The organism is Paenibacillus solani (assembly GCF_050475945.1).
Classification (GTDB): domain Bacteria; phylum Bacillota; class Bacilli; order Paenibacillales; family Paenibacillaceae; genus Paenibacillus_AQ; species Paenibacillus_AQ solani_A.
Genome location: NZ_JBCMXJ010000016.1, coordinates 1 through 57671, shown reverse-complemented (window position 1 = coordinate 57671; position 57671 = coordinate 1). Strand labels below are relative to the sequence as shown.

The window sequence follows — 57671 nt, the reverse complement described above, 5'->3', positions numbered from 1 at the left end:
CTTGGAGTACACACCAACAGCAGGGATTAGTGTAACCCCTCGCTCCATCTCCGTCGAAATGTGCTCGGCCATATCAGGGGCCTTGTCACTGATAATGGTGAAAGCTTTAGCGGCGTAAGCCCCTTCCTGTATGAAATCGATGACCTTGGATGCGATGAATACAGCGACAAAGGTATACAATATCCGCTCGAGCGGAATATAGAACAGGGAAAGCCCGATAATCAAGATATCGAGGGACAAAATAATTTGCCCCATACTGAAGCCGAACTTTCGATTGATGATTCTTGCGATGATATCAGATCCACCAGTTGTTCCCCCGAATCGGAATACGATGCCAAGCCCTGCACCTAACGTAACCCCTGCATAGAGTGATGCCAGAATATAATCATGCTCTGTGCGAAAGGGGACTACAAAGCCCCGGTTGATCAATAGCTCGAATAGCCACAGGAAGAGGGTTAACGACGCGATACCTATCCCTGTGTAGATCGACTGACGTTTACCGAGGATTTTCATGCCGATCAAAAAAAGCGGTATATTTAAAACCATGGTTGAGATGGACGGTGATAGGTTAAAGGCATAGTTAAGCAGGACGGTAATGCCGGTGACACCTCCCTCCATCAGTTCATTCGGAATTATGAAGTAGAGCAGGCCAAACGAGTAAATGGCGGAACCGGCGATAATCGCAATGATCGCTTTAAGCTGATCGAACATCTTGGCTGTTTTCATAATAACCCTCGTTTCCCCGATAGTCGAGATTCTCTGGATGCCGGGTTGCTGTTATGCTTGCTTAGTATGCGCCGATAACGTTTTAGCCATAAAAATTTATTTGTTTTCAAATCCGCTTTACGATAACATAGGTTTAAAACCAAAACGCACATCATGTGAGATCGCTGGTTCACTTGTCGGTGAACGCTGTGACAGACGGCGATCGAGAAGGGAGTCTAAAATCATGGGGAAATCAATGGCTGACATGCAGCAGGAAGTCGATCGCTACATATCCCAGTTCAAGGAAGGTTATTTCAGTCCTTTATCCATGATGGCCCGAATGTCGGAAGAGGTTGGCGAACTTGCCAGAGAAGTAAATCATCAATTCGGCGAGAAGCCGAAAAAAGCGGATGAAGCCGATAATTCCATCGAGATGGAACTTGGTGATATTTTGTTTATTACGATGTGTTTTGCGAATTCTCTTGGCATAGATCTGACAGAGGCGCATGATAAAGTCATGCATAAATTTTCAACACGTGATAAGGACCGGTGGACGAAAATCAACACCGATTAGGCAGCTGCTACATATGCTGTACCAAACCCGCTGTGGGGAGGGACAGCCAGTGAAACCGGAAAGCTATATACAAAAAGCATATCGATGCATCCTTCAAAATGATTTCGAAGAGGCGCTGCGTTGGTTTGAGCGAGCGATTATTGCAAATCCCGGCGATGCGGAAGTGCATTACCGGTGCTCCATTACCTACGGTCGAAGTAATAAACTGGAGATGGCGATTACACATGCGGAAGAAGCTGTCAGGCTGCAGCCCGATAAACCAGAGTATGCCCTTCATTTGCAGCATATCAAGGCAGCCGAGCTCGTACAACGCGCCAGAAAAATGGTGGAGAATCGCAAGGATGTGACCAAGTCTGAGCTCTATCAGGCCGTGTCTCATCTGAAATCAGCCGTAGCCATGGACCCTTTGTATGCTCAGGCTTATGTATGGCTTGCTCTTGTTTATAGTGAACTCGATGAGCATGCGCTCGCCATTTCCACGCTTAAAGAGGTAATTTCGTTGTACCCGCAGGAGAGTGGGCTTCAGCATATAAAGGAGGAACTCAAACAGCGCTTGAAATCATATATACAGGATACAGCATCGGATTGAAAGTGAGGACATGTACAATGGCAAACAAATGGACAGTTGCGGTCGTCGGTGCCGGCGGCCGTATGGGTAAAGAAGTAGTGAAGCTTGTTTTGGGCGATGAGGAACTGGAACTGGTTGCCGCTGTGGGCCGATCGGATGAAGGTGCTGATGCAGGGACGCTTGTGGGTCTTCCTGCCTGCGGCATTACGGTGACATCCGATCTGGAGATGGCGTTGGTCGAATCGAAACCAGATGTTATGGTTGACTTTACAGCACCGCAATTTGCCTATAGCAACACGGCTCTGGCCATTAAGCACGGCGTCCGTCCGATCATGGGCACTACCGGCTTCACGCCAGAGCAAATCGAAGAGTTGGACAAGCAGTGTATGGAGCAGAATATTGGCGGTTTGATCGCACCGAATTTCTCCATCGGAGCGATCCTGATGATGAAATTTGCTGCTCAGGCGGCCAAATATTTGCCGCATGTTGAGATCATTGAAACTCATGGCGATCAGAAGCTAGATGCCCCATCCGGTACCTCGATCAAGACTGCGGAGATGATTGCTGCCAACCGGGAAGAGATTCGCCAAGGCAATCCGAAAGAGGAAGAGGTTATTGAGGGTGCTAGAGGCGGATATTACAACGGTTTCCGTATCCATAGCGTTCGCCTGCCCGGCGTGTTTGCGCAGCAGGAAGTTATATTCGGTGGTTATGGCCAAAGCTTGAAGATCCGTCATGATTCCTATGAGCGTGCAGCGTATATGCCTGGGGTAAAAATGGCGATCGAGAAGGTCATGGGTTATACCGGCTTGGTCTATGGATTTGATCATTTTATCGACTAACTTAGGGGAGAAATTACTATGAATATTGCATTTATCGCTCATGACCGTAAAAAAGAAGAGATGGTCAACTTCGTTATCGCTTATGAACATGTCTTTGAAGACCATAAGCTGTATTCAACAGGAACAACGGGTACTCGCATTATGGAACAAACCAATCTTAGCATCCATCGTTTCGCTTCAGGTCCGCTTGGCGGCGACCAGCAGATTGGAGCGCTTGTTGCGGACAATGAGATGGATCTCATTGTATTTCTGCGCGATCCGTTGATGGCTCAGCCTCATGAGCCGGATATTAATGCCTTGCTTCGATTATGCGATGTGCAGGGAATTCCGCTTGCTACCAATGTGGCAACTGCTGAAATTCTCGTCAAAGCGCTGGACCGCGGCGATTTTGCATGGCGGGAGCTTGTTCATAAATACAAACCGGGTGTGGATAGCTAATGAACAGCAAACTCGATATATTAATCTTCGGAGCCCACGCAGATGACGCCGAGATCGGCATGGCGGGAACGATTGCCAAGCATACGGCAGCGGGGCTCTCGGTCGGGATTTGCGATCTGACGGAGGCTGAAATGTCATCAAACGGCTCCGTCGATATTCGCAAGCAGGAAGCAGAGCATGCTGCCGGTGTATTGGATCTCAAGGTTCGGAGTAATCTCGGCTTACCGGATCGCGGGTTATTCGTGACACCGGAACATATTGAACGGATTACAGCCGAAATTCGCAGGTTTGCTCCCTCTATTGTGTTTGCACCTTATTGGGAAGATCGGCATCCGGACCATGTGGCCTGCAGCCGTTTAGTTGAGGAAGCGGTATTTAATGCCAAGCTTCGTCGTTATATGCCTGAGCACGCTCCGGTTAAGGTGGACGAGCTCTATTTTTATTTCATTAATGACATCGGAAGAACGGATCTGATCGTTGACGTGACGGATGTATATAGCGTTAAAGAGCAGGCCTTGTCTTGTTACCGTTCCCAGTTCCAGAAGACTGAAGAAGATACAGTCTCTACCCCATTAACCGAGGGGTACATCGAGCGTGTGCGGGCCAGGGATTCATTGCTTGGAGCGCGCAGGCTTATTCCACGTGCGGAAGGATTTGCCAGTAAGAGTCCGTATCTCGTTCATCTATTCGGCTCCGATCAGACATAATATACTCAAGTGTACATAAAGGAGGCTGACATGAATCAAGAACCCTTAAAAATCGGAATTACCTGTTACCCGTCATTGGGCGGGTCCGGCGTGGTGGCGACAGAGCTGGGAAAACTTCTGGCTGAGCAAGGACACCAGGTTCATTTTATTGCACACAGCATTCCATTCCGTTTAGGATCTTTTCATAAAAATATTTTCTATCACGAAGTTGAAGTGAACGACTACTATGTATTTCGATATCCGCCATATGATTTGTCATTAGCATCTAAGATGGCTCAGGTGGCGAAGATGCAGCAGCTTGACGTACTCCATGTCCATTATGCAGTTCCGCATGCAGTATGTGCTCTGCTGGCGAAACAGATGGTTGGAGACCAGCTCAAAGTAGTGACTACGCTCCACGGAACGGATATTACGGTGCTGGCGCAGGATGAATCGCTCAAGGACTTGATCCGTCTCGGCATTAATCAGAGCGATGCGGTAACAGCAGTATCCCAGGACTTGATTCGAGAGACGCGGGAGCTGCTGGATATCAGCCGTGATATTGACTTGACATACAACTTCGTGGACCCGCGGGTATATTATCACCGGGATTCGAAATCGCTGCGACAAGATTATGCGAGTCCGAACGAAAAAATTATGATGCATATTTCCAATTTCCGTCCAGTTAAACGAGTCAATGACGTTGTGGATATATTCGCCCGGGTTCAGCAGCATATTCCATCCAAATTGCTGTTAGTCGGAGAAGGACCCGATTTGCCTAAGATCCAGTGCCGGATCAATGAGCTGGGTCTTGAGGACAAGGTGCGCTTTCTTGGCAAGCAGGATGAAATTGCCCATGTTATATCGATGGCAGATGTGCTCCTGCTTCCATCAGAGAAGGAAAGCTTTGGCCTTGTTGCACTAGAAGCGATGGCCTGCGGAGTGCCTACGGTCGGTTCTACTGCTGGAGGTATTCCGGAATTGGTTACTCATGGAGAAACCGGATTCCTGGCGCCTATCGGAGATACGGAAACAATGGCACAGCATGTGCTGGAGATATTGAAGGATGAAGCGCTGAGTGAGCGGCTGCGGAAGGCATGCCTGCAGCGTTCCATGACGATGTTCTGCAATGAACTGATACGTGGAAAGTACGAAGAAATATATTACCGAGTATTGGGACGGGATGCGACCAAGCTAAGGCCGGCCTGCGGCTAGCTTCACCCTCTCCGAGTTTTTCGGATAAAGGAACGGGAAACGAATGGCAGATATGTTTAATTCAATACAATGGTGCAATGCGGACGGCCCCATGGCCGAGCAGAGCGCAGAAGTGATCCGTACGCTGCTTCAGCATGGTCATGAAGCGTATTGGGTCGGAGGCTGTGTGCGGGATGAATACATGGGACGCAGAGTCAGTGACATGGATATTACCACCTCTGCCTTGCCGGAAGTCACCTGTTCCATCTTCCCTAAAGTGATCCCCACAGGTATCAAGCATGGGACCGTGACAGTCTTGATGGGAGAACAGGCCTTTGAAGTGACGACGTATCGCGTGGAGAGCGGTTATGAGGATCATCGGCACCCGACAGAGGTCTCTTTTGTCAGAGAGGTGAAGGAAGACCTGAGACGCCGCGATTTTACGATGAATGCGATGGCCCGAGGGATTGATGGCACATGGGTTGATCCATTTGATGGTCGAGCGGACATTGATAAGGGGCTGATCCGGTGTGTAGGCGATGCACGTCTTCGATTTCGCGAAGACGCGCTTCGTATGGTTCGTTGTATTCGGTTTGCCTCTGTGTTCGGCTTCTCCATTGCGCCGCATACTTGGAGGGGAATCCTCTCGGAAAGAGATACCATAGGCTGGATTGCGCTCGAACGCATCCGCAGTGAATTTGAAAAAATTATTGCGGGTCCCTCCCCATTAAGAGGATTAGAGATGTTTGTTCGCAGCGGATTGCATGCTCGCATGAAGGTACCTTTTCCGTATACAGGGCATGATAAGGATACGATAGCAGCCATCGATAAAATCGAACCGGAACAATCCTGGATCCGTTGGTCATTACTGTTTCTTGCCTGCGGTATTACAGCACAGGAAGCCGAAAGGCTGCTGCGATCATGGACATTCTCCAATCGACAGCGGGAAGCTATCGTAAAGCTTCTGAAGCTGCATGAATCTTATATGCATTTGCCTGGTGATCGAGAGGCACATAGCAAAATAGAGTGGATCAGGTTAGTGCTTGCTCTGGGAGCCGAGGCAGCCCAAAGTTGGCTGCATATGCAGAAGGTTTTGAAGGAAACAGGTGCGGGTTCGATTTCATGGGACAGAATTCAGCAGCTTGAGCACTGGCAGCGCGAGCTCCAGATCCGAAGCTTGAAGGATTTGGCCATTACCGGGAGCGAACTGCTTGAGGCGCTGGACAAGCCTCGTGGGCCATGGCTTGGGGAGCTTCTTGGGCAGCTGCTGGAGAAAACGGCGGCAGGAAATATAAACAACGACAAGGAATCGTTGATTGACGAAGCAAAGCGGGTGGTAATTCATAATGAAGGAATCTGATCAAGACAATACACTTCTCCATATGTTTCAGGAAAATCCGGGCCGGTTTTTGTCAGGCGAGGAGATCAGTCGCAAATTATCCATTAGCCGGACAGCTGTATGGAAGCAGATAAATAAGCTGCGCAATCTGGGGTATGAGTTCGAAGCCATTCCGCGTATGGGGTACCGCATGATGGATGAACCTGATGCACTGAGCATGGATACGCTGACAGCGGGAATGACCAGTGAATACTTCGGCAAACCGTTAATTCTGTTGGATAAGACCAATTCCACACAAGAAGATGCCCGGCAGTTGGCGGAGGAGGGGGCATCAGAGGGCACGCTCGTCATATCCGAAGAGCAAACGGGCGGGCGCGGCAGAATGGGCAAGAAATTCTATTCCCCGCGAGGTAAAGGCATATGGATGAGTCTGGTGCTTAGACCGAAACAGCCACTGCATCTCACGCAACAGCTTACCTTAATGACAGGCGTTGCTGTCTGTCGAGCGATTGCTAAATGCACTGGCGTGCAAACGGATATCAAATGGCCTAACGATATTTTGTTTCAAGGCAAAAAAGTTTGCGGTATTCTATTGGAATCTGCCACCGAGGATGAGCGGGTGCGGTACTGCATTGCTGGTATTGGAATTAGTGCCAATCTGAAGGAATCTGATTTTCCGGAGGATCTTCGTAACGTGGCGACTTCCATTCGTATGGCTGGTGGAGCTGCTGTCAATCGGACAGAATTGATCCATTCCATCATGGCAGAGATGGAAGGGCTGTATCAATTGTATAACGAGCAGGGTTTTAAGCCGATTGCCTCCCTTTGGGAAGCTTTGTCGGGATCCGTCGGTCGCGATGTTCATGTACAAACGGCCGGGGAACGTTTTAGCGGGATGGCTACAGGACTTAACAAGGATGGCGCGTTGTTGGTACGCAATCAGGCTGGTGAGCTGATTCCCGTCTATTCCGGAGATATCTTTTTTGATACCCGGTAAATGAATCTTGGTGATTTCGAGAAAATAATTTGTTATACTAAGACCAGAGGCGGTATCGCTGCGAGCGAACTGCACTCTGTAGAAAGCCGCTATCTTGAATAGCGTTTAAGTAATAGAACACCTTCATAACTGTTATGCCGGTTACGTTGGATTCTGCTCTGAGCCGAAAGGACCGAGACAGAAGGGACGATCGCGAGTGACTCTTTTTTGCCTTTCGGACTTTTTAGCGAGTATGTGCTAAAAGGTTTTTTTATTGTGTCTAACTCATCTACACAAAGGAGGCTGTGTCACTATGGCAGGCAAACAAACACTGAACATTGTGAAATTGAAGAACATGAAGAAGAAGGGTGTACCGATCACCATGCTGACCGCGTACGATTATCCCTCGGCCAAGCTGGCAGAGGAAGCGGATATTGATATGATATTGGTGGGCGATTCTCTCGGGAATGTTGTGCTTGGTTACAACTCTACGATTCCGGTAACGCTGGATGACATGGTGTATCATACCCGTGCCGTCGCTCGCGGTGCGGAGGATACGTTCATCGTAGCAGATATGCCGTTTATGACCTATCACGGGAATATTGATGAAAGCCTTCGCGGCGTGCGGAGATTGATGCAGGAAGGTCATGCGCATGCAGTGAAAATGGAAGGCGGAGCGGAAATTGCTGATACGGTGAAACGAATTGTGCAATCCGGCGTGCCGGTGCTGGGTCATATTGGACTGACGCCTCAATCGGTCAATCAGATCGGGGGCTATCGCATACAAGGCAAGGATGCACAAGATGCAGAGCGGCTCATGAATGATGCTAAGGCATTGGAGGCTGCGGGGGCATTTGCCATCGTCCTGGAGCTGGTTACGGAAGAAGCTGCGGCGGATATATCCAAAGCGCTGAGCATACCGACGATTGGCATTGGGGCCGGCCGTTATTGTGACGGTCAGGTGCTGGTATACCATGACTTATTGAAATACGCATCACCATACCGTGATAAACGCTTCGTGAAAACATACGCAGACGTAGGTTCCATCATTCGAGACGGGATTGCGCAGTATGTGAAGGAAGTGAAGGAGCGTTCGTTCCCGGCTGAGGAGCATGTATTCAAAGCCGAGAAAGCAGAGATCAGCGAAACGACTTTATACGGCGGCAAAAAGGAAAAGGTGGGCACGTCTTCATGAAAGTAATTCGCACCATTGCGGAATTAAAATCAGAACTCAAGGATCGCCGGAATTCCGGCAAGGGTCCCGTAGGTCTTGTGCCTACGATGGGATATTTGCATGAAGGACACGCCAGTCTTATGCACAGAGCGCGTGAGATTTCAGGCACAGTCGTTATCAGTATCTTCGTAAATCCGATTCAATTCGGACCAGGTGAGGACTATGAGACATATCCTCGAGATGAAGCACGCGATCTGGCGCTGGCCGATTCTGAAGGCGTGGATGTGGTGTTTATCCCCACCGTTCAAGAAATGTATCCGCAGCCGATCAAAACTAAAATTTCCGTATCGGAAATAACATCTTTATTGTGCGGGGCATCCCGTCCCGGGCACTTTGACGGCGTCACAACAGTCGTTAGTAAACTGTTCAATATCGTAAAACCGGATTATGCCTTCTTCGGCATGAAGGATGCCCAGCAAGTGGCCGTTATTGAACAAATGGTACAGGATTTGAATATGGGCGTAACCATCGTACCATGTCCGATTATCCGAGAGTCCGATGGACTGGCTCTGAGCTCGCGTAATGTGTATTTGAAGCCAGAAGAGCGGGCAGAGGCTCTTGTGCTGTCGGGTTCCTTGCGGACGGCTCAGGAGGCGATCCAGCAGGGACAAGCGGCAACAGCAGGCGAGATCCGGGCCCATCTTCGGGAATATATATCCCGGTCCCCGCTTGCTGATATTGATTATGCGGAAGTGCTCACTTTCCCGGAACTTGCTCCCGTGGAAGATTCTTATCGTATTGTAGATGAAGACCGAACCGTGATCATGGCGCTGGCCGTACGTTTTGGCCGCACCCGTCTCATCGACAATGCGTTAATTCAACCGAAGGTAGGGGAATCCCATGTTTAGAACGATGATGAAATCCAAAATACACCGTGCTACTGTGACGGAAGCGAATCTGAACTATGTGGGCAGCATTACCATTGATGAAGATTTGATGGAAGCGGCCGACCTTCTGGAAAATGAAAAAGTTCAGATTGTGAACAATAACAATGGTGCCCGTCTGGAAACCTATGTAATCAAAGGCGAGCGCGGCAGTGGTGTGATTTGCTTGAATGGGGCGGCTGCAAGGCTCGTTCAGCCAGGTGACAATGTCATTATTATTTCTTATGCCATGATGTCCAAAGAGGAATACGACAATCATACTCCAACTGTTGTCATCGTTGACGAATTGAATAAGCCGGTGACAACGGAGTATCGTGAGGTTCACGCCGCAATTCTCTAAGAGGTGGTTCAATAAGCTTCCTTCTCGGTGCTGAAAACCTGACTTTTTTAAACAGGAATTCAAGGAACCAAAATGTGTCGGGACTTCGTAGGGATGAAAAGACTGTCTTCTACAGAAAATGAGTTCAGGTCGACGCACTGATCTCATTTTTAAGCTAGGGGTGGGATGCAGCTATGTTTCAACATGTATTCGCTGAAATGAACAACATGTTAGATGAAATTGTGAAGCATTACCCTGCTGCTAAAGGTCCCCAAAAACAGGCGCTGGTACAAAACTGGAATATGCTCAAAAGCATGAGTGAGGGCATACTCGAGGAATGGCTTCATTTCGAAGAAAAAATGGCCATTTTTCGTGAGAGTGCTGTGTCGCCGCCGGTTTTTCCACCGACCGAAGCGCCTGAACTGCAGCTAGATGCGTTTGTTCGCGGTCAAGGTTATTACAAGTTGCTGATGTTTCAGCCAGCGATACAGCAGTTTGAGGCTGCTGCCTTGATTTTCCCTGACAGTCTTTTGATCAAGTTGTACATTGCTATGTCCTATATGTATTTGGGTCAAACCTCACAAGCCTCCGATGTCCTTGTATCCATATTGCCTTTAGCTGACGACAGGAAGCTGAGGGCGATTATCCACAACGCGCTGGGATGCATCGAGGTGCTGAATGGACAACAACGAAAGGCCGAGGAGCATTTTGTACTGGCGATGCAAAGCGACCCGACGCTTCCTGACCCCATGATCAACATGGAGGTCTGCAAGCAGAACTGTGGTGAACTCCAGTACGGAAGCCAATTGATTTCACTGCTATAGTTATCAAGCCAAACATGAAGCGATGCCAGAGCTCATTCTTGAGACTCGGGTATCGCTTTTTTGGCATGCGAACAGGAGATAACCTATCGGCGAATTTGTACCCGGAATGTTCAAATGCCGCAACTTCTGGTATGCTGGTAATTAGTCTGGAGGAAAGGGATTTTATCGAAATGAAATTTGCCGTATTGGATTTTGAAACCACGGGCAACCAGTCTGCAGATGAGATTATTCAGGTGGGACTGGCCATCATCGAAGAGGATCGAAGCATATCCCGCGTATACGGCTCCTATGTCAATCCCGGGATTCCGATCCCTCCTTTTATTACCGGTTTGACCGGCATTTCCGATCAAGATGTGGCGGATGCTCCGTCTCTTGAGGAGATGATGATGGAACTTGTGCCAATGCTCGACGATGTTGTATTAGTTGGGCATAATGTAGCTTTTGACTTCAACTTTCTGCAAAATGCACTCGATCGCTGCGGTTATTTACCGTTTAGCGGCCGCATTTTAGATACGATGCACTTTTTGAAAATATGCTTTCCGTCTTTGCCATCTTATCAGCTTGGGATGGTGTCTTCCCATTTTAGCCTGGAGCATGACCGTCCGCACCAAGCGGACAGCGATGCACTTGCTACGGCTTACGCCCTGCTGAAATGCCTGGAGGAGATTGATGAGCTTCCTCTGCTCACCATTCAGCGGTTAAGTGATCTTTTTGCTGATGAGGACAGCGATTTGGCCTGGTTCTTTGACGGGGTTCGTTCCGATCGGGAGCTGCAGGGCATTCAAGATGATAACGGCCATACTTACTACCGTCAGTTTGCGCTGGCTGTTGACGATTGGAATGATATTGCACCTGTGCGTGACGAATCAGAGCCTAATCCTTTGGCGGATGTAAGCTTCGAGCAATACATGGATGATGTGCGCGCGGGTCTGAAGGCGACTCTGCCTCATTATGAGAGCAGGGATGCACAGGATCTAATGTTCCGGGAAGTCATGCAGGCGCTGGATGACAATAAACATTTATTGATCGAAGCTGGCACAGGGACTGGTAAATCACTTGGATATTTGCTGCCCTCGATTTATCAAAGCGTGAAGCAGGAACAGAAGGTGATGGTAAGCACGCATACGATCAACCTTCAAGAACAGCTGCGTGACCGCGATATTCCGCTGCTCACCCAGGTTGTTCCTTTTCCTTTTAAAGCTGCAATCTTCAAGGGAAGAGGACATTATTTGTGTTTGAGAAAATTTGAACATAAAATAAATAGAAGAGATTTTCATTCTCCGAAGGAAGATGTGATCATCGCCGCTCAGATGCTGGTCTGGTTAACCCAGACGGAAATTGGTGATGATGAGGAGCTGAATCTTGGCGGCCGCGGAGGCGATTTCTGGGAGACCATTTCCAGCGATTCCGATTCGTGTCTGGGACGTGCCTGTCCGTGGTTCCGCAAATGCTACTATCACAGAGCCAAGCATGAAGCAGGCATCGCGGATGTCGTCATTACGAATCATTCGAAGCTGTTCACCGATGTCAAAGCGAATCATCAGCTGCTTCCGAGCTACGAACGGCTTGTCATTGACGAAGCGCATCATCTTGAAGATGTCGCCGGCAAGCATCTTGGCTTGCAAATGAAATATTTCACGGTCGTCCATACCTTGACTCGAATGTACAAGGACAGCCGCAGTGGTCAGCTCCCGGCTCTTCGCCAGCTGCTGCAAGCATCTGCGCACGAGAAGGCCGTTGAATGGTCCTCCGTGATCGATCGGATCTATCCGGATTTGATCACCGTAAAAGAGAATTGGGATCGTCTCAGCGACCAATTGTTTGGACTGCTGCCGGAGCGCGGTGATGCATCGCCGGGAGATGCCGGGCAATTCTCGCTTCGCTTGTCGCCAGCCAAAAAACCGAAGAGCTGGGACGAACTGGCCGAGCTCGAGCACCAGATTCACATCACGCTGGGCGATGTTGTTCGCAAGGGGGACAAGCTGATAGCCGAGATGAAGGAAGATCTGGATGATTACAGTGCGGACAGCCTGCTTACCGACCTCTCGGGTCTATTTAAGGATCTGGCCGCGCACCGTGAAGAGCTCCGGTCCTTTATGGCATTGAATGATGAAGGCACGGTATACTGGATGGAGGCTAATGGCAATTTCCGCAGTAAATCGCTGCAGCTTTATGCAGTACCCATCGATGTAAGCACCCACTTAAAGGAATTGTTTTTCGACAAAAAACAAAGTGTGATTTTAACATCGGCGACCTTGTCGGTGGACAAGTCATTTCAATTCATGATTGAGAACCTGGGCCTTCAGGAAGCGGCCGATACAGGCAATCTGAATACTGTCCAGCTGCCTTCCCCGTTTAATTACAGGGAGCAGGCGCTTCTTGTTGTGCCTCGCGACTTTCCGAGCGTGAAGGGCTCGGTTGGCGATGCCCTCTTCGTGAATACGCTTGTACAATCGCTTGCGGACACGGCGAACGCCACGCATGGGCGTATGCTTGTTCTGTTCACCTCGTACCGCATGCTGAGGCAGGTGCATGAACCTTTGAAGGAAGCCCTGGCCGCTAGTGACATCACCGTATTGGGACAAGGGATGGATGGTACCAGTCGGACCAAGCTGATTCGGAGGTTCCAGGAGAGCAGTGCATCCGTTCTGCTGGGGACAAGCTCCTTCTGGGAAGGGGTAGACATTCCGGGGGAAGCTCTGACTTGTCTGGCGATCGTCCGGCTGCCGTTTCAGCCGCCAAATCATCCCTTGGTTGAAGCGAAGAGCGAGCTGCTTCAGCAGCAGAAGAAGAATCCTTTCATGAAACTTTCGGTTCCGCAGGCCGTCATTCGATTCAAACAAGGATTTGGCCGTCTGGTACGGACAGCACATGACAAAGGAATCGTGATTGTGTATGACACCAGAGTGATTGAATCCTACTACGGGAAATATTTCTTGTATTCCTTGCCCGGTCCGAAGATGGAGCATATGCCGACCGAGGCGATTGTGCCGCGAGTAACGGAATGGCTGCAGGAAAGTGTAAATGAAGAAGAGTAAGTAAAACAATGGATATAAAACGAAAAAGGAAATGGTTATTAACCTATTATTAGGGGGAGCATGCATGAAATCGGAAAAAATTTCGGAGGCCGTGGTCCGCAGATTACCTGTATACTTGCGCTATTTGAATGAACTTCAGAAAAGAGAGGTCTCAACGGTTTCCTCCCAGGAACTGGGACAGAAGCTGGACCTCAATCCCGCGCAAATACGTAAGGACCTGGCGTATTTCGGTGATTTTGGACGAAAGGGGATCGGTTATGATGTATCGTATCTAATCGAGAAAATTCGCCAGATTCTTAAATTGGATCAGCAGATCAATGTTGCATTGATCGGGGCCGGTAATCTTGGTCATGCATTGTCGAACTACAATGCATTTCTGAAGGATAATATGAAGATTGTGGCCATTTTCGATTCGTATTCTCCCAAAGTTGGTATGAATATTAACAATTTAGTCGTTCAGCCGATGGAGGAACTTGAGAAGACCGTTCGTGAGCACAGTATTCGTATCGGCATTATTACCGTACCCGATTTTGAAGCACAAAATGTAGCAAATCAGCTGATTGCTGCTGGAATTGAGGCGATTCTAAACTTTGCGCCAACCATTCTGAAGGCTCCTTCCCATATCCGTATTCATACGGCTGATTTTACGACGGATCTGCAAAGTTTGGCCTATTATTTGGATAATGGTAAGGAGGATGCAGCCCATGACGACAACGAAGTGGATGGTTAAGAACGGAACATTTGCTGTACTGGAGGAAGGAAGACCCGTTCTACGAGGTTATATGGTCGTTGAGAACGATCGGATCACGTATCTGGGCGAAGACGAGCCTACTGTGGAAGAAGGAACCGAGATCATCGATGGTACACATCTGTTCTTCCTGCCTGGATTGGTGAACACACATGGACACGCAGCCATGTCACTTCTTCGCGGCTATGGCGACGATCTGGCTCTGCAAGTATGGCTGCAGGAGAAAATGTGGCCTATGGAAGCTAAATTTACATCTGACGATGTATATTGGGGCACCTCTCTTTCCGTTCTGGAGATGATTAAGGGTGGAACCACTACATTCGTTGATATGTACGATCATATGGATCAGGTTGCCAAGGTTGTGGAGGATTCAGGGATGCGCGGTGTTCTAACACGTGGCGTTATCGGACTATGCCCTCCAGAAGTGCAGCAGCAGAAACTGGATGAGGCCGTAGCTTTTGCTAAAGACTGGCACGGACAGGCTGACGGCAGAATCACGACGATGATCTCGCCGCATGCCCCGTATACATGCCCGCCTGATCTCATTGAGAAATTTGTTCAGGCATCGCATGATTTGAATCTGCCGATTCATACGCATATGTCCGAAACCAAAGCTGAAGTGGCTCAGAATGTGGATGACTATGGGCTTCGTCCCGTAGCCCATCTAGAGAAGCTGGGGATGTTCTCCCGGCCAACGCTGCTTGCCCATGCCGTTCATCTGACCGACGAGGAAATTGAGATTCTGGCTAAGCATGGTGTAGCGGTATCACATAATCCGGGCAGCAACTTAAAGCTAGCAAGCGGCATCGCTAGGGTGCCTGAGTTATTGAAAGCTGGCGTAACAGTGTCACTGGGTACGGATGGACCCGCTAGTAATAATAATCTGGATATGTTTGAAGAGATGCGCCTGGCTGCCCTGATCCATAAGGGAGTCAGTGGGGATCCGACAGCCATCCCGGCTTCGGAAGCTCTTCGGATGGGAACTGTGTATGGAGCTCAATCGGTATTCCTGAACGATATCGGTCATCTTGCCGTAGGGATGAAAGCAGATATCATTGCTCTGGACACCGACCAAGCACATTTCCTTCCGCGAACGGATTATATTTCACATGCTATTTATTCCGCCAGCGCGAAGGATGTGGAGCATGTCTGGATTGATGGGAAGCAGGTAGTAAAGCATGGTGCCAGCCTTACCCTTGACGAAGAGCGGATCCGCCGGGAAACACAGATGGCATTTGAGCGTCTTACAACCCTCTAGGGAATATTCAAGGGGAGCGAGGAAGACGGATTGAAGAAAAAGACGAAGTGGATATTATGGAGCATAACTGGATTACTGTTGCTGCTGCTTATCATACAGCTCTATTATTCTTATGTTATGAAAGATACATGGAATGAAGAATCAATGGCCATCCAAGCCGCCAAACAGTACGGGGAGCTGGTTTCGTCTGAGAAAACCTATAAATCGGTATGGGGCGAAAACAATAATTACTGGGTGGTCACGGGGAAGGACGCAGATCATCAAGATCGAATGGTATGGGTGAAATTCACCGACGATAACGTGCCTGTCGAAGCTGATGATGCGGTTCACTCCATACTGCTAAAGACAGGCTTGTCAGAAGCTCAGATGCTGGCTCAAATTCATCAGGAAATGCCGGATGCGGTCATTAAGCGATTGCTGCCCGGAATGTATGAAGGAGAGTATGCATGGCAGCTGCAGTATGAAAATCATGACCAGCGGGGCTATCGATTCTATCGTTTTCAAGATGGAAATGCCATCGGAGATGATATTATTCTGCCCAATTAATGCGCAAACAGATAGAAAAGAGGCGTCCCTGAAAGCATAGAGGGATGCCTTTTTTGATTCGATCATAATGTAAGCGCATTCAGAAAATATTGGAAAAAATGTTCTAAATATTTTCACAGTGATGCATGAAAAAGTATATAAGATATGATATACTCGTACATGTATCAAAAGAGTAGATAAATAGACAAGTGTTTTGATATATCATTGTTATAGGAAATTTGGTTGTGATTTTATTGTTTTATCGATAGATAAAAATTTAATATATTGAAGGAGGAACTTCATGAAAGTACGCATCGTTCCTATCGTGCTGACTGTCGTGATTTCAGCATCGGTTCTCTTTGGTGGTTGGTTTCTGTATCGGCAAATGGCCCTGCAGAATCCGCTTGCATCGGTTGTGTCCCAATATGATGGCGTGAAGAATTCTCAAATAGATATTAAACAGGATACCGTCACTTTGAAACTTGATTTGGAACCAAATACGAATTTACAAGGACTGATCCAGCATATCAAGCATGAAGGTAAATCCGTAATCGGAAGTCGAGAATTGAAAGTCCAGGTTGAAGATCATTCATCAGAAGCCTTGGATCAGTGGTGGGATCAAGCCATGCTGTCCGTAGCTGAAGCCATGGACAATAAGCAATATACTCAGATTCAAACTTCGCTGGAGCAGCTGGCTGGTAAGTCCTCGAATTTGAAAGCAAAAGCAACAATTGATGAAAACAATGTTTATGTCAGCTTGTCCGATGGCAAGTCAGGTAAGTTTATAATCTTACCGCGTCAACCTGGTAAAATGGAGGGGTGGATTCATGCCTAAGCTGGCTAAAGAAATATTAATAGGTTTTATTCCGGTGTTGTTGGTATTTCTAGTATTTATTGGTGTGAATATCGTACCTCTATTGATCGCGGGAGGACTGGTCGGTGCCCTGTTATTTATTGCAAAAATGAAAGGCGGAATCGCTGTAGGCGCTGGGAATGAGCGCAAACGGAAGAAGAGCGGACCGGCTAAGCTGACGTTCGAAGAAATAGGCGGACAGGATAATGCCAAGCAAGAGCTGCGTGAAGCTCTGGATTTTCTAATTCGTCATGAAGACATCAAGAAATTCGGCATTCGTCCATTAAAAGGGATTCTTCTCACCGGGCCTCCAGGGACAGGGAAGACCTTGATGGCAAAAGCGGCAGCTCACTATACAGATTCAGTTTTTGTGGCTGCTTCAGGTAGTGAATTTGTTGAAATGTATGTAGGTGTTGGTGCAGGGCGTATCCGTGACTTGTTTAAAGATGCACGGAACCGTGCAGTTAAGGAAAACAAGCAAAATGCGATTGTGTTTATCGATGAGATTGATGTCATTGGCGGCAAGCGCGAAGGCGGTCAGCAGCGGGAATATGACCAGACGCTGAATCAGCTGCTGACGGAGATGGATGGTATCTATTCGCAGGAAACACCGCGTATTCTCGTTATCGCTGCAACGAACCGCAAAGAAATGCTGGATAGTGCGTTGCTGCGTCCAGGTCGATTCGACCGGCATATTCAGGTGGATTTACCGGATAAGAAGGGCCGTGCGCATATCTTGAACCTTCATGCAGGCAATAAACCGCTGCACGAAGATGTGGATTTGGAGAAAATTGCCGAAGAGGCTTACGGCTTCTCTGGTGCTCAGCTTGAGAGTGTTATGAATGAGGCAGCCATCTACACGATGCGTGAGAATGAACAATTAATCCATCAGCGGCATTTATCAATGGCAATTGATAAAGTCATGATGGGCGAACGATCTGATCGCGAATCGAATCTGGAAGAGAAAAAGCGGGTTGCCATTCATGAATTGGGACATGCTATTATGGCAGAGCTTGTTCGTCCCGGCAGCGTGAAACAAGTGGCACTCAGTCCGCGTGGTAAAGCGCTGGGTTATGTCCGTCATAACCCGCAGCAGGAGCAATATTTGTATACCAAGACATTCCTGGAAGAGCAAATCATGATTGCACTTGGCGGTGCCGCTGCTGAAGAAATGTATTATGGTGGCCGAAGCACAGGTTCCAGCAATGACTTTGAGCAATCGCTCAATATCGTGGAGACGATGATGAAGTCTGGTTTAACGGCCCTCGGCATCGTGAATATGAATATGGTAACAACTGAAGAGTTAATGAAAGAGAATAATAAAATATTGGAAGAGTTAATGAACCGTACTAAGCATCTCTTGGAACAACAACGGCTAATATTCGACAATTCTCTGGATATCCTTTTAAAGGAAGAAATTCTATCGGGAGAACAATTTAGATGTCAATTTCGTGAAAACAAGCTTTTACCAGCATAAATTGTTATGCTGGTTATTTTTTTTTACTTTTTTGCCGTGCTAAGATATCATTAGAGGTTGTGCTCCAAAAATGTCTTTTCGACAATTTTTTTCGACAAATGGGGTACAATAGAGTATAGAGATAAGGAAAGGGTGGAGTAGAAACCATGTACTTCAAAAAAATCGGCGTTGTAGGCGGCGGGACCATGGGGCAGGGCATAGCGGAGATGCTAGCTGCCAAAGGTCTGGACGTGCTGCTCGTAGAGAAAACTCCAGAGAAATTGGACTATTCGTACCGTATGATTGAAGCCAGTCTGGATAAGCAACTAGAGAAGTGGGGAATTACTCAAGCAGAGAAGAAATTAATACTGTCCCGGATTCAAAAAGTTACTCATTTTGCCGAACTCAGCTCCTGCGATATGGTGATTGAGACCATTATAGAGGATTTGGAAGCAAAGAAAGAAGTATTTGCACAGTTAGATCAGGTATGTCCGAGTCATATCATATTAGCAAGCAACACATCCACGCTTAGTTTGACGGAGCTCGCCAGCTCTACCAAATATCCTGAGCGTGTTATTGGCATGCACTTTATTCACCCAGTTTCCAAAGTAGATTTGGTTGAAATTATTCGTGGATTGAAAACATCAGACCAAACTTTTACCGAAACCAAACGCTTTGTCGAAGAAGTAGCGGATAAAAAAGGCATCATGGTATATGAATCTCCAGGCTTTGTCACAACGCGCATGATTACGCTGATGATCAATGAAGCTATGCATTTGCTTCAAGAAGGCGTGGCATCAGCCGAGGATATCGATGATGCGATGAGAATTGGATACAAATTCCAACATGGACCACTTGAGATGGCGGATCGCTTCGGCTTAGATTCTATCCTGGCAGCCTTGGAGCGTATGTTCCGGGAATATGGCGAACTGAAATACCGTCCATCGATTGTATTGAAGAAAAGAGTTCGCGCTGGACAATTGGGCGTCAAAACGGGAGAAGGCTTTTTCAAGTACGACAAGGATGGTGACCGGGTATGAATATTCTCGTAATCAATGCAGGCAGTTCTTCATTGAAATATCAATTATATAATATGAAAGATGAATCCGTTCTGGCAAAAGGCTTAGTCGAGCGGATCGGCATGGATTCCTCAATTCTGACACACAAGCCGACAGGTAAGCAGGATGTAACCGAAGTCAGCGAGATACTGGAGCACACCACCGCGATTCGTAAGGTGCTGGGCATGCTGACAAATGAGGAGCATGGTGTCATTCCGTCCATCGACAGTATCCAAGCTGTTGGACACCGCGTAGTGCACGGCGGCGAGTCATTTAAAGAGTCTGCGCTCGTGGACAGTGACGCCAAGGCAGAAATTCGTCGCTTGTTTGACTTGGCTCCTCTTCACAATCCTGCTTCCATGATGGGGATTAATGCTGCTGAATCGAATATGCCAGGGGTTCCACAGGTGGTCGTATTCGATACGGCATTCCATCAGACCATGCCTGAGAAAGCATATCTGTACGCAATACCTAGAGTGCTTTATAGTAAGTATAAAGTACGTCGTTATGGCGCACACGGTACGTCCCATGATTATGTAAGTAAGGCGGCAGCCGACTTTTTGGATCGGCCAATAGAGGATTTGAAGATCATCACTTGCCATATCGGCAACGGTGCTTCCTTGACAGCAGTCAAAGGCGGAAAGTCCGTGGACACATCGATGGGAATGACTCCGCTGGAAGGCCTGATGATGGGAACGCGTAGTGGTGATTTGGACCCTGCTATCGTGCCGTTTGTCATGAACAAGGAAGAGTTGACCGTTAATGAAGTGAACTCCATGCTGAACAAGCACAGCGGCTTGCTGGCGATATCCGGAATCAGCAGTGATATGCGCGAGATTACGGAAGGGATGGAGAAAGGGGAGCCTAATTCCACATTGGCTTTTGACATGTATGAATATCGTCTCCGTAAATACATCGGTGCCTATGCTGCGGCTATGAATGGCGTGGATGTTATTGTCTTTACTGCGGGTGTTGGCGAGAATTCGATCGTTCTTCGTCAAAGAGTGCTTGAGCAGCTCACCTATCTGGGGGTAGAATTGGATGAGGAGCTGAACAGCATACGTTCCGGCGAACCGCGCCGTATTTCAGCGGCCAATTCGAAAGTAGAGGTGCTTGTCATCCCTACCAATGAAGAATTGGTTATTGCCCGGGATACACATCGCATCGTACTAGCTTCTAACCGTTAATACAGTAGTGATATAAGGGAGAGATTTTAGCATGGCCACCAAAAGTGTGATTCGCAACGTCAGCCAGCATGTCGGTGAGACTGTCACGATCGGCGCCTGGATTAATAACAAGCGTTCCAGCGGGAAGATTCAATTCTTGCAGCTGCGCGATGGGTCTGGTTATATTCAGGGTGTTGTTGTGAAGAGTGAAGTACCCGAGCAAGTATGGGATGACGCGAAAAGCTTGACGCAAGAAAGCTCAATATATGTTACGGGCGTTATACGAGAAGAGCCGCGGAGTCAATCAGGCTATGAGATGACGGTTACCGGCATTGAAATTATACACCTTACGGAGAATTATCCAATTACGCCTAAAGAGCATGGTGTCGATTATTTGATGGACCATCGTCATCTATGGCTGCGCACGCAGAAACAGCGTGCGATTATGGTGATTCGTGCAGAGATCATCCGAGCCGTACAGGAATACTTCGATACGAACGGGTTTACGCTTGTGGATCCACCGATCCTGACCCCTACTTCCGCAGAGGGTACAACGAATCTGTTCCATACGAAGTATTTCGACGAGGATGCCTATTTGACCCAAAGTGGACAGCTTTATATGGAAGCTGCTGCTATGGCACTTGGCAAAGTATACTCTTTCGGTCCAACATTCCGTGCGGAGAAATCCAAAACCCGTCGTCACCTCATCGAGTTCTGGATGATTGAGCCTGAGATGGCCTTCACGGACCATGAGGAGAGCCTGCAGGTACAAGAGCAGTTCATTAGTCATGTGGTGCAGACCGTGGTTAAAAACTGCCGTCAGGAGCTTGAGACGATCGGTCGCGACATATCGAAGCTTGAAGCGATTCAGGCACCATTCCCGCGGATTACTTATGATGAGGCCATTGATTTCCTGCATACCCAGGATTTCGATATTCCATGGGGGGAGGACTTCGGTGCACCGCATGAAACGGCTATTGCTGAGAAGTATGAAAAGCCGGTCTTTATTACTCATTATCCGGCAGGAATCAAGGCCTTCTACATGAAGCCTGATCCGAATCGTCCTGAAGTTGTCCTGTGTGCGGATATGATTGCTCCGGAAGGCTATGGCGAGATTATTGGCGGATCGCAGCGGATTGACGATCCGCAGCTGCTTGAAGAACGCTTCAAGGAGCATGATCTGTCGATGGAAACCTATCAATGGTACATGGATTTGCGTAAATACGGCACCGTGCCTCATTCCGGCTTCGGATTAGGTCTGGAGCGTACCGTTGCCTGGATCTGCGGTTTGGATCACGTCCGTGAAACCATTCCGTTCCCTCGTACGCTGTACCGGTTGTATCCGTAAGCCGTGAGAGGTGAGTCGATGAACCGCGGTCATGCCGGCAATGACGCACAAGGCTGGAGTGCCGGCGCCGCTGCCGGCATGAGCCAAGCCATGGCCGTCATTCCATATGCCTTGCTCCGGCATTACCGGTCGCTTGGTTTAAGCGATCGTGAAGCCATGCTGGTGATCCATCTCATAGGCTATCAACAGGTAGAGTTTAAAGCATTCCCTTCACTTGAAGAGCTAGCGGAAGTAACAGGTTCCCCCGCGGCGTTTGTTGCCACAAGCCTGCAACGCTTGATGAAGATCGGGCTGATCGGTATCGATGAGTATGTGGACGAGTCTCAAGGGGTTCACTATGAAAGGTACAACCTGAATGGTTTGTATGAGAAACTTGCTTTGCGGCTGGCTGAAGATGGCAAGGAGAACGGAACGACAGAAACGTCTTTTGCCTCCCCGCTATTGAACGCAAAGTTTGCATCCGCTAAGGGATCGGAAAAAGAAATGGATGTGTCCGATAAGGAAGAACGAAATTTATTTAGCATTTTCGAGAAAGAATTTGGGCGTCCGTTATCTCCCATGGAGCTGGAGACGATTTCCGGCTGGGTCGATGCGGATCGCTATCCGGACGAGTTGATCTTGTTGGCTTTGAAGGAAGCGGTATTTGCCGGTAAGCTGCATTTCCGCTACATTGATCGGATCCTGCTCGAGTGGAGCCGTAATCGCGTGCGTACAGCGCAGGATGCCAAAGCTTATACACAGAAATTCAGAAATATTGGAAGATAGAAGAGAAGAGGCTGTCCCAAACGTCATCAGCTGATGACTAAGGGAAGGCCTCTTTTTCATTTCGATCCATTGTGCATGCTGCGATCGATTATTTTTGACGAGGTATTTGATGGAAAGAAAATCATTAGATGGTGGTCTTCGATGAAAACTATTTATTGTTTTTCTTTTTTTCTAGAATCTCTCTATGCTTTTCTCCCCACTTTCCCATACTTGTGAGTATCGGAAGAAATTCACGTCCTTCTTTTGTTAAAGAGTATTCAACTTTAGGAGGTACTTCTTTATAGACTTCTCTATGAACTAATCCGTCTTCTTCCATTTCCCTTAATTGTCTAGTGAGAATTCCTTTTGAAACACCAGGTATAAGCTTTTGAAGTTCGTTAAATCGTCTTGTTTCTTTACTTAAGTGCCACATAATAACTAATTTCCATCTTCCTGCAATTAGTCGCTGTGTATACGAGACAGTGCATTTATTTTCGGGTAAGTTTGGATTTGTTATTTTATTTATACTCATGAAAAGTGCCTCCTCTATACAATAGTCCTCTTTTTGTGACTATGTTATAAAAATGTTACTACTTTTAAAAATGATCCCTCTAATATAATATATGGTTAGGCCTAAAGAAACCAGCTGGTATATCGAAATAGGGAGTTGAATTGTATGTCTTCATTAGTAATGAATGCCATTAGAGTACATCAATATGGAGATACTAATGTTCTGAAACATGAAAGTATTGAGCGCCCAGAACCAAAAGACAATGAGCTTCTTATTAAAGTCCGATATGCAACTGTAACTCCATTTGATTGGAAAATGCGTAAAGGGCTCCTGCATAGTGTATTTCCTAAAACTTTCCCATATATCCCTGGAGGTTCAATATCAGGTGTCGTTGAAAAAGTTGGAGGCGGCATAAAGAATTTCAAAGTTGGTCAAGCTGTATTCGGTACTACTTATAATGGTGGTTACACTGAATACACGATCTCCACTGAAGAAAATATATTGCACATGCCAAACGGATTGACGTTTGAAAGTGCTGCTACTATTTGTGCAGGTGCTGCTCCTGCATGGAAGGCGTTATTTAGTGAAGGAAATTTACAACCGAATCAAAAAGTGTTGATCCACGCTGCTGCTGGAGGAGTAGGACAATTTGCTGTGCAACTCGCTAAATGGCACGGCGCGAAAGTTGTTGGCACAGCTTCAACTAATAATATTGAATTTGTAAAATCTTTAGGTGCAGATGAAGTAATTGATTATAAAAAGACAGCCATTGAAGAAGTTGTAGATGAATTCGACTTAGTTATTGACGCTGTTGGTGGAAATACATTGGAGCAATCTTGGAAGGTTGTTAAAAAAGGTGGAACATTAGTTAGCCTTACACAACCTCTTTCTTCAGATAAAGCGGAAAAATTGGGTATACAAGTACATTTTAATACAGGTCAAGCAACAAAAGACAATTTAAAAACCATTGCTCAATTACTTGCTGACGGTAAAATTTCATCTGAAATTGAGAAGGTTTATCCATTACATGAAGTGAAACAAGCTCATGAACAAAGCGAAACTGGACATGCTAGAGGAAGAATATTGTTGGAAGTTAATTCGATTTAAACTTAGATAAATAAAAGGAGAAGATTAATATGAACTCAACAGAATTAAGAAATACAATTGCTGAAACATGCGAAATATTTGATAGTCAATATGCTAAACTGGTAAAACCAATTAATCAATTACTAATCGATGTAGGTGCTTCCATTAGTGAAGAAACAGCAAATAAAATCATCGAAAATTTAAAGTTATATCACAGCGGGGATAAATATATTACGGATTGTCACTTTGATGAAAGCGAAAATTTCTTGAAAGACGGAATTGAGCTTATTCAAAAAGGCGATCTAGCAAATGGAGCATTACAAATTTATGGTGCTGGTCTGAATTTTGCGAGCTATGCTATGAAAGTTTATGGTCAAAAAAATGTGAATCCGTATAAAAATTTCGAAGAAAATTTTGGATTAATCATGAACTCATTAAAAAAGTGAATTTGTTAGATTGTTTGGAAAGCCGCCCTTCTATGGGCGGCTTTTAATGTTATAATACATTTTGATCAATCCGTTTTCAAAATGAGAATAAATGCATAATTAAATCAAATTATTATCCAGTGCTATAGAAAACACTGCCGCTTGCGGATGACTATGAAGGAGCGTCGAGAGCCGGGATCAATTTTTGTTATTATAATCGCCAGGATACCCCACTAAGTGATCATCAGCGTCCTGCTTATATCATTAAGGATCTTTTGGAAGTAAAAGATTTCGTTTAGATTTAGAAATTTAGAATAGAGGGGTACGATTCAATGAAATACAACCATATTCTATTTGATTTGGATGGAACCTTGACGAATCCGCGTGAAGGCATCACAAAAGCCGTCCAATATGCACTCGATAAACATGGAATTAACGTAAGTGATCTCTCAGAGCTTGAATGCTTTATCGGTCCACCGCTCCAGGCGACCTTCGCTGAGAAATACCATTTCAATGAAAACAAAGCTTGGGAAGCCGTTCTGAGTTACCGTGAATATTTCAAGGAGACCGGCATGTATGAAAATGAAGAATATGAAGGCATTCGCAAGCTGTTGGAAACGTTGTTGATGCAAGGACGTCAATTGTATGTTGCAACCTCCAAACCTACCGTTTTTGCCGTAACGATCCTTGAGCATTTTGGGTTGTCTTCTTATTTTACCATGGTGTGTGGAAGCGAACTGGATGGCACCCGATCCGCCAAGAGTGATATCATTCAGCATGTGCTGGATACATGCCGTATTGACAAGTCCGATGCCGTGATGATCGGGGACCGGAAGCATGATCTGATAGGAGCTCAGAACTGTGGTGTGGACAGCATTGCTGCTGGATATGGTTTTGGCTCGGAGGAAGAACTGGCCGCATGCGAGCCAACCTATTATTTCAAGACGGTGGAGGAAATGCAGGGGGCGTTCACAGGCTTGACGGTATAAAATTCTTCGATACAGGAAAGCGCTTCGATTTTTTATGCAATATCGGGTATAATGGTCATAACCAGTCGGATTGTCATTATTTTGAAGGGAGGGGCATGATCATGATGGGAAGATTGACAATGAGCTCTATGCAAGGTCTATATGATGAACAACGGCGGTTGTTTGCATGGAGCGATAAGAAAGGTACCGCCTGATTACCTCGCATAGAGAGGCCGTTTATCTTGTGGACTTTGCATCCTTAAAACCTTAACTTACATTTTAAGGAGCAGAGCATACCATGAAATATATAAACGCGGATATCATACTTCCTGAGGAACTGCTCAAGGAAGTACAAAAATATGTACAGGGTGGAATGGTATACATACCTAAGCCTGAAGGCTTGCGCAAGAGATGGGGAGAAAACTCGGGCAGCCGGTTATATTTGAAGAACAGGAACCAGGAGATTCGGAGACTGTTCGGTAACGGTGCAACGATTGATCAGCTTTCCGCTCAATATTGTTTATCTTGCGATTCCATCAAGAAAATCGTGTATAGCAAGGACAAGTAAAGTAAAGTCACATTAGACTGGATTCTGATGTGGCTTTTTTCTTTGTGTATGTAAACATCATATTAAATCATTCGTTATATAGGATATCGAGCAACCTCACTACTATAATGGCTTTATGAACGATTATGGTTATAGCAGAGGTGGTTTGTATGAACGGTTATGGTCAGTTTGAGGATGGAGAAGGGCGGAATGCGCTGCTCGCAAGAGCAGAAACGATTGCGTTATCGGCATTGCAGGAATTTAATCTGAAGCAGGTCGCGCTTGAATTTATCGGTTATTCGGACACGATTACATATCAGGTAAAGACCGAGGATGGCCGCAAATATTTATTGCGGATTCATCCGGGGAGAATAAGTCGAACGGAATTAATGTCGGAGCTTCAATTTCTGGATGCTCTTCATGCTGCAGGTTTTGTGGTACCAACAGGTTTAACTGCTCCTGATGGATTAAGAGTGATCCCAATCGACTCTTTCGAGGGTTCCCCGGCACTTCATGTTACATTGATGAAATGGGTCAATGGGGAGCATACCAGTGAAAGCCTTACGGAAAGCCAAGCATTTCATGTTGGCGTTATGATAGCCAAGCTGCACGAGGCAGCTATAGCTTTCGAAAGACCAGCTGGTTTTACCAGACCAACATGGGGGCTGAACAGCTTTAGAGAGGCGATTGCCAAGTTGGGAACGTATGCCCATACGTTCTTGTCTGCGGCCTCATGGTTACAATATCAACGAGCAGCTGAACAAGTTCAATCTCAGCTTGAGCTTATGAACGCTCATGATGGTAACTTTGGACTTATACATTCCGACTTACATTTAGGGAATATCGTGTTTGAAGGAGACCATCCCCGGCCGATCGATTTTGGCAGATGCGGATTCGGATACTATCTGTATGATCTGGCAGCGGTTTTGTTATCTCTTGTTCCAAGACAGCGATATCAAGTCATTCAGGGATATGAAAGCATACGAGAACTGGACAAGGATTATATTCAGTCGATGGAGTGCTTCTTCATCATGATTATGATAGAGAATTATAGCCATCATGCTTCCAATCCGAGTGAGACGGATAGCCTCAAGCATGAGCAGATGTATGCTCTCGCCTACATCGATACATATTTAAATGGGGATTCGTTTCTGCTGAATGTGGTGAAACCACTGGAATTATCTTAACAACGTAATTTCCCGGTTGCCCCAACTATTAGAGAAAGGTATCATGGGATCATTACACGTACGAAGAATAGGAGAGAAAAGGTTGTTGGTAAGGAAGCGCGCAGGCGAGTTTGCAATACGCTTTATGTTAATGTCTGCAGCCATCGTCTGGGTTCAATGGACCTCACTTCCTATGCCCATGTTGTGGCTAATCGGACTTGCTCTGTTGGTTTATATGTTATACAGGTTGGGCAGCTTCAGCTTATCCAAAATATCAAATTCAATTAGAGAAACATCCATTTTGGCACTTCTTATGATTATCGGGTTTATCCTCTATTATTTGTGTGGTGAAATGATCAGAAATTCGTTAATCGACCACAAGGCATGGGGGATCATTCTGTCCAGACTGAGCCTGATTCTGTTTGTACTGCCGTTTGCAATCACAACGATGTTTATAAGAGAAAAGCCACTTTATCTCGCCAAAGGCACCTGGATGACAACGATTCATTTTCCGTGGATATTCAAGGGCCCGATTAAAGACCCGATCTGGCGGTTTATGCTGATCTTTCTGGTTATCATTTGTGCAATATTTTCATTTTTTATTGAATGGGGACAGCCCAAATTCCTAGTTCTTGTCGGTTATGCCTTATCCTTTGCGCTGATTAATTCCATACTTGAAGAACTGTTATGGCGCGGGTTCATACTTAGTTATTTTGTAAGCAGATTTGGCGACATACAGGGGCTTATTATTGCCGGCACAGCTTTTGGTCTATACCACTACCACCTCGGTTTTTCTTGGCTCGTTTGCCTCTTGTTTTCACTCTTTGGTATTATGATGGGCGGGGTAGCTATCCGTTCACTGGGCCTACTCCCCGTAACGATCATGCATTTTGTGATGAACATTCTATTTGTTCTTAGCGGCATGATCCTGTAAATCCGTTTTTTCTACGGATAAGACTCGTGATTCTGCTAGTCATCTTTGTAAATATGGATACCATTATCTGCAGTCTGTTAGTAAGAAGGGCGTCTATAGACGTTCTTTTTTCGTTTTTATCTATATAGGGAAATGATATGGGGAAAAAATATGCTGTTCATGTTTTTTTAATTCTTTTATTTTTTTTGTAAAAAAGTGCAGGGGCAGCTCTCAAAGCTGACGTCAATGGATATGGGAAGGGAGGGGAGAGTTATTGATGCAGAAACGTTAATCACGCGTATCCTGCAAGGTGAGCAAGATGCCTTTCGGGAGCTGGTGGATCAATACAGCCAGCATGTGTTCCATACGGCATATTCGGTCCTGAGAGATGCCAAGGAAGCGGAGGATGCGTCGCAGGAAGTGTTTATTCAAGTATATAAAGCTCTCCCCCAGTACCGATCTGAAGGCTTTAAGACCTGGATTACACGAATCACTGTGAATAAAGCAATTGATATGAAAAGGAAGCTTTCCCGCAAACCACCGGAGCAGCTCTCCGGCGACCATGATGAAGTAATGGATAAACTCCCTTCCCGGGACGAAGATGTAGCCTCTCTGCTGATACATAAGGAGAAGAGAGAGGAACTCCGAGAGAAAATCGAGCAATTGCCTGACAACCATCGTGATATCATTACAGCATTTTATTTGAACGAGAAAAATTACGAACAAATCGCCGACGAGATGAAGGTTACAGTAAAAACGGTTGAATCCAAATTGTACCGGGCCAGACAATGGATCCGCAAGTCTTGGAAGGAGGAGGAGTGGAAATGAACATGGGGGTTAACGACGAGTACAGACATCTGACGGAACGATATATTAGAGGAGAAGGTACAGATGAAGAACGGTCGAACTATGAGGAACTCATGTTGTCGGATGACAGCGTACTGACATTGTACATGCAAGTTCTGGCCGAGTTTGAATCGGAACTGCCGAACCTGCCGGATCCGGAAGCATTTGCGGATGAACTAGTTGCCCATGAGCAGATCAAACCATATGTCCACAGAACAACACTGCGGAATCAGGATCATCCGAAACGTTGGTATGAACGAGCCATCGTCCATTATACCATTGCAGCGTCCATTACCATGCTGTTCCTCTTCACCGGGGCATTCAACCAGCTGCTTCCGGGTGAAACCAGCAGGGATATCTCCTTGTCCAATACACCTTCCTACAGCGAGCATTGGATGGAAAAGACAACAGGCTGGCTTGACCAGCTTTTATCTAGAACAAATGAATGAAAGGAAGATGCCTTGTGCAACCACAACGAAATAAAGGGTTTGCCTTTATATTAAATATTCTTCCTGGCCTTGGCCATTATTATTGGGGAAGAAAAGGGCGTGCACTATTATACCCTTTCTTGTTTTTTGGAAGTTTGTTTGGCGGATTTTTGTTAGGGATCATGAGTGGTACTGGAAATATTTTTGCCTTGGGCCTTCTTGCTGCAATCATGATCTGGGGGATTAGCATGCTTGATCTGTTAATTGCTCTAATCCGCTACAATCCCGTAACGATGATTCGCGATGAATATGGGCGGCCTATGGAGATTCGTCAGGAAAAGAGCGATGAGTCCGAGCGCTTTTACACCATTTTGTTATCCTTCATCCCCGGGCTAGGTCATTTTCAAATGGGTTTGATGCAGCGGGGATTGTCATTTCTCATTGCATTTTTCGGGCTTGGTACCATTATGCTGTTTCTGACAGGCTTGACTCACCAAACGGTATTTCTGCTATTCCTGGGAATGCTCCCAATCATATGGCTCTATTGTATGTTCGACGTGGTACAGCTGGTCCACCGCAAACAAGCAGGGGAATTTATTGAAGACCGAACCCTCTTTGATGAGCTAGAGAGTGGCCGGGATAGCGGGCGCCGCAGTAAAGTGGTTGCTACCTTGTTATCGGCGTTTCCCGGAGCGGGACAAATGTATTTAGGGCTGCAAAAGCGTGGACTTCAGCTCATGGTTCTTTTTCTCGGCAGTATTTATGTATTGGATGTACTCAAGCTGTCGCTGTTCCTGTTTTTGATTCCGCTGATCTGGTTTTATGCTTTTTTTGATGGGTTACAGCAAGTAAGCCGATATGGCAGAGAACCGCTGCGAGATAATCCAATCATCTCAGGGGTAGGCAATCAACAGCGCTGGCTTGGGCTTGGACTGCTGATTCTCGGTATCTATTTTGTATTTACAAGCGTGATACTGCCATATTTGAATACACTGTTTCCGGATATCCATCATTATTCCTTCATCGGGGAGTACTTGAAGACGGGAATCATTGCTGTTCTTTTGATAGGCGGAGGAATCAAGCTCATGACAGGCTCCAAGAAGGATTCAATTTAATGAAAAGAGATCGTCTATCGTATATATGAACGAGATATGGAGGAGATAAAGTGGCTAAAAATCTATATTATCTGCTGTATATTGCACTGTTTGTTGTAACTTGTTTATTTATCGTTAATGCTTACTCATCCCCGGACTCGCCTCCGTCGCCTTCAATCACTTTATCAGAGCAGAATCAGAATCGGCTTTAGTCTATTCTATAGATACAGAAAAAAACCTGTACAACGAGTTGAATCGTTGTACAGGTTTTTTAGTTTTCGCGTTACCAGTATATAAACCGGTTGCCTTGCAAGACGTGCCATCCTGATCCACGAAGCAAGACGTGAATGACAATATGCGAAGATCTGCTGATAAGAACACCGATGACAGTGTTTTTTTTAGTTCAGACTCAATCTGGAAAGATATATTAATAGGTATCTTGCAATAATCAGTACTAAATGGTAATATTTCCTTCATAGGTATTGAACAATAAATAGTACTGAATATAGCGATGTTGTTAGGAGGAGTATAGTTGATTAAGATCCGATCCAAGAAGGCAGCTATGATCAAGGCGGTGAATGTATGCAAATCATACGATACGGGAACCGAGCAATTCCATGCAGCAAAAAGCGTGAATTTGGATTTGTATGAAGGGGATTTTACAGTCATTATGGGCAGCTCGGGTTCTGGCAAATCCACACTGCTGTATCTGCTGAGCGGTCTGGATACGCTAACCTCTGGGGAAGTATACTTTAAAGGACAACGGATTGATGAATATTCTGAAAAAGAGATTACTTATTTTCGCTCCAACAAAATCGGATACGTCTATCAATCGATTCATCTAATTCCGGATTTCACCCTGTTTGAGAATGCTGCCTTTCCTGGATATGTGGCTGGCCGCAGCAAAAGCGAGGTCCATCACCAGGCGATGAACCTGCTGCAGATGATGGGGATTGCCGAACAAGCCGATCGCTTGCCTTCTCAAGTCTCGGGAGGTCAGCAGCAGCGGGCAGCCATTGCCAGAGCTCTAATCAATTCACCTGAGGTGATTTTTGCAGACGAGCCAACGGGAGCGCTTAGCCAGGAGCAAGGTACGATCATCTTGGATATTTTGACGGAGATGAACCGTAAATCACAATCGATTGTCATGGTCACACATGATATAAAGGCAGCATGTAGAGCGGATCGTTTGGTCTTGGTGGAAGATGGGAACATCCATGGAATATTGGAGCTAGGGAAATATTCGACAGAGCAATTGAAAGCGAGAGAAAACCAGATATTCAAGTTCATGGCAAATAGGGGGTGATCATGAATGTATGCGGTCTGGAAGCTATGCTGGTCTAACCTAATAATAAAAAAAGTACAGAACGGTTTCATGGCGATCATTATCATGTTATCTGCCTTCCTTCTCACCACAGCGGTGCTCGTTATTAATAACACGAACCGGGTTTATGAAGATATGCATGCCAAGACTCATGGCGCCCACCAAATATTACGTCTGGAGAACGGCATTCATGATCCTGGGCAGGTCCAACAGTGGTGGGCAGCACAGGAAGGAGTAACGGCCTCATACATGATGCGGTATCGCTATCTCTCCAGCATGTCTCATGCTGGAGAGGAAATTCCCAATGTGGACTTGTTTATGATGAATACACCAAAAGGCCCTTTTTCCGTCGATAAGCTTTTATTTGTACAAGGAGAAGAGAGGAAGGCACCTGAGCCTGGGACAGCCTGGATTCCAACATCTCTTGCTTATTCCAACGATATTGAAGTGGGCGATCCGATTGAATTCAAGACAGATAAAGACACCTTTCAATTGCGAGTCGCAGCTGTTGTGATCGACATATCGTATTGTTCACCTTTTGCAACGAGCGGCAGAATATGGATGAATGAGCAGGATTACGATGCTCATATGTCCCCGCTGCAAGGCGAGGACATGTACATGATCGGGCTACGTTTTGATGATTACAGCCAGAATCGAGCTTATTGGGAGGGCTTCGAAAGAGCTCTAGGTGGACCATACCTGGAGTCAGTGAAGGATTATGAGAATATATCCTCTTACTATATGATCGCAAATCGTGTTATTAGCTTCATCATGGTATTTCTTGCGGTTGTGATGATCTCTGTTGCTCTATATACGCTTGGTTTTACGATATCCGATGCGATACTTTCGAGCTACAGGACAATCGGGATAATCAAGTCCATAGGTTTAACCTCTTTTAAAGTGGTTTCGGTCTACGTGTCACAATATACGCTGTTGGCCTTGGTGTCGGTCATACCCGGGATCGGACTCAGTTTCTTTTTCTCCAACCAAATTGTTAACAGCTCGATGGCGTATCTCAATACGGGAGCAGCGGATATGAATATACAATTCTCGGCGGTCGCTATATGGGTAGGAGCTGTGGTGATTGTGGCCATCTTTCTTTCAGCCCTCATGTTTTCCTATAAGGCCCGCAGTATCCAACCGGTTCAAGCGATTCGATACGGAATGTCGGAGAAGAAGAGTTCAAGAACATCTGGGAAGGGAAGCACAGGGAAGAAGAACCTGCTGAATCTGGGGGCGCTTCCGACAGAAATGATGATCGGCCTAAGAGGGATAAAGAAGAATGCTCGAGGCTCTACACTGATCCTAGTGATCTCGGCATTATCCACTGCGGTACTTGTATTTGGATTTATATTCGTTTACAGTATCTCTTCAATTCATGGAACGATTGGAAAATGGGGATATGATTCGTCCGATCTATCCGTAAGAATCGATAATTCTGCAGTACTGAGCTATGATCAGCTTCGCGAGGATATATTATCGGATGCGAGAGTAAAGAATTATAGCCGTTATGGAGACGCCAATGCGGTTCTGCCGATAAATCAGGAGCTATCAGCCGACAAGAAGCAAGATACGATGGGCATCCTGCTGACCGTGGCAGAAGGAAATTATGATGAGATCGGCTATGAGAACGTCAAAGGCCGAAATCCGTTGAATGACCAAGAAATTTCAGTAGGCGTTAACATCGCCAGAAATCTGAATATCGATCTGGGAGACCCTGTGGATATCTATATTGAAGGAGTGAAACATACGCTCACCGTTACCGGCATTTATCAGGCGATTGCCAACATGGCCTATACGGGACGAATCACAGCAGATGTCATCAAAGAAGGCAGTCGCGATTATGAAGCCGTGATGAATACAATTTTCATCAATCTGCAAGACGGCGTTTCAATCGAGGACTTCGTGAACGAACTTCATCTCAGGTATGGCAGCTCGATCGGGGGGGCAAGTCAAGCTACGTTAGTGGATGAGGTGTTTTCTCAAGCGGTTCTAATCTTGATACTTCCTATGTCGATCATGGTGTTGTTGTTTCTCATCATTACCTTTGTTATTATTTACAGCATCTCCCGTATTCACATGAAGAAGGAGAGCAGGACGTACGGAATTTATAAATCAATCGGCATGACGTCCAGACAGATTCGGATGTCGGTAACGACGGGAATATTTGCGGTCTCGACACTCGGGGCTTTAGTAGGAGTACCATTAGGATATGCATGTCTGCCGCCATTGCTTAACTTCATTTTAGCGGATTACGGTATTGTTGAAGTTCCTTTAATTATGAATGGAGCAGGCGTAGCCGCGATGATTCCCCTGAGTATTATGGCTGCATGCTTAGGTTGCTGGTTCGCATCTCGATCTGTACGAACCACCTCACCCCGTATCTTGACAATGGAATGAATAAAAAAACCTGTAAAACGAATCAAATCGTTTTACAGGTTTTTCAGTTTCCGCTCCACCAAAATATAAATCAAGATGAAGACAATTATGGTTGCGATACCGGTGATTGTGAAAGAGCCGGTAAGTCTCGCAATAAGCAGCAGGATGACCCCGAAGATCATCAAGAGCAGGCTGACGTAGGCATTGGCTGCTTTGAAATTGCGTTCACTCTTAAGAGAAGATGTGGTTTTATAAGCGTAGAAGCTTTTGGTACTCTTTGGTGGGATCAAAAAAAGCAGCAGTCCATACAAAATAAATATGATCCCGATAAACAAACTTTCAAGCACTAGCCTTGCACTCCTCTGATCATAACGTGCCGGCTGCACCCGAGCCCTGTTGGTACACGGGTGCTAACGCCAAATGTATGCGGCTATCCGGCTGTTACTGTTCTAATACTTGTATTCGTTCATTTTACTTGGTGCCGGCAGCGTTTAGAAGCAATCGACGATATGAATATTCGAATATGAATTCAAACGCCTCCAGATGTTTCTTCGCTTCAAAGGCATTTTTACCCCACGCATAGATGCCATGATTGCGCAGCAGAATACCCGGCACTGCAGGATCAAGCGCATCCGGAACGAGCTCGGCAATCCGCGGGATGTCTGCATAATTTGGAAGAATCGGGATGCGAATCGCGGCGTCTTCTTCCCAGATATTAAACGCTTTGATCAGCTCAATGCCTTGGGCGAGCATATAGCCTTGATCACCATGCCAGTCACTCATCAGATTATTATCAATCGTATGCACATGAAAAATCGCCCCGCAGCCGGTTTTGCGATAGATTTCACAGTGGATCAAGGTTTCCGCACTAGGCTTTAAACCAGTTTCCTCGCAAGGCGCGCCATTCTGATCCACGAATAAATAATCCTCAGGTGTATGCACAGACTTGTCTTTTCCGCTTGCAGTTACCGCAAAATAAAACTTCTCTGGCGAAAAATCGCCAACACGGACGGATAGATTGCCGCTGGTGCCGGGGAACCAATTTCTCGCAGCAAACAGCTCCTTGATTCCTCTAAGATCATGTAACGCGGCCTGTTTCTGTTCGAGCTGGATCGCTGAAAATGACATTTATAGCACCTCCCGTTTAAACTTGTTTTTCATGTCGTTTTGAATATCCGTAAATGTCTCAAAAGGCACGTGATGCACGCCAAGCTTCTTGCACTGCTCGGTGAGCGTGGAACGGGAATAGACCAGGTCGGCCTGCTTCGCGCCTTCAAAATCGGTAAGACTGTCCCCGATCAGAATCCGGTAATACTGCTCGGCAGGGAATCGGTCCATGACCGTTACCTTGCACATGCCGCAATCGTTATTGCACGATTCTTTGCAAGGATGAGGCCATGTGATTTCAATATGTTCCCTATCGAAATTCGCACCGTTGCAGAAGATATGGTCTGTAGGAATATTAAACGGCTTCAACAATGGATCTACAAAAAAATCGATCCCGCCGCTTGTAACATAGAACTCAATCTGCTCGGACTTCAAATAATCAAGGAATGTCCCGAACCCTTCGCGTATTCCTGCATGGCTCAGCACGAAATCGGTGATCTCCTCCTGCATGGAGGAAGGGAAGAGCGCGAACATGCGGCCAACGCCCTCCCTAATAGAAATGGTCCGTTCGAGTGTATCCTGCATGATCGGCTCATAACCTTCCGGCTTGAAATGCTTCATGATGGCGACAATGTTGTCGTTATTCGTAATGGTTCCGTCAAAATCGCAAAAAATGATGGGCTGTCTATCTCTTGATGTCATGCTTCTCCTCCCCAGATATCAAGTGCTGCTTTCAGTTCCTCGTGTTCTTCGGCATACTGGGCAAGAGGCAAGGATTTCATCGTTGCCTCAATCGCTTGTACAAAGGCTTTGCCGCCCGCTTCAGTTCCCATGGGATGACCGTGGATACCACCGCCGGCATTAACGACTACGTCCATACCGAAATCACGCACGATGCGCGGAACGAGTCCAGGATGAATACCAGCGGATGGTACCGGCATGCTGCGCTTTACACCCAGTTTTGCGCTGTGCAGCTCATCGCGAATGGCCAGATTCTCTTCTCTTGGCATCGTTACAGAACCGTAAGGAGAAGGGAAGAGCACCAGGTCCGCGCCCGCGATTCGCATCAGTTGACCGAGCAGTACCGGAGCCGTGATCCCGTAATGGGGAGACGGATAGAGCGCACCGGCGAGAGCTGGATGGGCCGCAATCGGGACCGTAATGTCAGGATCTGCGCTTAGCTCGTGCAGAACGTCATAACCATAAGAGAGCACATTGAAGAGCAGGGCATTGGCGCCTGCATCGATCGCGCGCAGTGCTTGCTCACGGAGCTTTGAAGTCCGGCCCGTTAGGTTGGCTGCATACAGCAGTTTTTTACCTGTCTGTTGTTCGACTTCAGCTGCCGCCTGTATGCACATGCTCACCCGTTTCTCGATCGGGGTTAGATCATTCTCGAACAGGATCTCATCATCCTTGATCAGATCCACGCCACCAAGGGCCTGGCGGATGAATTGAGCTCTAAGCTCGTCGGCATTCAGTCCGATCACAGATTTAAAGATGCTCATGAGCAGTGGACGATCATGGACGCCAAGAAGATCACGGATTCCGTCAATACCGTATTTCGGTCCAGGGAACGCACTTAAGAAGTCAGGAGACAGGTCTAGGGACGTCAGCTTGATGCGCCCGTCCATGGAAATTTTGCCGAACACGGTAACAAGCAGCGCAGGAATGTCCCGGCTAAAATTAATATCCGGATAGGCGATGCTGACATCGGCATAACGGCTGCCGGGTTCCCAGCCTTCGTTAACCTGAATATCAACGACTTCGCCTAGATGTTTTTGCATAGCTTCACGTTTGGCCTGGGGCAGCTCGGTCCAGCTGCCAACCGTCATGCCAACGGCAATGGAGGTTGCTTTTTTTCGAAAATCCGCCTGGTCGTCATAGATACGGTATGTTGCAATGCAGCGGCTCATGAGATTTGCTCCTTCAGCATGGCGCCCATTTCCTTGGAGCGCTCAGCACAGCGGTTCACTGCAGCAATGACGGTTTCAAAGAACTCACCCTGATCAAGGGTTTCTAGGGCAGCCTGCGTGGAACCGTTCGGCGACGTGATTTTTGCGCGCAGCGATGAAGGCAGCTCTCCGGTCTGCTGTACCATGCGGGCCGCGCCCAGAATGGTTTGGAGCGTTAAATCACGGCTTTGCTCCGCAGTTAAACCGCCTCGTATTCCCGCAGCTGTCATGGCTTCCATCATATAATAGAAATAAGCAGGGCCACTGCCGGAAATGCCGGTCAAGATATCCATTTTTTCTTCCTCGATAATAGTCACACTACCTACAGCTTCGAATATGGTGAGTACAAGCTGACGCTGCTCTTCGCTCATTTCCTTCGAGAAGGAAATTCCTGTCGAACCCAGGCCAATCGAAGCAGAGGTGTTGGGCATCGTACGCGCGATGGGCTGCTGCTTCCCGAGCAGCGTCTGCGTTGTATAGATGGACAGCCCGGCGATAACGGAGATGATCAATTGATCACTTGAGAGCATCGGACCAAGCTCCTTCAACGCCTTGGCAGCATCTTTCGGTTTCATGGCCAGTACAATAACCGGGGAAGTTTTTAAAATTTCGATTTTGGCGGCATCGTCGTTGTTGATCTGGATGCCGTAACGTTCACTCAATTCCTGAAGGCGCTGGGCATTGCTCCTGTTGAGCATCGTGATATTCTCTGGAAGCACGACGGAACGGCTCACCATTCCTCGCACGATCGCTTCAGCCATCGAGCCTGCACCGAAAAAGGTGATCGCTTTATCTATTAGGGGTCTGTTCTGTGGGGCATGGCACATCGTAGTTTCCTCCTTCAAGGATGATATGAATGTCTATTATTCGCGAATTTGACCACTACCGATAATAACATATTTCGAGGAGGTCAGCGCGGGTAGCCCCATCGGTCCACGTGCATGGAGCTTTTGGGTGCTGATTCCGATTTCGGCGCCAAAGCCGAATTCGAAGCCGTCCGTAAAGCGGGTCGAAGCGTTATGGTATACAGCCGCCGCATCTACCTCTTGTAAGAATCGGTTTGCATGATCCGCATTCTCAGTCACGATGCATTCCGAATGCTTCGTTCCGTATTTTGAAATATGCGCTATGGCTTCATCCATATGATCAACGATTTTCACGTTCAAAATATAGTCGTTATACTCGGTGGCGTAATCCTCAGTCGTAGCCTCAGTGGCCCATGGCGCATACTGCAGAGTGCGCTCACATCCGCGCAGTTCAACTTTGCGCTCCCGGAGAGCCTCAGCTAATGCCGTCATATTCGATTTGGCATAGTCAGCATGGACAAGTAGTGTTTCCATGGCATTGCAGACCGAAGGACGCTGTACTTTGGCATTGATGCTAATGGCTGTTGCCATGCTTGGCTCAGCGGATGCGTCCAGAAAAGTATGGCAGATTCCAGCGCCGGTTTCGATCACAGGAACCGTAGAATTCAAAACGACATTTTGAATGAGTGAGCTTCCGCCGCGCGGAATAATGACGTCCAGCATACCACGCAGCTTTAACATTTCATCCACGGAGGATCGGTTCGGATCTTCAATTAGCTGAAGCGCATCCTTCGGCAATGCCGTGCGCTCCATGGCTTCGTGAAGTACCTCGACAATTTTGCGGTTGGAGGAGAGGGCGGATGAGCCGCCTCGAAGCACCACCGCGTTGCCTGTCTTCAAGCACAGGCCAGCTGCATCCACCGTCACGTTAGGACGGGCTTCATAGATGATGCCAATAACGCCAAGTGGAACACGTTTCTTCACAATGCTCAGCCCGTTAGGGCGCTCGATCGTCTCCAAGGTGTCGCCGATTGGATCAGGCAACTCGGCGATTTGGCGCAGGCCTTCGGCAATCGCTTCGATTCTGGCTTCGTTGAGCGCAAGCCGGTCGAGCAGGGAAGCAGATGTGCCGTTTTCTTCTCCGCGGCGCAGATCCTCTGCGTTCGCTTCCATGATATCAGCAGCTCGCTGAATCAACGCGTCTGCCATGATGATCAGTGCCTGGTTTTTCTCATCTGTACTTAATTTGCCGAGACTGAACGCGGCCTGTTTGGCGAGTTGGGCTTTACTGCGTACTTCACTCATGATAATTCCTCCTTGGACATGCATTTAAATAATAACTACAACACATGGTTTACTTTAATGTGATCCATTCATCACGGTGAATGACCTCTAATCGGTGGATCTCACCGATGATGTCGATCACTTGGCTGCTTGGTAAACCGAGCACGGACTGCAACTGTTCGTCATCGTAATTCACGATCCCTCTGCCGAGCTGTTCGTTGCTCATATTGACGACCTCGACCACATCCCCTGCGTGAAAGCTGCCTTCGATTCGTTTGATACCAACAGGAAGAAGGCTGTGGCCGCCGTGAAGCAAAGCCTGCTCAGCTCCAGGATCGACCACGATCCGGCCTAGCGGGGAGGACATAAAGCCCAGCCATTGCTTCTTCATGGGCAGAGAGGATAGGTGAGTGGCAAAATAGGTTCCTTTGCCTGTGTGCTCCAGAACTTTCAGTAGATCACCGGTCTCGTTGGCTTTACCGATAAATACGGGAACACCGCCGCGCGTAGCGATTTTGGCAGCATCAATCTTGGAGCGCATGCCGCCTGTGCCTACACTGGAACCTGCCCCTCCGGCTATGCTGTAAATTTCCTCTGTAATTTCATCGACTTCTTCATATCTCTTCGCCTCTGGCGACTTGCGGGGATCAGCCGTATATAATCCGTCCATATCGGTCAGAATGATCAACCGCTGCGCACGAACCAGGTTAGCGACCAAAGCAGAGAGCGTATCGTTATCACCGAATTTCAATTCGTCAATCGAAACCGTATCGTTCTCATTAATGATAGGAATGACATCCTGTTTAAGGAGTTCCGTAATAGTCATGTTCGCATTGTTCATTCGTTTGCGGTTGGCAAAATCCGTTCGTGTCAGCAAAATTTGCGCAGCCTTCAGCTGATGCTCTGCGAGTGCATTCTGGTAGGCACGCATTAGCAGCGCTTGACCCAGCGCAGCCGAGGCTTGCTTTTCATGCAATAGCTTAGGTCTTGTGTCGTAGCCAATCTCCCGGAAGCCTGCAGCAACGGCTCCAGAGGTTACAAGCAGAACCTCATGTCCGCGCTTGCGTAGTGCCGCCAGTTCTCCGGCAAAAAAAGCGATGGCATCAAGATTAAGTCCACCTTCATCTGTCGTTAGAGAGCTGCTTCCGATTTTTACGACGATGCGTGAGCGCATCGTGATCACTTCCTTGTATGATAGTGGTATAACTGTTTGAATCCTTTAGATAAAATAAAAAAACTCCCGTCCTGTATGAAAAAGGACGAAAGTCTAACTTCCGCGGTACCACCTTCGTTGATGAGCTTTAGCTCACCCGGCTTTAGCCCTGTAACAGAAGGCACTGTCCTGGCAAGCCAGGCCGTTCGGGGGTAGGTTTCAGAAAGGGGGTCACGGCAATCCTTGCAGCCAGGGGATTGCTCTCTGTTAAGGCGTGCCACATGCTTTCGTACTGGTCCCGTCTTCACGTTTCATTATGCATTTATAGATTACAGCAAGAATAGCACATCAGTTTGTTTTTTTCAAAAGGAATTAGGTTCGGTTGAACAGATTTAGTCTGCCTATTCGATAGGCAGCTTCCTTCATCCGTTCTTCAGTGCTTAAGAGGCCAACACGGACATAGCCCTCTCCATGATTGCCAAACCCGACACCCGGCGCCACAGCAACCTTGGCTTCCTCGAGGAGAAGGTCGGCGAAGGATACCGAGGTAAAGCCCTCGGGCACAGGCAGCCAGCAGAAGAAGGAGCCTGCCGGTTTCTTGGCTTTCCAGCCGATTTCAGAGAGGGCTCCATAGAAGGCATCTCGTCTTGATTGATAACGCCCGACCAGTGCATCAACACAATCTTGAGAGGATGTAAGAGCCGTTGCTGCTGCCGCCTGGATGCCGCCGAACAGGCTGACATAGATGTGATCCTGCAGCATATTGATCAGCGAGATGATTTTTTTGTTCCCCAGGGCGAACCCAACACGCCATCCGGCCATATTGTAGGTTTTGGAAAGAGTATAAAACTCTACGCCAACTTCTTTGGCTCCTTCCGCTTGCAGGAAGCTGACCGGACGATCGCCATCAAACCCAATCGCACCATAGGCAAAATCACTTGCTACGACAATGTTGTGCTCAGCGGCGAAAGCCACCGTGTCCTCATAAAAGGATAAAGGAGCGACGGCAGACGTCGGATTATTCGGATAATTCAAGAACATCAGTTTCGCTTTCTCTCTGTCTGCTGGTGATATGGCATCATAATCAGGAAGGAACTGATGATCCGCGGTTAGTGGCATGAACTTCATCTGGGCTCGGGCAAGCGCGACCCCTGACCAGTAATCCGGGTAACCGGGGTCAGGTACCAGACACACATCACCAGGATTTAGCAGAACTTGAGGCAGCTCTACCAGACCGGTTTTTCCTCCGAATATGATGGCTACTTCCGTCTCCGGGTCCAGATCTACGTTATAGTCTTCCTTATACCGCTTGGCAATGGCCTCTTTAAGAAAAGAAAACCCGGTAAATGGTGAATATTTATGAAACAGCGGATTGTCGGCCGCTTCTTTCAGGCTGGCAATAATATGGGGCGGCGTAGGTTGATCGGGATTACCTTGCCCCAGGTTAATCACATCATGTCCTTGTTCCACTTGTCGATTTACTTTGGAAACCAAAGTTGCAAAAAATTGCGTTGGCAGCTGGGACATAATCTCAGCGGGTTCTATGTGGAATTCATTTAATTTGTTGTTCATCGCAGGTTCATCACTCCGTTATCTATTTGCGCTCCAGTAAGTCTAATATGGGAAACAATCAGGATTAATTTAACACGATTTATCAGAGGTGTATAGAGGGAGATACAGCTTTAGGTATTGCGGCAGCTGTGCCAGTGAGGCTATGATGAGGACATATCGAGTCGGATAAATCCGTAAAAAGGAAGCGGTATCCATAATGGTACGATCTCTTTTACGCTATCCTTATGGATTCAAACCGATAACAGGAGGCTGTAAGATGACTGCAAAAGCTGAAGCACCAATGAATATCGCCCTTATCCAAGCTGATATTGAGATAGGTAACGTAAAAGCCAATATGAATAAAATGCTGGACATGATGAAAAAGGCTGCAAGCGCAAATACGAAGCCGGACGTGATCGTGCTGCCGGAATTGTGGAATACAGGGTACGCGCTGGATCAGATTCAGAATATCGCTGATCCCATGGGACAAGAAACTTCCCGCATGCTGAGCGAGTTTGCGAAAGAACACCGCATTCAGATTGTTGGTGGTTCTGTAGCTGAACGCGTGGAGGACCGGATATATAACACGATGTATGTCTTCAACCGTGATGGGGAACAGGTCGCCAAATATTCCAAGATTCATCTGTTCCGTCTTATGGATGAAGAGAAACATCTGGAGGCTGGTCAGCATACGGTGACCTTTGATTTGGAGCAGATCAAGGCAGGTGCCTCCATCTGTTATGATATTCGATTCCCGGAATTTATGCGGACACTTGCGCTGGCTGATGCTCAAGTACTGTTCGTGCCTGCACAATGGCCGCACCCGCGTCTGCATCACTGGAGAACTTTGCTTATGGCCAGAGCGATTGAGAATCAAATGTATGTGGTAGCTTGCAACCGAGTAGGCACTAGTGGTGATACGGATTTCTTCGGCCATTCGATGATCATCGATCCTTGGGGAGAAGTTATTGTGGAAGGCGATGATCAGGAAGTGATCCTGACCGGAACGATCGACTGCAATCTTCCGGATGAAGTGAGAGGGCGTATCCCGGTATTTGAAGACCGCCGGCCCAATTTATATTTTAAGTAAATGCTCATAGGGACGAGCGTCTCTAAACGTTCAAAGTAAAGTTTCAACTGCGCATTGACGGGTATACTAAGGGTAATCCGTCTGAGAGGAGGCTTAGAATCATGGCAGAGAACAACCAATTCGACAGCCGAAACAATGAGCAGGAACAAGAGCAGAAAGATCAATTCCGCAGTTTTGTTGAGCAGGTCGTGGGAGAGAACAACAGCAAGAACGAATCACTGCATGATCAATCCCGTACCGCCGATGAACAGAACCGAATGATTGATAAGCAGAATTTGCGCAAATAGTTTGATCTAGAGATGCGCACCACATTGTTAGACATAACGACAAAAAGAGGCTCAGCCAAGTTGAGTACAGACTTTGGCTGAGCCTCTTTATGCGTGTTCTGTTCAGTCATGATTTCTTATACTTTCAACTACGAGATGGTCCATGACCTGTTTGAAGGTATCGATGAACGCATCAGCCGCTTTGGACAGATAGCGGCCATCACGATATGCAACAACCAGCGTACGGCTGGGAACCGGGTCAGCAAGCGGCAAGTATACCGGGATAAACTCGCTGCGTTTGGCCCTGGCGATAAAACGAGGCACGAGCGTAATTCCCATCCCCGTAGCGACTAGGGATTGGAGGGTCTCAATGTTGTTGCTCTCAAAGACAACGTTCGGCTCAAAGCCGGCTTCACGGCAAATATCAAAGGTCAGCTTACGAAAGCCCTGCCCCTTCTTTAGTACGACAAATGCTTCATCCCGGAGCTCATCTATGGTAATGGGGCGAACGGGATCAGCGGCTGCACGCAGTGCAAGCCGATGCTGCGGTGGAACGGCTAAATCGATCATCTCCTCGCCGATAGGAATCCAGGACAGTGACGGTTCGGATAGCGGAAGCGCGAGCAGGCTCAGATCGGCCTTACCGCTGGCCGTCAGCTTCTCCAAGTTTAAGGAGGAGTCTTCCAGAAGGGTGATCTCAATATCCGGATATCCTTTTTTAAAAGCGGGCAGTACTCTAGGCAGCAGATGAGAACCTGTTATCGGCATGCTGCCGACAACAACTTTTCCCTTGCGGAGCTGCGAAATATCCGACATCTCCTGCTTCAATTGCTCGACAGCGTCCATAATCTTCTGGGCGTGCTCGACAAAGCTGGCCCCGGCATGGGTAAGCTCCACACTGCTTGTGTTTCGCTGGAACAGCATGACGCCAAGCTCCTTCTCCAGTTTCGAGAGCTGCTGGCTTAAGGAAGGCTGGGCAATATGAAGTTTCTCGGCAGCGCGAGAGAAATTCCGATCCGCAGCGATTTGTAGTGTATATTGCAGTTGTCTTAATTCCATTTAAGCATCACTCCACTATAGCTGAATCCTATTACATTTATAGATATTATATCTTGGAACAATGAAGAAGGAAATGATATATTACTATCAACGTAAAGATGATGCGTTGTAGATCTTCCTCTTCACGTGAAGAAGATCCAAGCAATTATCTTCTCATGGACGTAAAGAACAATGGGGTGATTATGATGAGTAAGAAGACAATGTTCGAGAAAATTTGGGATAACCACGTGATTCATCAAGAAGAAGGTAAACCGGGGATTTTATACATCGACCTGCATTTGGTGCACGAGGTGACCTCCCCGCAAGCATTTGAGGGCCTGCGTCTCAGCGGCCGCAAAGTACGCCGTCCTGAATTGACGTTTGCAACGATGGACCACAACGTACCTACGAAAGACCGCTTTAACATCACTGATCCGATCTCGAAACAGCAAATTGATACACTGACCAAGAACTGTCAGGATTTCGGCGTTACTCTCTATGATCTGGATACAATTGATCAAGGTGTTGTACACGTCATGGGACCTGAACTTGGCTTGACGCATCCGGGCAAAACGATTGTTTGTGGCGATAGCCATACTTCCACTCATGGTGCTTTCGGTGCGCTTGCATTTGGTATCGGCACGAGTGAAGTAGAACATGTTCTGGCAACTCAATGTCTGCAACAGGCGAAGGCAAAAACGATGGAAGTGCGTTTTGTCGGTCACCGCAATCCGGGCGTAACTGCGAAGGACATGATCCTTGGCGTAATTGCGAAATACGGAACAGACTTTGCTACGGGCTATGTTATTGAATACACAGGCGAAGCCATTCGCGAGCTGTCCATGGAAGAGCGCATGACCGTGTGCAACATGTCCATTGAAGGTGGAGCTAGAGCGGGTATGATCGCTCCGGACGAAACCACATTTGAATACTTGCGCGGACGCCAGTACGTGCCGCAGGGCGAAGCTTTTGATGCTGCAGTTGCAGCATGGAAAGAGCTTGTAACAGACGAAGGCGCCGAGTTTGACACTGTGGTTGAGTTCGACGTGGAATCCCTGATTCCTCAAGTGACTTGGGGTACGAGCCCGGGCATGGGTACAGACATTTCCTCCACGGTTCCGAATCCTGCAGACTTCAAGACGGAGAACGAGCGCAAGGCTGCTGAGAAAGCTTTGGAGTATATGGATCTGGTACCTGGCACCCCGATGGCAGAGATTCCGATTGATTATGTATTTATCGGTTCCTGCACGAATGGGCGTATTGAGGATCTGCGTGCTGCTGCTGCTGTTGCAAAAGGACATAAAGTGTCCAGCAATGTGACAGCCATCGTCGTACCGGGATCGGGCCGAGTGAAGATTCAGGCCGAGAAAGAAGGACTTGACAAAATTTTCGTTGAAGCCGGATTTGAATGGCGTGAAGCAGGCTGCAGTATGTGTCTGGCAATGAACCCGGACGTGCTCAAGCCTGGACAGCGCTGCGCTTCCACATCCAACCGTAACTTCGAGGGACGCCAGGGCCGCGGGGGCAGAACACATCTCGTATCGCCGGCAATGGCAGCGGCTGCTGCGGTTAAAGGACGCTTCGTGGATGTACGTGACTGGAACTTTGCAACTGAAGAAGTTGTGAGCTAAGAAGGACGGAGGAGAAGGATATGCAAGCATTTACAACATTAAAAGGCTTAGTTGCACCCGTGGACCGGGTGAATGTAGATACAGACGCAATTATTCCGAAGCAATTTTTGAAACGGATCGAACGCACAGGGTTTGGACAGTTTCTGTTTTACGAATGGCGGTTTGATGAAGAGGGAGGCAACATTGACAGCTTCTCGCTGAATCAGCCTCGTTACCAGGGCTCGACAGTTCTGATCTCCCGCGCGAACTTTGGCTGCGGTTCATCCCGTGAACACGCACCTTGGGCGATTCTTGATTACGGATTCCGCGTTGTCATCGCTCCGTCTTTTGCGGATATATTTTATAATAACTGCTTCAAGAACGGGATTTTGCCGATCAAGTTGTCGGAAGAACAGGTGGAAGAGTTATTCCAGCGTACTGAAGCAAACGAAGGGTATCAGCTAAACGTGGATCTGGAGAGCAAAACGATTACGGATGATCAAGGGCTTCATATTGATTTCGATCTTGACGAGCATCGCCGTCAGTTTCTGCTTCAAGGTTTGGACGACATCGGTTTGACGCTTCAGCATGAAAGTGCGATTGATGCTTATGAGAAGAAACACAACGATCGTCTGTTCGCTTAATCTCGCAAATCACTCAACAAAAGTTTACAAGATTATTAAACTTCCATTTCCGATGTAGGAAATGGAAGTTTTTTTTGGTATTATGGAATTAATATGCAAAGGTAGATAGAAGCAAAGCGTTTTATGTCAGTATTTGTTCGGCATTAGATGCGGGGAAATACTGATTCACATATTTGTAGTATCGATTTATGCTAGATTGCTTTTCCAAAATCAAACATGGGATGAACGAGGAGGATTCATGAAGAAGCTAGGGTTTGTAATGATGTTGATCGTCTTCTTGCTAGCGTTTCCAAAAAATCTGGAGGCGAGTTCTTCAAGCGCGAACATTTATCTGGATGGGGAACAGTTGAATTTGTCTTCGGGTGTCCACGTAGCCAACATGAAGGGCAATGTAATGATTCCGATACGCGTAGTATCTGAGAATCTTGGTTTCAAGGTAGGCTGGGAGAAGATCAGTCAAACCGTAACGGTTGAGAACAGCCAGAAGGCTGTCCGTATGGTGGTTGGCAGCCAGCTTGCTGAAATGAACGGGACCCAGGTTGAATTGAATCTGGCCCCTGTGTTGGACGGGAAAACAACCCTCGTTCCGCTTCGGTTTGTGAGTGAGCAGATGGGGCTCGATGTGAAATGGGATAATCAGATGAAATCCGTTTTCCTTTCCAGCTCAGTCCCGCCTGCTGCTGAGGAAGTTGTAACTGTTCCGCAAACCGAAGTGGTACCTGATAGTCAAACACCTCCATCCGTCGATTCATCATATGAATCTGCTTTGATCGGACTTAGCTTTAGCGATAACCGGTTAATGATCGCTACCGAAGGTAATGTCCAGCCGAAAGTATCCAGCATAACGGGACCGGACCGGATTGTGATTGATCTTCCCAATACCGTCTTCGCATCTTCGTTCCTGGATGGACATGCAGGGAATGTACAAGGCAGTGGTGAGATCGCAATCAGTGATTATTCAGACGTTACAAAGGTGCGGTATGCCCTGTTTAGCGATAATCCGTCGACCGTGCGGATCGTGATGGATCTCACTGGGCCCAAGCATTATGCTGTTAGCAATGAATCAGGTATTATTATGGTTGATCTGAACGTTGAAGGAGACGTCCTCGTCCCTCCTGTTCCTCCAATAACCAGTAACGGCAAGAAAACGGTTGTAATCGATCCGGGACATGGTGGAATCAAACCGGGATCGGTCAGCCTTTCGGGTATTAAAGAGAAAGCATTCAATTTGGATCTTTCGCTGAAGGTTGAAGCACTTCTGAAGAAAGAGAAAGATATAAATGTTGTGATGACTCGCACCGATGATTCTCATCTTGAACTTAGTGATCGCGTGAAGATTGCAAATAACCTGAATGCTGATATTTTTGTGTCCATTCACGCTAACAGCAGCACTGTCAGCAGTCCGAGTGGTACCGAAACTCTGTATACGAGGGATTCAAGCAAATCCTTGGCGAATATCATGCATAAACATCTGATCAAAGCGACCGGTTTGAAGGATCGCAGCGCGAAGTACAGCAATCTTCATGTTACAAGAGAAACAACGATGCCGGCCGTCCTGCTCGAGATTGGATTTTTGAGCAACAAGGGTGACGAAGCCCAGTTGTTTAATGACGATTTCCAGAATCGTGTTGCACAAGGTATTGTAGCGGGTATAAAAGAATATCTTAATATACAATGATGTGCTTAGCGGTTTTGGATCATTGAGGAGGGGGACGTAAGGGATGAATAAAAAATATTGGATGACAGGATTGCTGTCGTTGATGCTGGTCTTTAGTGCTGGCTGTGGTCAGAAGCCGGCTGCTGCCCCCGCTGGGACAAGTCCGGATAATGCAGCAGAACAAGTGGAAACGACGACGAATGAAACGGATGAAACAGCGGTCTTGGATAATGAGAAAGTTGAAGACACCGCAGTGAATGCTAACAAGGGCGGTGAAGCTCTTCCACAGCAAACAGCTGGGGAAAATACGGCCACTTCAGCTGAAACCAATGTAAAAGCCACAAATACTGATACCAAGAAAGCTCAGATCAAACTCTATTATACGGATCCAGAAGTCATGGATCTGAAAGAGACAAACAGAGAGATTGCCTATTCGGGCGAAGAAGATAAATTTAAGAGAGCCTTTGAAGAACTGCAAAAGAGTGACGATGCACAACTTAATCCGTTGTGGTCGGATAAGATTAAACTGAATTCTATTAAGTTTGATAGTGGAGCATTAACACTGGATATTACAAAACCCGATGAGGCTAATCTCGGGTCGGGTGGCGAAATGTTTGCGATTGAGGCTTTGCAGAAAACATTCTTCCAGTTTGAGGAAGTCAAATCTCTTGAGTTGTTGGTCGATGGTCAGCAGATTGAAAGTTTGATGGGACATGTTGAGTTAGAGCACCCAATGGTCCGAAATTAGTCACAAAGAACTAGTGACGAAAAACATACGAAGGACTAAACACCTATTTCGATATTCGAAATAGGTGTTTTTTTGGTAAAAGGGGAACATTTTCGCAACTTTTATTGAGCCTTGGCGTCTATAGGTTGTCAGGTAATGTCGGACAGGCCGAGTTAAGAAACGCCAATCTATGGCAAAATAATAGGATGGTAGGGGTGAAGGATGAAGAAGTTCGGTTTTTTAATGTTTCTGGTTGTCATCATGATTGCGTTTCCTAAAGTGGCGGATGCGAGTTCGTACAACGCAAAGATTTACCTGGATGGTCAACAAATCAATCTGTCATCTGGCGTGAAGGTGGAGAACAACAACGGTACTGTCATGGTTCCAATCAGGGTAATCTCCGAAAATCTCGGATTTAACGTTGGCTGGAACAAGGCGACGAAGACGGTCACAGTCCAGGACGGGTCGCAAAATGTTACGATGGTGGTCGGAAACCGGCTTGCTGACATTAACGGTCAATCGGTACAAATGACCAATGCACCTGTTCTGCGCGGCGGAACGACATTAGTCCCTATCCGCTTCGTAAGTGAGCAAATGGGCCTTCAAGTACGATGGGATAATGCGCAAAAGGCGGTTTATCTTACATCAACTTACGGTGAATTCAACCCTGATGAAACGACTGGCTCCAACGCTGCTACCGTAGACGGTCTTGTCTTCGACGAGAACAGATTATTAGTAGCTGTTACAGGCAATGCGAAAGCCAATGTATCGAAGTTGAGCAATCCGGACCGTATCGTCATTGATATGGTGAATGCGAAGTTCTCGGACACATTTGGCAGCAACAACAATTTTGATGAGATCAACAAGAACGGACAATTTTCAGTATCAGGATATCCGGATGTACAAGCTGTCCGTTACTCCCTGTACGATACTAATCCGATGACTGTTCGCATTGTCATTGATCTCAATTACGCCAAAAATTATGCCGTCTCAGGACTTGAGGATGGTTCAGGCCTCCTCGTTGTTGATTTGAATGCGACCTCCAACCCTACCCCGTCACCTGGAACAAGCGGGAAGAAACTCGTGGTCATTGACGCGGGACACGGGGCTCACGACCCGGGAACATTAGGGGCGACGAAGAAAAAGGAGAAAGATTTCAATTTAGCGATGGCCCTCAAGGTTGAGAAGCTGCTGGCCAAGGAGAAGAATATCGAAGTCGTTATGACTCGCACTACCGATACTTTCCTTGAGCTGAAGGAACGTGCGAAGATTGCGAACAGCCTGAAGGCAGATGTATTTATATCGATACATGCGAATAGCGGCCCTTCGACTGCAAGCGGAACCGAAACGTATTATTACCATGAATCTGACAAAGCGCTGGCAAACGCACTCCATAAAGAAATCGTCAAGGCGGTTGGTTTAAAGGACCGCGGAGTGAGATTCGGGAATTTCCATGTGATTCGCGAGACAACGATGCCAGGTTCACTACTGGAAATTGGATTCCTGAGCAACAAGAATGATGAGAGCAAGCTGTTTGATTCGGCGACTCAGGATCGCGTAGCAGAGGCTATTGTCAGAGGTATTAAAACATATCTGAAGGTTGATTAACGATACGACAAAGTTATCGTGATTGCAGGAGGTGGCTACTTTTGAATAGAAAATTTTGGTCAATCGGCTTATTGGCAGCTGTGATGCTGGTTAGTGCAGGCTGCGGACAGAAGCCCGGAGCAGCTCCCGACAATACGCCTGAACAAGTGACACCAGCACCTGGTGGTCAGACGGGTCAGGGGAATGAAGACCCTACTAGCGGGGCGGGTGGAGCTTCCACGGGTACGGATGTAACGAAGCCTGAAACGAAAACGGAAAGCATTAAATCCTATTACACGGATCCAGATGTAATGGAGCTGGTAGAGGGGACAGCGAACATATCGTACAAGGAAGATCAGGACAAATACGAAGCTGCTTATCAAACGTTACAGAAAAGTGATAATCAAGGCATGATTCCTCTCTGGGAAAAAATCGAAATGAAATCGTTGAAATTCGAAAACGGGACTATTACGATAGACGTTCATGTTCCCGATGAGGCCAATCTAGGCGCAGGCGGAGAGGCTTTTGCGATCGATGCGATCAAGAAAACCTTCTTCCAGTTTGACGAGGTTAAATCCATTCAACTTCTGGTTGATGGACAGCAGGCTGAATCATTGATGGGACATGTCGATCTAGAGTATCCAATGACTCGGTAATGATGGTTGAAGGAGATCACGTTCTGCTGTCGAATACTAGTAGATGAAGCAGTAGTTATTGAAAGGGGAAAGAAAATGGTACTAAGACACAGCAAACATGTTCATTCCAAAAAAGTGGTCTCCGCCGTCATGGCTGGACTTATAGCTTTCGGAGGCGGCGCTTCGCTTGTCTCGGCAGATGAATCAGCGACAAGTACGAGTGCAGCGAATGCAACCCAGACACCAACTAACGTATTCAGTGACGTGAGTGCCGGTTATTGGGGAGAAAAGTATATTTACCAATTAGCAGCACAGGGGATCGTAACCGGGAATAACGGAAAGTTTCGCCCGAATGATCCTGTAACGCAGCAGGAAGCTGTAACTATGGCGATCCGATTCTTAAGTATGCAGGATCAATTAAGCAGCGGCGCTGCGACATTACCGACAAATATTAAAGTAAATGATTATTTTACCAAGTATGTAGAACTGGCTTTTCAGCAAAACCTGCTCGACAAGCAAAAAGAGTCCGGATACACGGATGAAAAAGTCATCTGGGGCGCGCAGAAAGCATCCCGGGAATGGATAACTGAAGTGCTTGTACGTTCCATTGGACGCACCACGGAGGCTAATGCAGCCAAGAATAAAGCGACAGGCTTTGCGGACAATGCCAAGATATCCCCAGATCGATTGGGATACGTCAATATAGCAGTTGAGCTAGGCCTTGCAAAAGGCGTGAACGGCAATAAATTTGATCCGCAAGGGGCTGTTACACGTGCTCAGCTTGCTACGTTTTTTAGCCGTGCCCAAGCCTATATTAATACGAATTACGAGAATCAGTTTAAAGGTTCCATCGCCTCTATCGAGAACGGCAAATTAGAATTGTATGCGGATGGAAAGCTGCATTCCTTCAAGCTGGATGCATCTACTGCATATTTTTCATCGGATTCAGAGAAAAGATTGCAATCCTCGGATATTCTTCCTTATACCCAAGCTGTGGTCATCGTAAACAATGGCACTGCTGCATACCTGGAAGTTACGGATGCTACTCAGCAAGTGGAGCGGTTTGACAGTACATACGCCCGTTTGTCGCCGAACAACTTGATTTGGCTTGATACTGGCAGCACATTTGAGGAGCTAAGTTATGATCCAAGCACGGTGTTCCTGGACCAGAACGGTGTCAAAATCGATCCGAAGACGCTTGCCGCAGGCAGTCTGCTTACGATTGAGCGCGAGACGTACAGCCCGCAGAAGAAAATTGTATCGATCCGCGTAAAGAGCGGTTTGGTTAACAAAACGGGAACTGGCGTCGTCCAAAACGTGGATACGGCGAACAAAAAAGTTACACTTAAGGATAGTTCCGGTTATGAGGATACGTATACATGGGATGATGCAACCGTTATTCGCTATCAGAATCAAATATTGACTCCTGCGGAGCTCAAGAATGGTTTCACTGTCAACTTTACGGTGAAGAACAGCGTTGTGCAGTTGATAGAGGTTACGCAAAGCGTCGATCGGATGGTGCAAGCGATGCTGTACTCTGTTGAAGAGAACGGAAAAACCATTACGTACAAGCGCAGTGGCAGTGCTCAGCTTGAAACGAAATTTTTGGTTGAAAAGCCGGAAATCATTATGAGCGGTGTGGCGAAACCTGTTCTGAGCGATTTGCTCGCGGACGCTGTATCTGGAGATCAAGTGACGCTGACCATCAATGGCGAAGAACAGGTTACCAAGATCGAAGTAACGGGTCGCCAGATGGAGCAGCTGGACGCGGTAACCATCGTGAACTATGATCCAAAAACGCATTGGCTTACAGTCAAAGATACCGATAACCAGCCTCGGGTTATTGTCTTAGATAACAAGACGAAGTTCGAGTCAAGCAACGGAGTGACGCTGGATAAAGTGGAACCTCTGCTTGGCGCAGGCCGTAAAGTCAGCGTCTCGCTGATCGGCACCCGTGCACTTTCACTTGAAGTAGTATATAAAGTTGAAGGAAAAATCAGCAATATTAATACTTCCAAAATGTCGATTTCGGTATTGACTGCAAACGGGAAGGTAGAAGAAGTACCGTACAACGGTTTGATGAAAGTTGAGATTTTCGGCAAATCGAATGCTTCGTTAGCTGATGTACGTATTGGTGACGAAGTATCTGCCCAGCTCGCCAGCAATCAGGAGTACTTGCAGAGCTTGAAGGTCAAAACTGCGGCCCAATTCGAGGTTGTATTCACAGAACCGTTGAAGAACCGAATTCGGGTAAAAGCGAACGGTACTACAAGCGATATTTATACTGACAAAGCTACATTGGCTGGAGAGAACGGACAAGCCATTCTACTGGCTGACCTCCGTCCTGGTACACTGGTCCAAATTACGTTCCAGGGCTTAACAGCGGTGTCTGTAGCTGAGGTCAAGCTGACGCTTGGTGAGGTTACGGGTGTAGATCCTTCGGGTCAGGTGTTGACGTTAAAGGACTATTCGGGCAATAGCCAGAGTTTCGGTGGAGGCGCGGGTGTTAAAGTCATTAAGAACGGATCCACTGCGTCGAATCTGAGCCCAATTATTTCAGGTGATCGCGTCGAGATCCGAAAGGATACGCAGGGTGTTACGATCATTCAGGTTCTGGACAAGGTAGAGCGTCCATTCTGGCAGGCGAACCAAACGGAAATTCAAGTGAAGCGCAATTCGATGAACGATAATTTCCGGTTCAACCTGTCCAGTAACGTATTTGTTCATCAAGGTGACACGACTTTGTCCGTGCAATCCCTCAAGGAAAATGATAATATTGTACTGTACTTAAACAACGGTGTCGTTGTAGAGATTGTAAAACAGTAGGTATTTACCTGGGGATTACTCTAAAACACCGTCTTGATGCGGGGATTCCCGCATCAAGATTTTTTTTTGCAGGAGGGAAATCATATGAATGCGGCAACGGTACGGCATATTTTGGATACGATGGAGAGCATGTTTCCGGATGCACATTGTGAACTCAATCACAGCAATGCGTTTGAGCTGACCATCGCCGTGCTGCTGTCCGCCCAGTGCACGGATGAAACAGTGAACAAAGTGACAAAGGACCTGTTTCAGAAATACAAAACGCCTTTGGATTATGTATCGGTACCGATTGAGGAGCTTGAGCAGGATATCAGACGAATCGGGTTATATCGGAATAAAGCCAAACATATTCAGCGTTTGTGCAGTATTCTGATTGAACAGTATGGCGGTGAAGTGCCCGAGGCTCATGATGAGCTGGTCAAGTTACCGGGCGTTGGACGCAAAACGGCCAATGTCGTCGTTTCCAATGCTTTTGGTGTGCCTGCGATAGCGGTCGACACGCATGTGGAGCGTGTTTCCAAGCGACTTGGCTTGGCAGCCTGGAAAGACTCCGTCCTGGAGGTGGAGAAGAAGCTGATGAAGCGCGTGCCGCGGGATGAATGGACCCTGACACATCATCGGATCATTTTCTTCGGAAGGTACCACTGTAAGGCTCAAAATCCGCAATGTCCGGTCTGCCCGTTACTGGATGTATGCCGTGAAGGAAAAAAACGTATGAAAACTTTAGCAGTCAGGAAGAATAAGGAACAACCGTAAAACGGGCAAAAAATAGACAAAAGAAAGGTTTATCCGATTTAAGAAAGACATCGCTTGTTAAGTCACAAACAAATGGGACAGACTGGCATAAGGTGCAGCGCTCGCCTTTGTCTCCGGATTTCTAAACCTGCCAGACAGGGAATGGGGATCTGGAAATAAAAGTGATCGAAATGTCGATACTTCTGGGGGACAACAAGACGGTAATTTGAAACGGAATAAGCCAAACTAAAAAGAGGATGGGATTACACATGAAATGCATCTCCGTATACACCGACAACTTTGAGTTGTTCTCCGATATTTTTGAACATGTGGTGGAGAATCAAAACCAACTGAATGAGAATGAAGAGCAAGAAATCGAAGGCGTAACGTTCAGCCATTCCGGAGATGCTCCCGAGCATTATTTGGAGCGGATGTCTCAGAAGCCGGAAGTGGTTGTCATGCGCGATAAATCCCGCGGTTTGACTATTCTGCAGCACGGAAACGTATTTGAAATTCTGATCCCTGCAGAGGACACAACTGTCGTATCATAATTAATACTGAAGTGAAATTAATTATGAATGTGATGTCGGCACCACATATGTTTGAAGAAATGGCAGGCAAGGAGTTCTACCTCCTTGCCTGCCATTTTGCATATAATAAAGCTCAAGTGATGATAAAGACATCTTGTGAATGAAACAATGATTTCTTTACGAGCCAAGCGGTGATAAAATAAAATGATGTGAAAAGATTGTGTCAGATATTGATAGATCAATGGACAGGAGCGAGACATGACGTTGAAGCTGATTACTGAACATGAAATCGGATATAACATGACAGAACTAACCGAAGTTCGCGATCGATTCTTGACGTGGAATGATGAATCCTCCTCCGCGTTGGCGGAGGATTTAATACGCAAGGGGACGGGCGGCGAGCTTACGCTCGCTTTCTGCGGTCACTTTTCCGCAGGTAAATCAAGTATGATCAATGCACTCTGTGGTAAAAAGGTGCTGCCGTCAGGGCCTGTGCCTACGAGTGCGAATGTAGTTACAATCCGCAACGGAGAGCCGCAGGCACTGATACACCGGTCGGCAGCCGAACACGGCGGTCCGTTAACCGTGACGATCGACCAGTTGGCAGAATATTGCAAGGAAGGCCGCGAGTATTCAGCGATTGAAGTGTGGGATGATGTACCTTTGCTCGGAGAAGACGGCGTGTTGATGGATACTCCCGGAGTCGATTCCACCGATGACGGGCACCGTCTCGCCACACATTCCGCATTGCATATGGCAGATATCGTTTTTTATGTTATGGATTATAACCATGTGCAGTCGGAGAGCAATTTAATGTTTGCCAAGAGTTTGTCAGACTGGGGGAAACCGCTTTATCTGATCATAAATCAGATCGATAAACACCGGGATGGGGAGTTATCGTTGACTTCTTACTTGAACGATATCAAAAAGGCGTTCGCCCAATGGAAAATAACGTATAAGGGATTGCTGTGTACCTCCCTTAAAGTAAAGGATCATCCGTACAATCAATGGGAGACGCTCAAGTCTCTGATTGGAGAATTGATATCTCGCAAGGAACCTTTGCTGCGCTACAGCGTTTCCTGCTCCATCCGTCATGCTGCCGATCAGCATGTGGAGGCTTACACCCGCAGCCATCAGGAGGAGAAGGAACGGCTGCTGGCAGAAATGGGCGGAGAAGAGGCTGCAGCTGCGTTGAAAGCGCGTATGCAGGAGCTGGATGCGGAGAAGAAATCGGCCCAGCTGTTACCCGAATCCGTTCGCGCGGAGCTTCGCAAAGAAGCGGATGCGCTCTTGGCAAACGCCAATCTGACCCCTGCCGATGTTCGGGATTTAAGTCTGTCCTTCCTTGAAAGTCGTAAGAGCGGCTTCAAGGTCGGATTCTTGTTCTCAGGCGGTAAGACCGAAGAGGAACGGAAACGTCGTCTGGAGGCATTTCATCATCGGTTGGAGGAACAGACGGCTTCTCAGATCGATTGGCATCTTCGCACAGCATTCCGCCAAATCGTAGAGCAGCATACGGAGTGGAGCACCGAATGGGAGAGCTTGATGGATGCTGAGCTCCCTGGCGTTCGTGAAGAGATGATCACACGGACCGTGAATCCGGAAGCAACGGTATCCGGTGAATATGTATTGAACTATAACCGGGAGCTGGCTGAGGAAATCAAGGGCAGCTACCGCCGAGCCGTGCTGGCGCTTGCCGACCGGCTGAAGGAGGTGTTGACGGACGCTGCAGAGGTCCGTCTGCAAGAGCTGGAACGCCAGAGCGCTGAGCTTGTGGCGCAATCCGCGGCTTCCGCTAGCTATGCAGCACTGGAGCAGGCGGAAGCCGCCCGCGCGGCAGAGCTGGCACAGCTGCTCCCGCCGCGCCTCTCCCTCCCTCCGGGCCTCCTGCCGGAGGTGAGGGAGCCGGAAGGGCGGCCCGCATCAGCGGCTGCCCCGGGCGGTGCCCCAGCGGCGCAGCCGGGGCACGGGCGCACAGCGCCCCGCCCCGCCGCTGCGCAGGCGGCGGC

General features: G+C 47.2%; 57 protein-coding genes (1 of these 57 running past the window's edge). 46 read left to right on the top strand and 11 right to left on the bottom strand.

The genetic code is table 11. The annotated features are described in order from the left end of the window. A protein-coding gene (locus ABEQ74_RS18815) for a YitT family protein (RefSeq protein WP_430123666.1) crosses the window boundary here: on the bottom strand, positions 1-726 show its 5' portion. It extends 144 nt beyond the left edge of the window; the window shows 726 of its 870 coding nt (coding positions 1-726); it begins with the start codon at positions 724-726; its stop codon lies off the left edge, out of view. 223 nt (positions 727-949) lie between these two features. Between ABEQ74_RS18815 and ABEQ74_RS18810 the strand changes: the two genes are divergently transcribed. From ABEQ74_RS18810 to ABEQ74_RS18705, 22 genes are all read left to right on the top strand, one after another. Beyond that, positions 950-1279, top strand: coding sequence for a nucleotide pyrophosphohydrolase (locus tag ABEQ74_RS18810; RefSeq protein ID WP_053488745.1), 330 nt, complete (start codon positions 950-952; stop codon positions 1277-1279). Positions 1280-1328: 49 nt separating this feature from the next. Beyond that, positions 1329-1868 (top strand): tetratricopeptide repeat protein, encoded by a 540-nt coding sequence (locus ABEQ74_RS18805; RefSeq protein WP_430123665.1) that lies wholly within the window; start codon positions 1329-1331, stop codon positions 1866-1868. A 17-nt stretch (positions 1869-1885) separates the two neighbouring features. After that, complete coding sequence (gene dapB, locus ABEQ74_RS18800) at positions 1886-2689, top strand: 4-hydroxy-tetrahydrodipicolinate reductase (RefSeq protein ID WP_430123663.1); 804 nt, start codon at positions 1886-1888, stop codon at positions 2687-2689. An 18-nt stretch (positions 2690-2707) separates the two neighbouring features. Further along, the gene (gene mgsA / locus ABEQ74_RS18795; RefSeq protein ID WP_430123662.1) at positions 2708-3127 is read left to right on the top strand and encodes a methylglyoxal synthase; all 420 of its coding nucleotides are present in this window, start codon (positions 2708-2710) and stop codon (positions 3125-3127) included. Next, the gene (gene bshB1, locus ABEQ74_RS18790; RefSeq protein ID WP_430123661.1) at positions 3127-3834 is read left to right on the top strand and encodes a bacillithiol biosynthesis deacetylase BshB1; all 708 of its coding nucleotides are present in this window, start codon (positions 3127-3129) and stop codon (positions 3832-3834) included. The genes mgsA and bshB1 overlap by 1 nt, the downstream gene beginning before the upstream one ends. Before the next feature lie 30 nt (positions 3835-3864). After that, positions 3865-5028, top strand: a complete 1164-nt coding sequence (gene bshA / locus ABEQ74_RS18785) for an N-acetyl-alpha-D-glucosaminyl L-malate synthase BshA (protein WP_430123660.1) — start codon at positions 3865-3867, stop codon at positions 5026-5028. 43 nt (positions 5029-5071) lie between these two features. Continuing rightward, positions 5072-6367, top strand: a complete 1296-nt coding sequence (locus ABEQ74_RS18780; RefSeq protein ID WP_430123659.1) for a CCA tRNA nucleotidyltransferase — start codon at positions 5072-5074, stop codon at positions 6365-6367. Beyond that, the gene (locus ABEQ74_RS18775; protein ID WP_430123658.1) at positions 6354-7343 is read left to right on the top strand and encodes a biotin--[acetyl-CoA-carboxylase] ligase; all 990 of its coding nucleotides are present in this window, start codon (positions 6354-6356) and stop codon (positions 7341-7343) included. The genes ABEQ74_RS18780 and ABEQ74_RS18775 overlap by 14 nt, the downstream gene beginning before the upstream one ends. A 292-nt stretch (positions 7344-7635) precedes the next feature. Further along, the gene (gene panB, locus ABEQ74_RS18770; RefSeq protein ID WP_430123657.1) at positions 7636-8517 is read left to right on the top strand and encodes a 3-methyl-2-oxobutanoate hydroxymethyltransferase; all 882 of its coding nucleotides are present in this window, start codon (positions 7636-7638) and stop codon (positions 8515-8517) included. Further along, positions 8514-9404, top strand: a complete 891-nt coding sequence (gene panC / locus ABEQ74_RS18765; RefSeq protein ID WP_430123656.1) for a pantoate--beta-alanine ligase — start codon at positions 8514-8516, stop codon at positions 9402-9404. The genes panB and panC overlap by 4 nt, the downstream gene beginning before the upstream one ends. Next, positions 9397-9780, top strand: a complete 384-nt coding sequence (panD, locus tag ABEQ74_RS18760; protein ID WP_054401729.1) for an aspartate 1-decarboxylase — start codon at positions 9397-9399, stop codon at positions 9778-9780. Before panC ends, panD begins: the two co-directional genes overlap by 8 nt. 173 nt (positions 9781-9953) lie before the next feature. Continuing rightward, positions 9954-10583, top strand: coding sequence for a hypothetical protein (locus ABEQ74_RS18755; RefSeq protein ID WP_430123655.1), 630 nt, complete (start codon positions 9954-9956; stop codon positions 10581-10583). 170 nt (positions 10584-10753) lie between these two features. Next, positions 10754-13621, top strand: a complete 2868-nt coding sequence (gene dinG / locus ABEQ74_RS18750; RefSeq protein WP_430123654.1) for an ATP-dependent DNA helicase DinG — start codon at positions 10754-10756, stop codon at positions 13619-13621. A 64-nt stretch (positions 13622-13685) separates the two neighbouring features. Continuing rightward, positions 13686-14351 carry a redox-sensing transcriptional repressor Rex gene (locus ABEQ74_RS18745; RefSeq protein ID WP_430123653.1) on the top strand — a complete coding sequence of 222 codons (666 nt, stop codon included), beginning with the start codon at positions 13686-13688 and terminating at the stop codon, positions 14349-14351. Continuing rightward, positions 14326-15627, top strand: coding sequence for an amidohydrolase (locus ABEQ74_RS18740; protein WP_430123652.1), 1302 nt, complete (start codon positions 14326-14328; stop codon positions 15625-15627). Before ABEQ74_RS18745 ends, ABEQ74_RS18740 begins: the two co-directional genes overlap by 26 nt. Before the next feature lie 30 nt (positions 15628-15657). Then, a complete protein-coding gene (locus tag ABEQ74_RS18735) occupies positions 15658-16173 on the top strand; it encodes a DUF5590 domain-containing protein (RefSeq protein WP_430123651.1) in 516 nt (171 codons plus the stop codon). 280 nt (positions 16174-16453) lie between these two features. Then, positions 16454-16987 carry a hypothetical protein gene (locus ABEQ74_RS18730; RefSeq protein ID WP_430123650.1) on the top strand — a complete coding sequence of 178 codons (534 nt, stop codon included), beginning with the start codon at positions 16454-16456 and terminating at the stop codon, positions 16985-16987. Beyond that, positions 16980-18482 (top strand): AAA family ATPase, encoded by a 1503-nt coding sequence (locus ABEQ74_RS18725; RefSeq protein ID WP_430123649.1) that lies wholly within the window; start codon positions 16980-16982, stop codon positions 18480-18482. Before ABEQ74_RS18730 ends, ABEQ74_RS18725 begins: the two co-directional genes overlap by 8 nt. Before the next feature lie 146 nt (positions 18483-18628). Then, positions 18629-19501 (top strand): 3-hydroxyacyl-CoA dehydrogenase family protein, encoded by an 873-nt coding sequence (locus ABEQ74_RS18720; protein ID WP_053488728.1) that lies wholly within the window; start codon positions 18629-18631, stop codon positions 19499-19501. After that, on the top strand, positions 19498-20706 hold the full coding sequence (locus ABEQ74_RS18715) for an acetate/propionate family kinase (protein WP_430123647.1): 1209 nt from the start codon (positions 19498-19500) through the stop codon (positions 20704-20706). The genes ABEQ74_RS18720 and ABEQ74_RS18715 overlap by 4 nt, the downstream gene beginning before the upstream one ends. 31 nt (positions 20707-20737) lie before the next feature. Further along, on the top strand, positions 20738-22033 hold the full coding sequence (asnS, locus tag ABEQ74_RS18710) for an asparagine--tRNA ligase (protein ID WP_430123646.1): 1296 nt from the start codon (positions 20738-20740) through the stop codon (positions 22031-22033). Between the two features lie 18 nt (positions 22034-22051). Continuing rightward, the gene (locus tag ABEQ74_RS18705) at positions 22052-22798 is read left to right on the top strand and encodes a DnaD domain protein (RefSeq protein WP_430123645.1); all 747 of its coding nucleotides are present in this window, start codon (positions 22052-22054) and stop codon (positions 22796-22798) included. 148 nt (positions 22799-22946) lie between these two features. Here ABEQ74_RS18705 and ABEQ74_RS18700 read toward each other — a convergent pair whose 3' ends face one another. Further along, a complete protein-coding gene (locus ABEQ74_RS18700) occupies positions 22947-23309 on the bottom strand; it encodes a winged helix-turn-helix transcriptional regulator (RefSeq protein ID WP_430123644.1) in 363 nt (120 codons plus the stop codon). 144 nt (positions 23310-23453) lie between these two features. On the opposite strand from ABEQ74_RS18700, the gene ABEQ74_RS18695 reads away from it, so the two are divergent. From ABEQ74_RS18695 to ABEQ74_RS18640, 12 genes are all read left to right on the top strand, one after another. Further along, positions 23454-24395 carry an NADP-dependent oxidoreductase gene (locus ABEQ74_RS18695; RefSeq protein WP_430123643.1) on the top strand — a complete coding sequence of 314 codons (942 nt, stop codon included), beginning with the start codon at positions 23454-23456 and terminating at the stop codon, positions 24393-24395. A gap of 29 nt (positions 24396-24424) precedes the next feature. Continuing rightward, positions 24425-24820 (top strand): hypothetical protein, encoded by a 396-nt coding sequence (locus ABEQ74_RS18690; RefSeq protein WP_430123642.1) that lies wholly within the window; start codon positions 24425-24427, stop codon positions 24818-24820. Positions 24821-25131: 311 nt separating this feature from the next. Next, positions 25132-25788, top strand: coding sequence for an HAD family hydrolase (locus ABEQ74_RS18685; RefSeq protein WP_430123640.1), 657 nt, complete (start codon positions 25132-25134; stop codon positions 25786-25788). Positions 25789-26065: 277 nt separating this feature from the next. Further along, positions 26066-26335 carry a CD3324 family protein gene (locus ABEQ74_RS18680; RefSeq protein ID WP_430123639.1) on the top strand — a complete coding sequence of 90 codons (270 nt, stop codon included), beginning with the start codon at positions 26066-26068 and terminating at the stop codon, positions 26333-26335. A gap of 149 nt (positions 26336-26484) precedes the next feature. After that, on the top strand, positions 26485-27501 hold the full coding sequence (locus ABEQ74_RS18675) for a phosphotransferase enzyme family protein (protein WP_430123638.1): 1017 nt from the start codon (positions 26485-26487) through the stop codon (positions 27499-27501). Between the two features lie 82 nt (positions 27502-27583). Continuing rightward, positions 27584-28414 carry a CPBP family intramembrane glutamic endopeptidase gene (locus ABEQ74_RS18670; RefSeq protein ID WP_430123637.1) on the top strand — a complete coding sequence of 277 codons (831 nt, stop codon included), beginning with the start codon at positions 27584-27586 and terminating at the stop codon, positions 28412-28414. 225 nt (positions 28415-28639) lie between these two features. Next, on the top strand, positions 28640-29221 hold the full coding sequence (locus ABEQ74_RS18665; RefSeq protein ID WP_430123636.1) for an RNA polymerase sigma factor: 582 nt from the start codon (positions 28640-28642) through the stop codon (positions 29219-29221). Continuing rightward, entirely contained in the window at positions 29218-29688 is a 471-nt protein-coding gene (locus ABEQ74_RS18660; RefSeq protein ID WP_430123635.1) for a hypothetical protein, read from the top strand. Before ABEQ74_RS18665 ends, ABEQ74_RS18660 begins: the two co-directional genes overlap by 4 nt. A gap of 14 nt (positions 29689-29702) precedes the next feature. Next, a complete protein-coding gene (locus ABEQ74_RS18655; protein WP_430123634.1) occupies positions 29703-30782 on the top strand; it encodes a hypothetical protein in 1080 nt (359 codons plus the stop codon). A 50-nt stretch (positions 30783-30832) separates the two neighbouring features. Beyond that, positions 30833-30973 carry a hypothetical protein gene (locus ABEQ74_RS18650; RefSeq protein ID WP_165593377.1) on the top strand — a complete coding sequence of 47 codons (141 nt, stop codon included), beginning with the start codon at positions 30833-30835 and terminating at the stop codon, positions 30971-30973. Positions 30974-31323: 350 nt separating this feature from the next. After that, entirely contained in the window at positions 31324-32067 is a 744-nt protein-coding gene (locus ABEQ74_RS18645) for an ABC transporter ATP-binding protein (protein ID WP_430124236.1), read from the top strand. Between the two features lie 6 nt (positions 32068-32073). Beyond that, entirely contained in the window at positions 32074-34485 is a 2412-nt protein-coding gene (locus ABEQ74_RS18640) for an FtsX-like permease family protein (protein WP_430123633.1), read from the top strand. A gap of 32 nt (positions 34486-34517) precedes the next feature. Here the strand turns inward: ABEQ74_RS18640 and ABEQ74_RS18635 are convergent, their stop codons facing one another. The 8 genes from ABEQ74_RS18635 to ABEQ74_RS18600 form a co-directional block, all read right to left on the bottom strand. After that, positions 34518-34811 carry an SdpI family protein gene (locus tag ABEQ74_RS18635; RefSeq protein ID WP_430123632.1) on the bottom strand — a complete coding sequence of 98 codons (294 nt, stop codon included), beginning with the start codon at positions 34809-34811 and terminating at the stop codon, positions 34518-34520. A 124-nt stretch (positions 34812-34935) separates the two neighbouring features. Beyond that, positions 34936-35592, bottom strand: coding sequence for a methylthioribulose 1-phosphate dehydratase (gene mtnB, locus ABEQ74_RS18630; protein WP_430123631.1), 657 nt, complete (start codon positions 35590-35592; stop codon positions 34936-34938). Further along, complete coding sequence (locus tag ABEQ74_RS18625; RefSeq protein WP_430123630.1) at positions 35593-36273, bottom strand: 2-hydroxy-3-keto-5-methylthiopentenyl-1-phosphate phosphatase; 681 nt, start codon at positions 36271-36273, stop codon at positions 35593-35595. After that, positions 36270-37484, bottom strand: a complete 1215-nt coding sequence (locus ABEQ74_RS18620) for a 2,3-diketo-5-methylthiopentyl-1-phosphate enolase (protein ID WP_430123629.1) — start codon at positions 37482-37484, stop codon at positions 36270-36272. Before ABEQ74_RS18620 ends, ABEQ74_RS18625 begins: the two co-directional genes overlap by 4 nt. Beyond that, entirely contained in the window at positions 37481-38350 is an 870-nt protein-coding gene (gene proC, locus ABEQ74_RS18615; protein WP_430123628.1) for a pyrroline-5-carboxylate reductase, read from the bottom strand. The genes ABEQ74_RS18620 and proC overlap by 4 nt, the downstream gene beginning before the upstream one ends. A 36-nt stretch (positions 38351-38386) precedes the next feature. Continuing rightward, entirely contained in the window at positions 38387-39634 is a 1248-nt protein-coding gene (locus ABEQ74_RS18610) for a glutamate-5-semialdehyde dehydrogenase (RefSeq protein WP_430123627.1), read from the bottom strand. A gap of 49 nt (positions 39635-39683) precedes the next feature. Continuing rightward, entirely contained in the window at positions 39684-40787 is a 1104-nt protein-coding gene (gene proB / locus ABEQ74_RS18605) for a glutamate 5-kinase (RefSeq protein ID WP_430123626.1), read from the bottom strand. A 351-nt stretch (positions 40788-41138) separates the two neighbouring features. Then, positions 41139-42338 (bottom strand): pyridoxal phosphate-dependent aminotransferase, encoded by a 1200-nt coding sequence (locus ABEQ74_RS18600; protein WP_430123625.1) that lies wholly within the window; start codon positions 42336-42338, stop codon positions 41139-41141. A gap of 256 nt (positions 42339-42594) precedes the next feature. Here ABEQ74_RS18600 and ABEQ74_RS18595 point away from each other — a divergent pair, with 256 nt between their 5' ends. Both ABEQ74_RS18595 and ABEQ74_RS18590 read left to right on the top strand, forming a co-directional pair. Next, entirely contained in the window at positions 42595-43407 is an 813-nt protein-coding gene (locus tag ABEQ74_RS18595; RefSeq protein ID WP_430123624.1) for a carbon-nitrogen family hydrolase, read from the top strand. 101 nt (positions 43408-43508) lie between these two features. Beyond that, complete coding sequence (locus ABEQ74_RS18590) at positions 43509-43694, top strand: hypothetical protein (protein WP_430123623.1); 186 nt, start codon at positions 43509-43511, stop codon at positions 43692-43694. Positions 43695-43796: 102 nt separating this feature from the next. On the opposite strand, the gene ABEQ74_RS18585 is transcribed toward ABEQ74_RS18590, so the two are convergent. Next, positions 43797-44732, bottom strand: coding sequence for a LysR family transcriptional regulator (locus ABEQ74_RS18585; RefSeq protein ID WP_430123622.1), 936 nt, complete (start codon positions 44730-44732; stop codon positions 43797-43799). A 185-nt stretch (positions 44733-44917) separates the two neighbouring features. Here ABEQ74_RS18585 and leuC point away from each other — a divergent pair, with 185 nt between their 5' ends. From leuC to ABEQ74_RS18535, 10 genes are all read left to right on the top strand, one after another. Next, positions 44918-46342 (top strand): 3-isopropylmalate dehydratase large subunit, encoded by a 1425-nt coding sequence (gene leuC / locus ABEQ74_RS18580; protein ID WP_430123621.1) that lies wholly within the window; start codon positions 44918-44920, stop codon positions 46340-46342. Positions 46343-46362: 20 nt separating this feature from the next. Beyond that, entirely contained in the window at positions 46363-46965 is a 603-nt protein-coding gene (gene leuD, locus ABEQ74_RS18575; RefSeq protein WP_430123620.1) for a 3-isopropylmalate dehydratase small subunit, read from the top strand. Positions 46966-47203: 238 nt separating this feature from the next. After that, positions 47204-48643, top strand: coding sequence for an N-acetylmuramoyl-L-alanine amidase (locus tag ABEQ74_RS18570; RefSeq protein WP_430123619.1), 1440 nt, complete (start codon positions 47204-47206; stop codon positions 48641-48643). A gap of 43 nt (positions 48644-48686) precedes the next feature. Next, complete coding sequence (locus ABEQ74_RS18565) at positions 48687-49370, top strand: GerMN domain-containing protein (RefSeq protein ID WP_430123618.1); 684 nt, start codon at positions 48687-48689, stop codon at positions 49368-49370. 201 nt (positions 49371-49571) lie between these two features. After that, positions 49572-50957 carry an N-acetylmuramoyl-L-alanine amidase gene (locus ABEQ74_RS18560; RefSeq protein ID WP_430123617.1) on the top strand — a complete coding sequence of 462 codons (1386 nt, stop codon included), beginning with the start codon at positions 49572-49574 and terminating at the stop codon, positions 50955-50957. 41 nt (positions 50958-50998) lie between these two features. Next, a complete protein-coding gene (locus ABEQ74_RS18555) occupies positions 50999-51592 on the top strand; it encodes a GerMN domain-containing protein (RefSeq protein WP_430123616.1) in 594 nt (197 codons plus the stop codon). Positions 51593-51667: 75 nt separating this feature from the next. Continuing rightward, on the top strand, positions 51668-54397 hold the full coding sequence (locus ABEQ74_RS18550) for an S-layer homology domain-containing protein (RefSeq protein WP_430123614.1): 2730 nt from the start codon (positions 51668-51670) through the stop codon (positions 54395-54397). Between the two features lie 84 nt (positions 54398-54481). Beyond that, positions 54482-55153: an endonuclease III gene (gene nth, locus ABEQ74_RS18545; RefSeq protein WP_430123613.1), complete on the top strand. Its 672-nt coding sequence runs from the start codon at positions 54482-54484 to the stop codon at positions 55151-55153. Between the two features lie 248 nt (positions 55154-55401). Beyond that, positions 55402-55683 (top strand): hypothetical protein, encoded by a 282-nt coding sequence (locus ABEQ74_RS18540; RefSeq protein WP_054401755.1) that lies wholly within the window; start codon positions 55402-55404, stop codon positions 55681-55683. Positions 55684-55920: 237 nt separating this feature from the next. Further along, positions 55921-57671: dynamin family protein (locus ABEQ74_RS18535; protein ID WP_430123612.1), on the top strand; the 1751-nt coding region annotated here is incomplete at its 3' end.

Bases quoted from the DNA above. Each gene is read 5' to 3' on its own strand.
- ABEQ74_RS18810 (WP_053488745.1), top strand. From the start codon at position 950: ATGGGGAAATCAATGGCTGACATGCAGCAGGAAGTCGATCGCTACATA.
- dapB (WP_430123663.1), top strand. From the start codon at position 1,886: ATGGCAAACAAATGGACAGTTGCGGTCGTCGGTGCCGGCGGCCGTATG.
- mgsA (WP_430123662.1), top strand. From the start codon at position 2,708: ATGAATATTGCATTTATCGCTCATGACCGTAAAAAAGAAGAGATGGTC.
- bshB1 (WP_430123661.1), top strand. From the start codon at position 3,127: ATGAACAGCAAACTCGATATATTAATCTTCGGAGCCCACGCAGATGAC.
- bshA (WP_430123660.1), top strand. From the start codon at position 3,865: ATGAATCAAGAACCCTTAAAAATCGGAATTACCTGTTACCCGTCATTG.
- ABEQ74_RS18780 (WP_430123659.1), top strand. From the start codon at position 5,072: ATGGCAGATATGTTTAATTCAATACAATGGTGCAATGCGGACGGCCCC.
- ABEQ74_RS18775 (WP_430123658.1), top strand. From the start codon at position 6,354: ATGAAGGAATCTGATCAAGACAATACACTTCTCCATATGTTTCAGGAA.
- panB (WP_430123657.1), top strand. From the start codon at position 7,636: ATGGCAGGCAAACAAACACTGAACATTGTGAAATTGAAGAACATGAAG.
- panC (WP_430123656.1), top strand. From the start codon at position 8,514: ATGAAAGTAATTCGCACCATTGCGGAATTAAAATCAGAACTCAAGGAT.
- panD (WP_054401729.1), top strand. From the start codon at position 9,397: ATGTTTAGAACGATGATGAAATCCAAAATACACCGTGCTACTGTGACG.
- ABEQ74_RS18755 (WP_430123655.1), top strand. From the start codon at position 9,954: ATGTTTCAACATGTATTCGCTGAAATGAACAACATGTTAGATGAAATT.
- dinG (WP_430123654.1), top strand. From the start codon at position 10,754: ATGAAATTTGCCGTATTGGATTTTGAAACCACGGGCAACCAGTCTGCA.
- ABEQ74_RS18745 (WP_430123653.1), top strand. From the start codon at position 13,686: ATGAAATCGGAAAAAATTTCGGAGGCCGTGGTCCGCAGATTACCTGTA.
- ABEQ74_RS18740 (WP_430123652.1), top strand. From the start codon at position 14,326: ATGACGACAACGAAGTGGATGGTTAAGAACGGAACATTTGCTGTACTG.
- ABEQ74_RS18730 (WP_430123650.1), top strand. From the start codon at position 16,454: ATGAAAGTACGCATCGTTCCTATCGTGCTGACTGTCGTGATTTCAGCA.
- ABEQ74_RS18725 (WP_430123649.1), top strand. From the start codon at position 16,980: ATGCCTAAGCTGGCTAAAGAAATATTAATAGGTTTTATTCCGGTGTTG.
- ABEQ74_RS18720 (WP_053488728.1), top strand. From the start codon at position 18,629: ATGTACTTCAAAAAAATCGGCGTTGTAGGCGGCGGGACCATGGGGCAG.
- ABEQ74_RS18715 (WP_430123647.1), top strand. From the start codon at position 19,498: ATGAATATTCTCGTAATCAATGCAGGCAGTTCTTCATTGAAATATCAA.
- asnS (WP_430123646.1), top strand. From the start codon at position 20,738: ATGGCCACCAAAAGTGTGATTCGCAACGTCAGCCAGCATGTCGGTGAG.
- ABEQ74_RS18705 (WP_430123645.1), top strand. From the start codon at position 22,052: ATGAACCGCGGTCATGCCGGCAATGACGCACAAGGCTGGAGTGCCGGC.
- ABEQ74_RS18700 (WP_430123644.1), bottom strand. From the start codon at position 23,309: ATGAGTATAAATAAAATAACAAATCCAAACTTACCCGAAAATAAATGC.
- ABEQ74_RS18695 (WP_430123643.1), top strand. From the start codon at position 23,454: ATGTCTTCATTAGTAATGAATGCCATTAGAGTACATCAATATGGAGAT.
- ABEQ74_RS18690 (WP_430123642.1), top strand. From the start codon at position 24,425: ATGAACTCAACAGAATTAAGAAATACAATTGCTGAAACATGCGAAATA.
- ABEQ74_RS18685 (WP_430123640.1), top strand. From the start codon at position 25,132: ATGAAATACAACCATATTCTATTTGATTTGGATGGAACCTTGACGAAT.
- ABEQ74_RS18680 (WP_430123639.1), top strand. From the start codon at position 26,066: ATGAAATATATAAACGCGGATATCATACTTCCTGAGGAACTGCTCAAG.
- ABEQ74_RS18675 (WP_430123638.1), top strand. From the start codon at position 26,485: ATGAACGGTTATGGTCAGTTTGAGGATGGAGAAGGGCGGAATGCGCTG.
- ABEQ74_RS18665 (WP_430123636.1), top strand. From the start codon at position 28,640: ATGGATATGGGAAGGGAGGGGAGAGTTATTGATGCAGAAACGTTAATC.
- ABEQ74_RS18660 (WP_430123635.1), top strand. From the start codon at position 29,218: ATGAACATGGGGGTTAACGACGAGTACAGACATCTGACGGAACGATAT.
- ABEQ74_RS18645 (WP_430124236.1), top strand. From the start codon at position 31,324: ATGATCAAGGCGGTGAATGTATGCAAATCATACGATACGGGAACCGAG.
- ABEQ74_RS18640 (WP_430123633.1), top strand. From the start codon at position 32,074: ATGTATGCGGTCTGGAAGCTATGCTGGTCTAACCTAATAATAAAAAAA.
- mtnB (WP_430123631.1), bottom strand. From the start codon at position 35,592: ATGTCATTTTCAGCGATCCAGCTCGAACAGAAACAGGCCGCGTTACAT.
- ABEQ74_RS18625 (WP_430123630.1), bottom strand. From the start codon at position 36,273: ATGACATCAAGAGATAGACAGCCCATCATTTTTTGCGATTTTGACGGA.
- ABEQ74_RS18620 (WP_430123629.1), bottom strand. From the start codon at position 37,484: ATGAGCCGCTGCATTGCAACATACCGTATCTATGACGACCAGGCGGAT.
- proC (WP_430123628.1), bottom strand. From the start codon at position 38,350: ATGTGCCATGCCCCACAGAACAGACCCCTAATAGATAAAGCGATCACC.
- ABEQ74_RS18610 (WP_430123627.1), bottom strand. From the start codon at position 39,634: ATGAGTGAAGTACGCAGTAAAGCCCAACTCGCCAAACAGGCCGCGTTC.
- proB (WP_430123626.1), bottom strand. From the start codon at position 40,787: ATGCGCTCACGCATCGTCGTAAAAATCGGAAGCAGCTCTCTAACGACA.
- ABEQ74_RS18600 (WP_430123625.1), bottom strand. From the start codon at position 42,338: ATGAACAACAAATTAAATGAATTCCACATAGAACCCGCTGAGATTATG.
- ABEQ74_RS18595 (WP_430123624.1), top strand. From the start codon at position 42,595: ATGACTGCAAAAGCTGAAGCACCAATGAATATCGCCCTTATCCAAGCT.
- ABEQ74_RS18590 (WP_430123623.1), top strand. From the start codon at position 43,509: ATGGCAGAGAACAACCAATTCGACAGCCGAAACAATGAGCAGGAACAA.
- ABEQ74_RS18585 (WP_430123622.1), bottom strand. From the start codon at position 44,732: ATGGAATTAAGACAACTGCAATATACACTACAAATCGCTGCGGATCGG.
- leuC (WP_430123621.1), top strand. From the start codon at position 44,918: ATGAGTAAGAAGACAATGTTCGAGAAAATTTGGGATAACCACGTGATT.
- leuD (WP_430123620.1), top strand. From the start codon at position 46,363: ATGCAAGCATTTACAACATTAAAAGGCTTAGTTGCACCCGTGGACCGG.
- ABEQ74_RS18570 (WP_430123619.1), top strand. From the start codon at position 47,204: ATGAAGAAGCTAGGGTTTGTAATGATGTTGATCGTCTTCTTGCTAGCG.
- ABEQ74_RS18565 (WP_430123618.1), top strand. From the start codon at position 48,687: ATGAATAAAAAATATTGGATGACAGGATTGCTGTCGTTGATGCTGGTC.
- ABEQ74_RS18560 (WP_430123617.1), top strand. From the start codon at position 49,572: ATGAAGAAGTTCGGTTTTTTAATGTTTCTGGTTGTCATCATGATTGCG.
- ABEQ74_RS18550 (WP_430123614.1), top strand. From the start codon at position 51,668: ATGGTACTAAGACACAGCAAACATGTTCATTCCAAAAAAGTGGTCTCC.
- nth (WP_430123613.1), top strand. From the start codon at position 54,482: ATGAATGCGGCAACGGTACGGCATATTTTGGATACGATGGAGAGCATG.
- ABEQ74_RS18540 (WP_054401755.1), top strand. From the start codon at position 55,402: ATGAAATGCATCTCCGTATACACCGACAACTTTGAGTTGTTCTCCGAT.